The sequence below is a fragment of the Sphingomonas sp. MM-1 genome, assembly GCF_000347675.2.
Classification (GTDB): domain Bacteria; phylum Pseudomonadota; class Alphaproteobacteria; order Sphingomonadales; family Sphingomonadaceae; genus Sphingomonas_E; species Sphingomonas_E fennica.
Window position 1 is genome coordinate 3903302 of the sequence record NC_020561.1, and the last position, 57671, is coordinate 3960972.

Annotated in this window: 49 protein-coding genes (2 of these 49 running past the window's edge); 21 read left to right on the forward strand and 28 right to left on the reverse strand. The window is 62.7% G+C overall.

The window, feature by feature from the left end:
• On the forward strand, nucleotides 1-201 hold the 3' end of the coding sequence (locus G432_RS18555) for a relaxase/mobilization nuclease domain-containing protein (RefSeq protein ID WP_015460360.1). It extends 1149 nt beyond the left edge of the window; 201 of the gene's 1350 nt are visible here — the last part of the coding sequence; its start codon lies beyond the left edge, outside the window; the stop codon is at nucleotides 199-201.
• A gap of 77 nt (nucleotides 202-278) precedes the next feature.
• On the opposite strand, the gene G432_RS18560 is transcribed toward G432_RS18555, so the two are convergent.
• On the reverse strand, nucleotides 279-575 hold the full coding sequence (locus G432_RS18560) for a hypothetical protein (RefSeq protein ID WP_015460361.1): 297 nt from the start codon (nucleotides 573-575) through the stop codon (nucleotides 279-281).
• A 1-nt stretch (nucleotide 576) separates the two neighbouring features.
• Nucleotides 577-1110 (reverse strand): antirestriction protein ArdA, encoded by a 534-nt coding sequence (locus G432_RS18565; protein ID WP_015460362.1) that lies wholly within the window; start codon nucleotides 1108-1110, stop codon nucleotides 577-579.
• A 548-nt stretch (nucleotides 1111-1658) separates the two neighbouring features.
• On the opposite strand from G432_RS18565, the gene G432_RS23405 reads away from it, so the two are divergent.
• Nucleotides 1659-1838 carry a hypothetical protein gene (locus G432_RS23405; protein ID WP_144062079.1) on the forward strand — a complete coding sequence of 60 codons (180 nt, stop codon included), beginning with the start codon at nucleotides 1659-1661 and terminating at the stop codon, nucleotides 1836-1838.
• 88 nt (nucleotides 1839-1926) lie between these two features.
• Here G432_RS23405 and G432_RS18575 read toward each other — a convergent pair whose 3' ends face one another.
• Together G432_RS18575 and G432_RS18580 are read right to left on the reverse strand one after the other, a co-directional pair.
• Nucleotides 1927-2229, reverse strand: coding sequence for a hypothetical protein (locus G432_RS18575; RefSeq protein WP_015460363.1), 303 nt, complete (start codon nucleotides 2227-2229; stop codon nucleotides 1927-1929).
• A gap of 119 nt (nucleotides 2230-2348) precedes the next feature.
• Nucleotides 2349-2768 carry a hypothetical protein gene (locus tag G432_RS18580; RefSeq protein WP_015460364.1) on the reverse strand — a complete coding sequence of 140 codons (420 nt, stop codon included), beginning with the start codon at nucleotides 2766-2768 and terminating at the stop codon, nucleotides 2349-2351.
• 170 nt (nucleotides 2769-2938) lie between these two features.
• Between G432_RS18580 and G432_RS22695 the strand changes: the two genes are divergently transcribed.
• The 3 genes from G432_RS22695 (at nucleotide 2939) to G432_RS22700 (ending at nucleotide 5910) form a co-directional block, all read left to right on the forward strand.
• Nucleotides 2939-3178: a helix-turn-helix domain-containing protein gene (locus G432_RS22695; protein WP_015460365.1), complete on the forward strand. Its 240-nt coding sequence runs from the start codon at nucleotides 2939-2941 to the stop codon at nucleotides 3176-3178.
• A gap of 1 nt (nucleotide 3179) precedes the next feature.
• Nucleotides 3180-4889: a hypothetical protein gene (locus G432_RS18585; RefSeq protein WP_015460366.1), complete on the forward strand. Its 1710-nt coding sequence runs from the start codon at nucleotides 3180-3182 to the stop codon at nucleotides 4887-4889.
• Nucleotides 4890-5052: 163 nt separating this feature from the next.
• Nucleotides 5053-5910, forward strand: a complete 858-nt coding sequence (locus tag G432_RS22700) for a 4Fe-4S binding protein (RefSeq protein ID WP_187294012.1) — start codon at nucleotides 5053-5055, stop codon at nucleotides 5908-5910.
• Here G432_RS22700 and G432_RS18595 read toward each other — a convergent pair.
• The 4 genes from G432_RS18595 to G432_RS18610 form a co-directional block, all read right to left on the reverse strand.
• Nucleotides 5894-6655: a DNA-methyltransferase gene (locus G432_RS18595; protein WP_187294013.1), complete on the reverse strand. Its 762-nt coding sequence runs from the start codon at nucleotides 6653-6655 to the stop codon at nucleotides 5894-5896. The genes G432_RS22700 and G432_RS18595 overlap by 17 nt on opposite strands.
• Before the next feature lie 41 nt (nucleotides 6656-6696).
• Nucleotides 6697-7671, reverse strand: coding sequence for a DNA methyltransferase (locus tag G432_RS18600; RefSeq protein ID WP_144062081.1), 975 nt, complete (start codon nucleotides 7669-7671; stop codon nucleotides 6697-6699).
• On the reverse strand, nucleotides 7668-7865 hold the full coding sequence (locus G432_RS24455) for a MerR family DNA-binding transcriptional regulator (RefSeq protein ID WP_041865001.1): 198 nt from the start codon (nucleotides 7863-7865) through the stop codon (nucleotides 7668-7670). The genes G432_RS18600 and G432_RS24455 overlap by 4 nt, the downstream gene beginning before the upstream one ends.
• Nucleotides 7866-8387: 522 nt before the next feature.
• The gene (locus tag G432_RS18610; protein WP_015460371.1) at nucleotides 8388-9224 is read right to left on the reverse strand and encodes a hypothetical protein; all 837 of its coding nucleotides are present in this window, start codon (nucleotides 9222-9224) and stop codon (nucleotides 8388-8390) included.
• 148 nt (nucleotides 9225-9372) lie between these two features.
• On the opposite strand from G432_RS18610, the gene G432_RS18615 reads away from it, so the two are divergent.
• From G432_RS18615 to G432_RS18665, 12 genes are all read left to right on the forward strand, one after another.
• The gene (locus G432_RS18615; RefSeq protein WP_015460372.1) at nucleotides 9373-9792 is read left to right on the forward strand and encodes a hypothetical protein; all 420 of its coding nucleotides are present in this window, start codon (nucleotides 9373-9375) and stop codon (nucleotides 9790-9792) included.
• Nucleotides 9793-9803: 11 nt separating this feature from the next.
• Nucleotides 9804-10559: a hypothetical protein gene (locus G432_RS18620; protein WP_015460373.1), complete on the forward strand. Its 756-nt coding sequence runs from the start codon at nucleotides 9804-9806 to the stop codon at nucleotides 10557-10559.
• Nucleotide 10560: 1 nt separating this feature from the next.
• Nucleotides 10561-12084, forward strand: coding sequence for a type IV secretory system conjugative DNA transfer family protein (locus tag G432_RS18625; protein ID WP_015460374.1), 1524 nt, complete (start codon nucleotides 10561-10563; stop codon nucleotides 12082-12084).
• Between the two features lie 82 nt (nucleotides 12085-12166).
• On the forward strand, nucleotides 12167-12592 hold the full coding sequence (locus tag G432_RS18630; RefSeq protein WP_015460375.1) for an organic hydroperoxide resistance protein: 426 nt from the start codon (nucleotides 12167-12169) through the stop codon (nucleotides 12590-12592).
• Between the two features lie 7 nt (nucleotides 12593-12599).
• Nucleotides 12600-13070, forward strand: a complete 471-nt coding sequence (locus G432_RS18635; protein ID WP_015460376.1) for a MarR family winged helix-turn-helix transcriptional regulator — start codon at nucleotides 12600-12602, stop codon at nucleotides 13068-13070.
• A gap of 209 nt (nucleotides 13071-13279) precedes the next feature.
• Nucleotides 13280-13585, forward strand: a complete 306-nt coding sequence (locus G432_RS23410; protein WP_144062082.1) for a hypothetical protein — start codon at nucleotides 13280-13282, stop codon at nucleotides 13583-13585.
• Nucleotides 13582-15189: a recombinase family protein gene (locus G432_RS18640; protein ID WP_015460377.1), complete on the forward strand. Its 1608-nt coding sequence runs from the start codon at nucleotides 13582-13584 to the stop codon at nucleotides 15187-15189. The genes G432_RS23410 and G432_RS18640 overlap by 4 nt, the downstream gene beginning before the upstream one ends.
• Before the next feature lie 141 nt (nucleotides 15190-15330).
• Nucleotides 15331-16698 (forward strand): tyrosine-type recombinase/integrase, encoded by a 1368-nt coding sequence (locus G432_RS18645; RefSeq protein ID WP_015460378.1) that lies wholly within the window; start codon nucleotides 15331-15333, stop codon nucleotides 16696-16698.
• Between the two features lie 113 nt (nucleotides 16699-16811).
• The gene (locus tag G432_RS18650) at nucleotides 16812-17720 is read left to right on the forward strand and encodes an ABC-three component system protein (protein WP_015460379.1); all 909 of its coding nucleotides are present in this window, start codon (nucleotides 16812-16814) and stop codon (nucleotides 17718-17720) included.
• On the forward strand, nucleotides 17717-17962 hold the full coding sequence (locus G432_RS18655; protein WP_015460380.1) for an ABC-three component system middle component 6: 246 nt from the start codon (nucleotides 17717-17719) through the stop codon (nucleotides 17960-17962). Before G432_RS18650 ends, G432_RS18655 begins: the two co-directional genes overlap by 4 nt.
• Complete coding sequence (locus G432_RS24180; RefSeq protein ID WP_015460381.1) at nucleotides 17959-18888, forward strand: TolC family protein; 930 nt, start codon at nucleotides 17959-17961, stop codon at nucleotides 18886-18888. Before G432_RS18655 ends, G432_RS24180 begins: the two co-directional genes overlap by 4 nt.
• Before the next feature lie 29 nt (nucleotides 18889-18917).
• Entirely contained in the window at nucleotides 18918-19250 is a 333-nt protein-coding gene (locus G432_RS18665; RefSeq protein ID WP_202192020.1) for a DoxX family protein, read from the forward strand.
• 32 nt (nucleotides 19251-19282) lie between these two features.
• Here G432_RS18665 and G432_RS18670 read toward each other — a convergent pair whose 3' ends face one another.
• Genes G432_RS18670 through G432_RS18685 form a run of 4 tightly spaced genes read right to left on the reverse strand, consistent with a single transcriptional unit; the run spans nucleotide 19283 to nucleotide 23622 of the window.
• Nucleotides 19283-20563 carry a RhtX/FptX family siderophore transporter gene (locus tag G432_RS18670; RefSeq protein WP_015460383.1) on the reverse strand — a complete coding sequence of 427 codons (1281 nt, stop codon included), beginning with the start codon at nucleotides 20561-20563 and terminating at the stop codon, nucleotides 19283-19285.
• Nucleotides 20560-21606: a PepSY-associated TM helix domain-containing protein gene (locus G432_RS18675; RefSeq protein WP_015460384.1), complete on the reverse strand. Its 1047-nt coding sequence runs from the start codon at nucleotides 21604-21606 to the stop codon at nucleotides 20560-20562. The genes G432_RS18670 and G432_RS18675 overlap by 4 nt, the downstream gene beginning before the upstream one ends.
• Complete coding sequence (locus G432_RS22205; protein WP_015460385.1) at nucleotides 21603-21998, reverse strand: cupin domain-containing protein; 396 nt, start codon at nucleotides 21996-21998, stop codon at nucleotides 21603-21605. The genes G432_RS18675 and G432_RS22205 overlap by 4 nt, the downstream gene beginning before the upstream one ends.
• A 1-nt stretch (nucleotide 21999) precedes the next feature.
• On the reverse strand, nucleotides 22000-23622 hold the full coding sequence (locus G432_RS18685) for a TonB-dependent siderophore receptor (RefSeq protein WP_015460386.1): 1623 nt from the start codon (nucleotides 23620-23622) through the stop codon (nucleotides 22000-22002).
• Between the two features lie 95 nt (nucleotides 23623-23717).
• Here G432_RS18685 and istA point away from each other — a divergent pair, with 95 nt between their 5' ends.
• The 3 genes from istA to G432_RS18700 all read left to right on the forward strand — a co-directional run bounded on the left by istA (nucleotide 23718) and on the right by G432_RS18700 (nucleotide 26544).
• A complete protein-coding gene (gene istA, locus G432_RS18690) occupies nucleotides 23718-25232 on the forward strand; it encodes an IS21 family transposase (RefSeq protein WP_015460387.1) in 1515 nt (504 codons plus the stop codon).
• Nucleotides 25219-25947, forward strand: a complete 729-nt coding sequence (gene istB, locus G432_RS18695) for an IS21-like element helper ATPase IstB (protein WP_015459191.1) — start codon at nucleotides 25219-25221, stop codon at nucleotides 25945-25947. The genes istA and istB overlap by 14 nt, the downstream gene beginning before the upstream one ends.
• Before the next feature lie 165 nt (nucleotides 25948-26112).
• On the forward strand, nucleotides 26113-26544 hold the full coding sequence (locus tag G432_RS18700) for a MucR family transcriptional regulator (protein ID WP_015460388.1): 432 nt from the start codon (nucleotides 26113-26115) through the stop codon (nucleotides 26542-26544).
• Nucleotides 26545-26651: 107 nt separating this feature from the next.
• Here G432_RS18700 and G432_RS24185 read toward each other — a convergent pair whose 3' ends face one another.
• The 3 genes from G432_RS24185 to G432_RS18720 are packed head-to-tail and all read right to left on the reverse strand — an operon-like array spanning nucleotide 26652 to nucleotide 33109.
• The gene (locus G432_RS24185; protein WP_015460389.1) at nucleotides 26652-28916 is read right to left on the reverse strand and encodes an ABC-three component system protein; all 2265 of its coding nucleotides are present in this window, start codon (nucleotides 28914-28916) and stop codon (nucleotides 26652-26654) included.
• Nucleotides 28909-31989, reverse strand: a complete 3081-nt coding sequence (locus tag G432_RS18715; RefSeq protein WP_015460390.1) for an efflux RND transporter permease subunit — start codon at nucleotides 31987-31989, stop codon at nucleotides 28909-28911. The genes G432_RS24185 and G432_RS18715 overlap by 8 nt, the downstream gene beginning before the upstream one ends.
• Nucleotide 31990: 1 nt before the next feature.
• The gene (locus G432_RS18720) at nucleotides 31991-33109 is read right to left on the reverse strand and encodes an efflux RND transporter periplasmic adaptor subunit (RefSeq protein WP_015460391.1); all 1119 of its coding nucleotides are present in this window, start codon (nucleotides 33107-33109) and stop codon (nucleotides 31991-31993) included.
• A gap of 104 nt (nucleotides 33110-33213) precedes the next feature.
• On the opposite strand from G432_RS18720, the gene soxR reads away from it, so the two are divergent.
• Nucleotides 33214-33663: a redox-sensitive transcriptional activator SoxR gene (gene soxR, locus G432_RS18725; protein ID WP_015460392.1), complete on the forward strand. Its 450-nt coding sequence runs from the start codon at nucleotides 33214-33216 to the stop codon at nucleotides 33661-33663.
• 299 nt (nucleotides 33664-33962) lie between these two features.
• Here the strand turns inward: soxR and G432_RS18735 are convergent, their stop codons facing one another.
• From G432_RS18735 to G432_RS18790, 13 genes are all read right to left on the reverse strand, one after another.
• Nucleotides 33963-34454 (reverse strand): hypothetical protein, encoded by a 492-nt coding sequence (locus G432_RS18735; protein ID WP_015460394.1) that lies wholly within the window; start codon nucleotides 34452-34454, stop codon nucleotides 33963-33965.
• 201 nt (nucleotides 34455-34655) lie between these two features.
• Entirely contained in the window at nucleotides 34656-34862 is a 207-nt protein-coding gene (locus G432_RS18740) for a hypothetical protein (protein WP_015460395.1), read from the reverse strand.
• A 21-nt stretch (nucleotides 34863-34883) separates the two neighbouring features.
• Entirely contained in the window at nucleotides 34884-35522 is a 639-nt protein-coding gene (locus G432_RS18745; RefSeq protein ID WP_015460396.1) for an OmpH family outer membrane protein, read from the reverse strand.
• Nucleotides 35519-36364, reverse strand: a complete 846-nt coding sequence (locus tag G432_RS18750; protein WP_015460397.1) for a SapC family protein — start codon at nucleotides 36362-36364, stop codon at nucleotides 35519-35521. Before G432_RS18750 ends, G432_RS18745 begins: the two co-directional genes overlap by 4 nt.
• A 98-nt stretch (nucleotides 36365-36462) precedes the next feature.
• Nucleotides 36463-49167 (reverse strand): filamentous haemagglutinin family protein, encoded by a 12705-nt coding sequence (locus tag G432_RS18755; RefSeq protein WP_015460398.1) that lies wholly within the window; start codon nucleotides 49165-49167, stop codon nucleotides 36463-36465.
• A complete protein-coding gene (locus G432_RS23420) occupies nucleotides 49164-49343 on the reverse strand; it encodes a hypothetical protein (protein ID WP_070933758.1) in 180 nt (59 codons plus the stop codon). Before G432_RS23420 ends, G432_RS18755 begins: the two co-directional genes overlap by 4 nt.
• Nucleotides 49343-49927: a hypothetical protein gene (locus G432_RS18760; RefSeq protein ID WP_144062083.1), complete on the reverse strand. Its 585-nt coding sequence runs from the start codon at nucleotides 49925-49927 to the stop codon at nucleotides 49343-49345. Before G432_RS18760 ends, G432_RS23420 begins: the two co-directional genes overlap by 1 nt.
• Nucleotides 49928-50141: 214 nt before the next feature.
• On the reverse strand, nucleotides 50142-51920 hold the full coding sequence (locus G432_RS18765; protein WP_015460400.1) for a putative porin: 1779 nt from the start codon (nucleotides 51918-51920) through the stop codon (nucleotides 50142-50144).
• A gap of 52 nt (nucleotides 51921-51972) precedes the next feature.
• Entirely contained in the window at nucleotides 51973-52674 is a 702-nt protein-coding gene (locus tag G432_RS18770) for a cell envelope integrity protein TolA (protein WP_015460401.1), read from the reverse strand.
• 150 nt (nucleotides 52675-52824) lie between these two features.
• Nucleotides 52825-53241, reverse strand: coding sequence for an ExbD/TolR family protein (locus tag G432_RS18775; protein ID WP_015460402.1), 417 nt, complete (start codon nucleotides 53239-53241; stop codon nucleotides 52825-52827).
• Nucleotides 53242-53264: 23 nt separating this feature from the next.
• Nucleotides 53265-55016, reverse strand: coding sequence for a DUF2341 domain-containing protein (locus tag G432_RS18780; RefSeq protein ID WP_015460403.1), 1752 nt, complete (start codon nucleotides 55014-55016; stop codon nucleotides 53265-53267).
• Nucleotides 55017-55018: 2 nt separating this feature from the next.
• Complete coding sequence (locus G432_RS18785) at nucleotides 55019-56611, reverse strand: ShlB/FhaC/HecB family hemolysin secretion/activation protein (protein ID WP_015460404.1); 1593 nt, start codon at nucleotides 56609-56611, stop codon at nucleotides 55019-55021.
• A 413-nt stretch (nucleotides 56612-57024) separates the two neighbouring features.
• Nucleotides 57025-57671, reverse strand: partial view of a helix-turn-helix domain-containing protein gene (locus G432_RS18790; protein WP_187294014.1) — the 3' portion only. 301 nt of this gene lie beyond the right edge of the window; the window shows 647 of its 948 coding nt (coding positions 302-948); its start codon lies off the right edge, out of view; it ends in the stop codon at nucleotides 57025-57027.

Genomic DNA, 57671 nt, shown 5'->3' on the forward strand with positions numbered 1-57671 from the left:
CGCCATGCCGAACAAATACTGGCGTTGCATAAACAGGCGGCGAATTATCGGCTCATGTCCGATCTGCGCCAGCAACGGGGCGACGAGCGCGGCACGGCGCGCGCTGCATTCAACCAGCGGGCGGAAGGCTCGCGTAGCGAGCGGCAAACCAGTCAGCCGCCGCGTGGGCGTGGCCCGCGTGGCCCTGATCTGGGCCGCTGATCCTGCGCCCTGCGGGCGCTTCGGGGTGGTGGGCGGGACATAGGAAGTGGTCGCCCCTTGGGGCGGCCTCCTGTTTTTCAGAACAATTCGCCCTGTCGGCTGGCTTCGACGTAGTGCCGCCACGCTGGTTTTGCGGCTTCCTCGTCCAGCCATGCCATGATCTGCGCCACCACGTCGCCGCCCTTGGCCTCGATGCTGCCGCATGGGTGAAAGTGTGACAGATAGCCGGTTTCGGTGATTGGCAGCGGCGCGCGGGGCGGCTGGATGGTGTGGATTTCCAGATGGGCGATAACGCCCCATTTAACCGGCACATAGATCGCCTCGATCCCGATGCCGCGCCATGTAAAGCGATGGACTTGCGGATGCTGGCTCATGTCAGCACCCCGCGAACACATGCACCACGTCCCACGCGGTGCTGAGCGTGAACAGGTCGCCATTCAATTCGGCATCCCGCGCCATTGCGCCGTAATCGACATAGTAGCGCAAGGCATGGGGTATGACGGTGGTTTCCTCCGTCACCTCCTGCACATAGTCTGCAAGGCTGGCATGTGCGCCAAGGTAGCGGTCGGCCAGCGCGTCCCGCGCCTCGTCAAGATCGCCGCAGTAATGATCCAGCAGTGCCGCGCCGATATCGCCATGTTCGGCCATGAACGCGGCCAGCTCGCTTACACGGTCAAATCCGGTATATTCCTCGATGCGGACACTGCCAAAGCCTTCGTAATCGTGGATCGCCCATTCTTCCGCGTCGGCTATGGGTGATGCGGCCAGCATGACGCGCACGGCGTCATAGATTGCCCAAGGCTCCTGTGCGGCGTCGATCCATGCGCCATGCAGATAGCCGTTATTGTAAGCGGCAAGACAAGCCACATAGATGCGCGGCTGGTCGGTGGTGATGGTGGTTGCTCCCATTTCTCGTTCTCCATTTGGTTCGGGTTTCAGGTGCGCTCTGAAACCCTGCCTCGTGGCGAACAGCGGGGGGCAAGCGGGAAGCGGCTTCGCGGGGAACCGGCTGCACGGAACGCGGGAACCGCGTGAAGGAAGCTGGGCGGAAGGCGCTTTTGAGCGCGCTGGGGGCAGCGCCCCAGCCGCATCAGGGATTGTCACCCGAACGGGCGGAAACGGCCTGCCGGTTCCGTCGCAGCAGCGATAAAGCCCGTCCCGAAGGGGATGCCCAACACCTTCGTCCTGACGATTTCACAGGAAACGCGGTTGAAGTGGCCATGCGGCTCGATCTTGGGCCAGCGCGCCCCAAGCCGTTTTCCATCTTTCTCTTTTGATCGGTTTGCCCGTTCGGGCGCTTATGTCGTCAACATTTCCACTGACGATGCCTCTCTGGTGCAAGGCGTGAAGCCTTCTCCATGTCCATTGCGATCCGGTCGGATGCACCGCGTCACGATCAGCAAATCCGCCTCCTCCAACGCGGCCCGAACGGGTCTGCCAACCCAAAGGAGGATAAGATGTTCAAACTGTCTCGTGACGATCTGCACCACAAAACCGATGCCGAACTGGCCGATCTGTTCAACCGCGCCGTCCGCGAAACCGGCAAGGCCAGCCTGACCGCCGCCTTTGCCGAAGCCGCTTCGGCCCTGCGCCTGATCCGCATTGAGCTGACCCGTCGCGGCCTGCGGCTGGGCTGATCCCTGATCGCCCTCCGCAATCTTCCACCATAACCTGTGGGTTCCGTTTTGCGGGCTATCCATGAACCTACAGGTTCATTCGCTGGCGTCAGAACGGTATGCCGTCATCGTCGTCACCGTCATACGCGCCGTGATCCGGCTCGTAGTCGTCCACCATTCCCGCAAGACGGTCCCAGACCGCTTCCCGCAATTCCATCGTGAAATCAAGCAGGCGAGCGAGCGATACGCGCGGCACGTCGCCCTGCATGGCGAAGCTGGCTTGCCGTGGCGAACACAGGTCGCGCCGGATCATCTCGCCTTCAAGATCGCAGCCAAGGTCATCGGCGATGCGGTGGCAGTCGGCCAGCAATTCCCGCTTGAGCTGGTGAATGCACGCGGCTGATACGGTCATGGAAATCTCCTTTCAGCGAAAGGATAGATGCGGCCCTTGCCGGACGCGGGAGGAAGCCGGACATGGAAAGGGCGGGACTTGCGCCCCGCCCGATATCCGTTGCCGTTGGGTGTTCGCCTCTATGTGATGCGGCAGGTTCCCTTGTAGTATTCCATCACCTTGCGCCCGCCGCGCTCGGTGTAACCGGCGATCCAGATTTCCGCGCCGGTGGTGCGAAACTGGATGCCGTAGAAGCGGGGCAATCCATCCGCGCCGCGCCAATCGACCTTAGAAAACGGGCCGTTGTCGTCATAGCTGGTGAATGGCGACCATCCCGAACGGACGATGCCGGTGCCGGTGATGCGATCCACGATGTAGCCGCGCCGCTGCGTGTCGATCCGTCCCGTGAAGCGGACTTCCTCGACGCCCTCGTTGGGAGCCAGCGTGTTGTTGGGCAGGATGAACGGGCGGCCCAGGACGCATTCCATGCCGTAGGTCTTGGCATGGGCGGGCATTGCGGCGATCGCCAGCGCGACGGCCAGAAACGTGCGGGTGAACATAGCGCCTTCCTTTCGATGCGACGGAATTGCCGTGGCGTGGGAAGGCTAAGCGGGGCCGGAATGTGATGCGGGAGAAAGGGCCGCTTCATCGGATGATGTGAGGGCAGCAAATTCCACGATGGTACTGATAGGCCGTGGACTCATAGTCGCTATTCAGGCGACCATCCCTCATGGAAAAGGGGCAACTGAAATCTAATGCTTTCGGCGAAGCTGTGCGCGCGAAGCGGATAGCTGCCGAACTCACTCAAGAAGAGCTTGCTGATCGTTCTGGCCTTGATAGAAGTTATATAGGGGGAGTCGAGCGTGGAGAACGTAATCCTACTCTGAATGTAATTGAAAGAATTGCACTTGGGCTTGGCGTTGGTCTAGCTGATCTTTTTTCATACTCGCGCGATAGTTCGGCGGTGTGACTTGCTAAGGTTTCCAAATCCCGGATCAACGATTGAGAACTTTGTCGGCGTCTACGGCTCGGCGTTCGAGCGCCTGAACGGGCGCATCGTTGGTCTTGATGACATCGTTGCGGCGGTGGTCGCAGCTAATCTGGCCACGTCGTCCGGATATATGGGCGAGGAAGCGGTGGCACGCTCGACACGAACGGATCGTAGCCGCGACCCTCTCTACAACCAGCTCAAGATGTATGCGGAACTTTTCCGCACGCTGGGTTGGCTACATCCCACTCCTCAAAGCGCGTTGAATTTCACATTCACGCTGCTTGGCGAACAAGTCGTCGCAACCGGGCGCGATTTTGGGCCGCTGCTCGAAGAATGTGTGCTGGGGATCGTTTACCCCACGCCCATTCTCGCGGTGAAGGGAGATTTCGACCTCCGGCCTTTCGCCTTTATCCTACGCACGATGGCGGCTTGCGGTGGCTACCTGTCGCGCGATGAAATGATCATCGGGCCGCTAAGTGCTGGCAGTGATCGCGGACAAGACAATCTGGACGCGGTTGTTGCGACAATCGAAGAGGCGCGCGCAAGCGCAGCAGCTACTGCGAACGCCGTGGCAGCCGTGTCGGATGCGCGCAATATTCAGGTCAATACCTTGCAGAACTATACGCGGTGGCCGATTGCTTTGCTGCGGGATTTGGGATGGACGACGCGAGGATCGGCGAGATTTGGCAATGGCCGCAAATACGGAACCTTGCATCTGACAGACCGAGGTCAGGCGCTTGCAGATCGAGTCTCTGACAGCGTCGATCTGCGCGTCGATGATGCGGCGCGGCTCGCGCCGGAACAACGCGAGGCTCTTGCTGTCGCTGCTCACTTTCGGATGCTGGAACGTTCGGGGTTTGACATCGCGCCGGTTGCAGAGCGGATTGAGGAAGCGGAAGCAATAGCGACGCAGGTATTCAATGGATTGGGCACGGACGGGCGCAATTTACTGTTCTCTCCGTTCCAGTCGCTGTCACTCGATGACATTGCCGCCGCCTTTCCCGCGCGTGTGCAAAGCACACAAGTGGGCGAAGGTGCAGGGCGGGCGGCGCTGCCCGCAGCGCCTGATGGGCGCGACGACCGTTCACATCTGTTCGTGCATCCTACCATGGTTGCGACCGTGGGAGCTGGCGCGGGTGGCCCTGCCGCGCTCCGCGCGGAATTGACCGAGCTGCTGGAAGCTCACGACAATATCGAGGCCGCCGCTGCGGCCTTCGCGGAAAACCATGCGAGGGATACCCAAACGGAGTTCTACCCGCTGGTCACGCACCTGTTTCAGATACTGGGCTTCAAGAGCGATTATTCGCGAGCTGGCGTGAATTATCAGCGGTGGGACGCCTGTGTATGGGCTGGTGACTATGCCTTGCCAGTCGAGATCAAATCACCAACCGAAGAGGTGATGCTGTCTACCAAAGCGGTGCGGCAGGCAATGGAGAATAAAGTGATCCTCCTGTCGCGCGGCGGGCTGGATACACGACGCGAGCTGGCCAGTCTCGTTGTCGGCAATCGCCTTCCCAATGAGCGTGGCGAGATGTCGAACCTGATTGATGACGTGTTCAAAGCATTCGAGTTGCGCCTCGGTGTGATAGACCTGACAACCCTCGGCCACTTGGCGCTTCGCGCTCTCCGCGATGGTGTGACGATTGATGCCGGACAACTCAGCCAGCTTCGGGGGTTCCTCGATGTCTGATTTCGTTGTTCACAAAGGCCGACGAGAGGCTGGGACGTTTGCACGACATTACGGCGCTGACGTAACTGATGTACACTTCGAGCATCGTGAGGGCACGGCGGTCATGCTGGCTGACAAGCGAGCAGGGGCGGGAACTTGCCTTGGGTGCGGTAGTGCTCCCTGCATGGAAAAAGACGACAGCGAGTTGACGTTGTTCGGCGCGCTCGACTCTTTCCCCGGCGATCCCAGCCGTGATGTTTGCCCGACGCGGGCGATCCGCTGGGATACAGCGAAATCTGCGGCCTTTGTCGTTGCTGACGCCTGCATCGGCTGCGGATTGTGCGTCAACCGCTGCCCTTACGGTGCAATCAGCCTAGTCGATGGCTTAACTGCCAGAGTAGAAACATCGGACCCTGACGGGCTAGTTGTCGCTGGCGCGGCCAAGGGCGAGCATCCTCAAGTGAATCGTAACGGGCAGATTGCGACTCTGGATGCGCCCGCAGCCGCCAATCTCCCGACAACGGTGGCCGCGCTTGACGACGCCCGGACGACGCTGTTGGTCAGGAATCTTCTCAACGAAGTCGGACTGAACGCCCGCACACGACGGCGCGGGGACACCAACGTGCGCATTGACGCTGTTGGCTTCTCCAGAAGCGAAAGGCCGTTCGTGGCCGAGATTGAAACCGGCGCGGGCGTGTTGGAATCTCCGCGCGCGCTTCTCGAAGATGTGGCCGTACTCCACTCACGCTATGGCTATGCGGTGGATGGGATAGACCCCGTGAGCGTCATCTTGTCATTCCCAAATGTTCGCTCGGAATATTATCAGGTCATCCGAGATATTGAGAATATACTTGGCCTACGCTGCCGAACCATCACGGTCGGTGCGCTTGTCGCACTACTGTGGAGTTGCGCGAGGCTTGAAGGCTTCGGCGGGGACGCCTTCACCGTGGGTGAAGGGACAATCGACATTGCCGATTGTCTTGGCCTTGATGACGCGAAATTGGCTGAACCGTATGCGGGCGCGTTCAGACCGGCAAAGTAGCCAGCAAATCCGTGTGCGCAGAGCGGTCGCCATCCTTCGCGTTAACGATGCGTTCCCGCGCAATGTTAGCGTACGCCGGATTTAGCTCAAAGCCGAGGTATTCCCTGCCCTCCATCACGGCAGCGACGCACTCGCTGCCACTTCCCGCGAACGGCACCAATACGGTGTCGCCGGGATTGGAGAAATGCTTGACGATCCTGCGGGAAATCGAAAGCGGCTTTTGTGTCGGGTGATCGACCTTTTCATCACGGAAGCGGCGTCCGGCGAGTGTCGGGAATGACCAAATATCCCCTGCCATGCGGCCTTCGGGATTGGGCTCCCATACCTTGCCGTTCTTGATGATCTTGTGTTTCAGGCGCTCTTGGCTTTTGTACGGCTCGCGGATCGGCGTATAGATATAGCGGTCCGTCTTGGAGAACCATAGCAACGGCTCATAGGTGGCGTTAAGGGAACGCTTGCCATAGCCGGCAAAGCCATTCTCGTAGTGCCAAATGATCTGGCGACGGTAGATCAGGCCCATTTCCAACATCATGCACTGGACCCAGCACATATGGTGGTGGATGCCATACACGAAAATATTGCCTTCATCGGAAAGAACGCGGCTAGCTTGCTCAAGCCAGTTTCGTGTCCAGTCACGCCACTCGCCTTTACGCTCGGTTTCTTTCCAAGGACCGAAGTCCTTGTTCAAATTATACGGCGGATCGGCGACAATAAGGTTGAAGGAGTCGGCGTCCAAAGCTGCCATTCCGTCAATGCAATCGCCAACCACAATGCGAGAGTCTGAGATCATTTCGACTTCGGTTTCTGCAAAATGAGAATGTATTGGTTATGTATATTGGGCACATAGGCGTAGGGGTAGCCGTAAGGGAATACCTTTTTGTGGCGTTGATACAGAACCTTTAACCCACGCATTTCAAGGCCGTAGGTTTCAAGCGCGCGTGCAAGATCGGCGTGGAACATGATGTATTTTGATTTGTCGCGGAAGTCACTGACGATGATCGCCATATAGCGACCACGTTTCAAAACACGCGCACATTCTCCAAAAATTGCTGCCAGCTCACGCAGGAAGTCATCATAATTTTCGATATTCGCAAGATCGCGTGCATCCGTACCGTAATCTTTCGCAAGCCCCTTCTCAATACGCTCTTGGCGAACCTTATGATCCTCCTTCTTTAGAATTGACCAATACGGCGGGCTGGTGACAACAAAGTCCACACTCTCATCGGCAATAGTCGGAAGATGGTCACGCGCATCGCCTTCAAGGATGCGCTGGCCATCAACAGTCGAAAACATGTCGCGTACTTCGGTGGCGAGACGTTGGCGCGACAGTTCTGCAAAATCGGGGTTCAACTCGATGCCTATCCCGCGGCGCTCGTCAATGGCGCACGCTTTCAAGGTCGAGCCGACTCCAACGAACGGATCTAAGACGATGTGTCCCTTCTTGGTGAAAAATCGAATGAGGCGACCAACATCGGTAAAAGAGAACGGCGCAGGGTGTTGACGCTCGATCTGGGCGTCGGGGTGCCCCGCACCAAGCCCGCGCTGGTTCCAAACCGAAACCGTTTCGGGAATCCACTCTCGCGCCGTGAGATCGTTTAGCGAATTGCGTGGATCAACCGTTGCAGGAAGTTCTTCGCTGTCACGGTCGCCCTCTGTTTCAGCGATGATCTTAGGCACGGGATTCTTGCGCGGACGCCCACGCCGCTTTGCGACCGGCGAAGTCAGAATTTCGTCTTCCGGGCTTTTTGTGGCGAGCTTCATGCTGTTCCTTCAATCTGTTGCTTGAGCCACACAATCTCGGCGCGGTCGTAGATTCGGTAACCATTGAGCGGATGCCGACGGGGCGAGAGTTTGCCCTGCCGATCCCAATTTCGCAGCGTAGACACGGATACGCCTAGAAGCGCGGCGGCCTCCGTTATGGTCAAGCTGTGAGACTGCGCTTCGGACTGGGTCATGGCTATCAAACTATCTCAAGCCCTATCAAAGGTGGTTAGGTCCATGCAAGTCGGAACCGGCGCTTTTCCACATTGGGATGATCGCCAAGGTATTTTCGACTCTATCTCGCTTCCCAATAGGTGGAGGGCGGAGGAAGGGCTCCAAGGGGCAGGAACGCCCTGTGGTCGTCTCCACGGCGAACGTGGTGGCATCCAATCCGCACAGGGTTGGTCGAGGGTGTCCAGAGGGGCGGCGATTGCGCCCCTTGGTCATGGGGTGTCGGGGAGCAGGAACGCGCCCTGACTGGTGATGCAACGGCCAGTCGTTGTTCCGGCCTGAACATTCTCCCCCTGACCCTAAGCGTGTGACCAAGCGTCAGCCTGGTCACGATGCTGGGTGGGAACGGGGGAGTTTGTGAAGGCCGGATAGCCGGAGGGGATGCAACGGGGAACGCGCAGCGGGTGCCCCTTGCCAAGATAGGCGTGGTATTACCACGCACATCTTGCGTAGGTTACTAACGCAGAAAAATGGCTGGACGCCTGCTATTCCCAGCGGACAATGCCATGCGCAAACACCGGCGCGACGGCCTCCCATTCAGGGATTCGCTCGGCAGCATCATCGGCGGAAATCACACGCGGCTCTGCTGGCTCATCCCGGCAAAGGATAACGATGGGATAGCTGCTTGCCCGCTCCCCACGTGATCCGACCAGCACCACACCTTCGCTTCGCTCGATCCTGCCGTCCGCGATGGGGAACCCTGACAAGGTGAAGATGTAGGGCGTTTGCTGACCTGTGATCTGACCGACAAACAGGACATTCTCCCCGGCAGGAATAATCCGGCCTTCGATACGGTCGCGCCGGTCACGCTTCGCCCTATCCCGATAGTGCATCTCAAGAGCAAAAGTGCCGGGATTGTCATCGACGCCGCATTCCAGCGCCATCAGGGCAACGTCGTGCTCATTCAGAAAGAAAGGTGCGAACGCTGCGTAATGACCTTGCAACTGTGCAAGGCGATTCCTGTCCAGCACCATGCCCGGCAGGAAGAAATCATGCAGGGCGTTGGTTAGGGAATCGCTCCCGATTAACTGCTCGATGCGAACGGCTCGCCATGTTTCTGTCAGCATGGCGGGATGCCGGGCAGCGATCATATCCCATAGCGCGGGAAGGAACCTGTCGTCGTTGTGGCGCTGGGTCTTTCCGGCGGCGAAGTCGTTGACAACATCATTGCTACCCGCCGCCACGTCCGCAATCGCCTCCCGCTGCTCCCGGTAGGACATTCGCTTTCTGGCGCTCAACTGCTTCGACGCCCGGCGCAATGCCTCCCGCATCTCCGCCGTGTCCGTATAGTCTGGAATCTCGTTTCTGTTCTTACCGCTCATATACCGCTTTTTCAGGCGGCAAATGAGCGGCGTCAAGCGGCGACAACGGAAAACAAGGCCGGAACGAACACCGTGAGGGATCGGGTTCCTCCCGCGAAACTCCCTGCAACCGCCGCCCATTTCGGTGCGCGGAAAGCAGGAGTCCCCCATGCCCGACCGCTTCGCGCCGGGCGGTTCGCCGCCCTTCTTCTCTGCCAATGACAACCATCGTGGCGTCTGCATCATCGTGCCGACCGACGATCAGCTTGCTTCGCCGGTGCTGGTGCAGCGCCTTGGCATGGCACTGAGCGAACTCGGCCTGTCGCGGCGCAAGCTGATGGACTGGATCGCGGACAGCTTTTGCCGCTTCGATGGCGCGTTCGTCTGGCCCAATGGTCGCCCCTTCATCCTGCCGGATGTCGATGACGTGTTCACCGACATCGACAATCGCTGGATGTCCGACCTCCTGCGCTTCGGATCACGTGCGCCGCGCCAGTCGGCGCAACGCCGGACATGGCCGCGCCTGCGCCTGCTCGTTCTCGCCCTCACTGTCAGCCGCCCGGAAGTGGCGCGGCACCTGTTTCGCTGAAAGGAAATCTCATGAAGATCAGCTATGGCACCGATGGAGCCGCCCAGCAGCAGGACGCGCCGCCACCGGTTCCGGTCTATCAGCCCCAGCCGCCCATCGCGCCCCCGCGTATCGGCAAGATATTCTCGGCGGGCTTCTATATGTTCTTCGGCATGGTGCTGCTGGCGCTTGCCCTGTTCGGCACGGAAACGCTCGCGCCTGCCGACTATAAGCCGTCCGCGATGATGGGCGGCTATCAGGGGCGGTATCAGGCGGAAATCCGCGCCCATGAACTCGAAACGCAGGCCAAGTATGACGCTTGGATGCAGCAGGCCCAGATCAGCATAGCCCAGCAACAGGTCGGCTATCAGGGGCAAATGCAGGCCGTGATCGCCAACTATCAGGCGACCTATGAACGGGCGCGGCTGTTCTCGGACGCGACCGCCCGCATCCAGCAGGATTATGTGCATGTCGTGCTGATGCAGAAGCAACAGCAGCAGGCGGGCAGCACCAAGGTTGTCAGCATGGCGCAATTGCTGGCTGACATAGTGCGCCCGTTCTTGCCGGACGCGGCGGACAAGATCGACGATTATGCCAACGATGTTTCCGGTCGGCTGCGCGACAAGCTGGACGCCTCGATCCAGCAGGGCGTCACTATCGACGTTGCGGGCTGGGATACCGGCCTGCCGTCACCCGAACAGGTGCGGGCCGATCTTGGCGCGATCAAGCCCATCGTGATCCCGCCGCCGCCGCATATCAGCCGCGACCGCCCGGAAGGGCAGAACTGACATGCGGCTGGAAACCTTGGCAAGCTGGGCCATGCGGCTTTTAAGCATGGCGCAGGATGCCGACCGACGCGAGCGCGAGAATGAATCTCGCGCTCATGCCGCCTATCAGCAACAGGTCATGGCGACCGCTGCCCCTTCGGGGAAGTATGGCAACGGTCGGCTGGCCGATCTGTATGACGCGGACAAGGCCGGGCTGCTCGATGCGAACGGCCTGTTTCTCGGTGCGCTCGATGGCCGCGCCCTGTTCTTCGCCGGTGATGGTCAAATGTTGAGTTACGCCCGCGCCGGTTCCGGCAAGGGGCGGGATTGGATTCTTCCCAATCTCGCCCATGTCCGCGACCGCTCCTTGCTGGTCGTGGACGTGAAGGATGGCGAGAACTGCTTTGCCAGTTATCGCCACCGCTCGGAAACGCTCGGCCAGCCCTGCATCTACCTCAACCCGTTCGGGTTGCTCGGCCTGCCGGACACGCCGATAAACCCGCTGCAAACGCTGGTGGACATTGTGCAGGGCGGTGGAGAAATCGACACGCAGGCCGATGAAATCGCGCAAATCCTGCTGCCACCCAGCCCAAAGGACGGCGGGAATAGCTGGGTGCGGAAAGGCGCTTTGCGCCTGCTCGCAACCCGGATGGAATATCTGGCGCACTGTGAACCTGACCAATGCAATCTCGGCGGCCTGTGGCGGTTCGTGAACGCCTCGTCCGAAGATATGGATCAAGCCTTCGCCATGATGGAAACCTGTGGGATCGAAGGCATCGCCCGCCGCGCCGGGGCGCTGCGGGCGACCTTGGTTGACGCGCCCAAACAGTTTGAGGCGTATAAGTCCGAAGGCATCGAAGCCCTGAACCCGTTTGAACCGGGCAAGACGCTGGAACGCGCCACGCGCTCCCACGGCTTCGACTTCGCCCGCCTCAAGCATGAGCCGCATACGGTCTATCTCATCACGCCCAGCGAAAAGCTGGGCGTCATAGCGCCGTGGATCAGCCTGATCGTCAACTATGCGATTGAGGCTATCGCCCGCGAACCGGGCGAATTGCGGACCTGCTTCATCCTCGATGAGTTCCCCCAGCTTCCCCCAGCGCCCGCGATCCTCAAGGCGCTGCGCCTGTATCGTGGCCGGGGCATCCAGCTTTGGATATTCAGCCAAGGCCGCTTTTCGATGGAATCGCGCTGGTCGCGGGAAGCGGTCAAAGAGTTTGAGGATCAGGCAATGGCCTTCACCTTGACCGGCGTTGAAGACCCGGACTTGCTGCGCGATGTTGAGAAATGGTCGGGCAACCGCACCATCGTCACCCAAGGGATGAACGTGGGCGGCGGCGCGGTGGAAAGCGCCGGTGCCAACCGCAACGAGGCTCGCCGCCCGGTGCTGCAATCAGAGGATATTCGCGCCGTTGGCGCGGGCAGGCAGATTATCAAGGTGGCCGGGGTGCCGCCCTTGTTCGTCTGTGACCGCCTGCCGTTCTACGCGGTCGATCCGTGGAAGCATCAGATTGGCGATGTGCGTGATCTGCACAAGGGAACATAAGATTGCTTGAAATTATATTGTGCACAATATATATGCCTCCTTACCAGCCTTGACGGCTTCAATCCCATAAAAGGAGAACCCCATGAGCCATCTTTACACCACCAAAGTCACCGCGATTGGAGGCCGTTCCGGCACCATCCGCAGCGATGACGGTCTTCTCGATCTGGCGCTTGCCTTGCCGAAGGAACTCGGCGGCAAGGGCGGCGCGACAAACCCGGAGCAGCTTTTTGCCGCTGGTTATGCCGCCTGCTTCGAGAATGCCGTGATCCACGTCACCCGCGCGCGCGCCGACAAGGTGCGCGACGATCAGATCGAGGTGGCGGGTGAGGTCGGCCTCCTGCCGAACGGACAAGGCGGCTTCAATCTCGACGTGACGCTCGATGTCGTGCTGGAAGGTTTCGATCAGGCGACGGCCGAGGAGATCGTTCATGCGGCTCACGCCGTCTGCCCTTATTCCAATGCGGTAAAGGGCAATGTCGATGTTAAGCTGAATATCTCGACCCGGTAAGGATAAGATGGTGGCGACGCAGAACAGAGACGATGACCCGCTCCTGCTGGACCGGCAGGTGTGCTTTCCGCTCTACGCCGCCACCAATCTTCTGACCCGCCTCTACGGCCCGATTCTATCGGGCCTTGGCCTCACCTATCCGCAGTATCTCGTCATGCTTGTTCTGTGGGAAGCTGAACCCCAGACTGTCGGCGCGCTTGGCGCGCGGCTTTACCTTGATAGCGGCACGCTCACGCCACTGTTGAAGCGGATGGAAACCGCCGGATTGGTCAAGCGCGAGCGTGACCCTGCCGATGAACGTCGGGTGCTCGTAACGCTCACGGACATGGGGCGCGCACTACGTGAACGCGCTGTGCATGTGCCGGAAGTTCTGGCCAATGGCTATCAACCCGAAGGAATCGACCAGCTACGCGAGGGTGTGAAAGAACTCGTTGCGATGCTATCGCACCATCGCGCCGGGAGGATGCCAAAGAAATAATAACCTCGCCTTGCGATCAAGCAAAGTATCAACATTTGCAATGTCGCAAGTGTTGATAATATAATTATATTATAGAGAAACGTAATTTTGATACCTTACAATATTTGTGCCCCGGAGAGAGTTGCTTGGTTTCTCCCAATGTAAAGAAGGAGATGACTTAATTAAATCCCCGCGCCTCGATTGTGAGGTGCTGCACATGCAGCAGAGGGATGGCCGTGTCGCTGATTTCGACACAAGATATGGAGCGATATCGTCAATGCGTTGATAGCATTGATGCGTCGATTCATCAAAAGGATGAACTGATAAATATTGTTCATTCGATCATGTCTTACTTTGTCGATCAGGCTTACGGTGTCCAAACCGACCAAATAACTTTGCAATCGGCCAGTAAAAGCCGCTTCCATGCTGCGTTTGAGCGTGCTAGGGTTGGAAATAATCCAGAAAATCAGATTGTTGACGCCAAGAACAATGGCGTCAAAATCGATTCCAGCTTTCAGGAGCCAGACGCGCCATGACACGCGACATCAGACAAAGGGCCGTTATCTACTGCCGCGTTTCGGACGCGAAACAGAAGATTCGCGGCGATGGCCTTGGCAGTCAGGAAACCATTGGCCGCGAATATGCCGACCGCATGGGCTATGAGGTCGTCAAGGTGTTCCGCGACGACTTCACCGGCAAGTCGGCCAATCGCGCCGGTATGAAGGAATTGCTGGCCTTCCTGAAAGGCAGCAAGGGGCAAACCATCGTCATTGTTGACGACCTGAACCGCCTCGCCCGGTCGCTGCGGACGCACTACGCTATCCGCGACGCCATAGCGACGGCGGGCGGCAAGCTGGTGTCGCCCAAGCGCGAGTTCGCGGACGATCCCGACGACGATCTTCTGGAAATCATCGAAGCGGCCTTTGCGGGCGAGCATCGCCGCAAGAACGCCGAACAGACCCTGAACCGGATGCGCGGACGCGCCATGAACGGCTATTGGGTGTTTCAGGCTCCCTTGGGCTATCGCTACGAAAAGGCGGCGGGCGGCGGCAAGGCGCTCGTCCGCGTCGAGCCGATGGCGTCGATCATCAAGGAAGGGCTGGAAGGCTACGCCTCCGGGCGCTTCGACTCTCAAGCGGAAGTCAAACGCTTCTTTGAGTCCAACCCGCTGTTCCCCAAGGATCGGCGCGGGCTGGTATCGAATGAGCGCGTTCATCAAGTCCTGACCCAGCCGCTTTACGCGGGCTATCTCGAAGTGCCGCGCTGGAAGCTGGCGCTGCGCGAGGCGCGGCATGAAGGGCTGATCTCGCTGGAAACCTTCGATCTCATTCAGGATCGCTTGACCGGGAAAGCTCGCGCCCCTTCCCGCAAGGACATTAACGCCGATTTCCCGCTGCGCGGCTTCGTTGCCTGTGGCGACTGCAACCATCCCATGACCGCCACTTGGGCCAAGGGCGTTGGTGGGCGCTACGCTTACTATATGTGCCGCCAGCATGAATGCAGCAGCAAAGGCAAGTCCATCGCTAGGGCAAAGGTCGAAGGCGGGCTGGAATCCCTGATCCGCTCGCTCACGCCCTCACGGGAGTTGGTTCACCTCGCTTCCACCGTGTTCCGCAATCTGTGGGATCGCCGCGCCAAGGAAACGAAGGAACAGCGTGCGGCGCTCAAGCTGGAAACCGTTGCTGTGGAAAAGAAGATCGGCCAGTTCCTCGACCGCATCGTGGAAGCCGAAAACCCCACGGTGGTTAGCGCCTATGAAAACAAGGTTGGTGAACTGGAACGCGAGAAGCTGATTCTGGCCGAAAAAATCACCAAATGCGGCACGCCTGCGCGTGACTATGATGATGTTTTTCAAACTTCGATGGCGTTTCTCGCAAACCCTTGGAATCTTTGGGAAACCGGCGAGCTAGAGGATCGCCGTGCCATGCTGAAACTGGTCTTTACCGGCCACCTTACATATGACCGGAAAACAGGCTTTCAAACTCCCGAAATCTCCTTGCCATTCAAGGCTTTAGAGGAAATTTCCGGCTCTAAAAAGGAGATGGTGCACCCGAGAGGATTCGAACCTCTGGCCTCTGCCTTCGGAGAATTAAAACAGGGGCCACGCCACGGCTCCCTAATCTACCTTGATCTACGCTGATACGCGCTAATGCTCTATATTCATTAGCTTTTTCTACAGTTAGGATACGCCGTGGGTACGCTATTCTAACCGGGAGTTCGCTCCCACCTGCTTCCGTGGTGCTTCCGCGGAAGCAGGACCAGATGCCGGAGATTCGTCGCAATGGCAAAGATCAACAAGCGCAATGTGGATGCCGCACCGACCCAGGAAAAGGACTATTTTCTTTGGGACGATGAACTGCCCGGCTTTGGGCTGAGGGTCTTCGCATCAGGAAAGCGCAGCTATCTCGTCCAGTATCGCGCCCTCGGGCGGACGCGCCGGTTCACGATTGGATTGCATGGCGTGTGGACGCCCGAGCTTGCTCGCAAGGAAGCGAAGGTGCTTCTGGGGCGCATCGCGCAGGGCGAGAATCCCGCCGAGGAACGGCAGCTCGACCATAAGGCAATCACGGTCAAGGAGCTTTGCGACCTCTATCTCAAGGATCTGGAGTCCGGTCTGATCCTTGGCAAAGGCGGTCGGCCCAAGCGCCCAGGAACCATCGTTTCCGACAAGGGGCGCATCCTCCGCCATATCGTACCGTTGATCGGGACGCGCCGGGTAAAGGATCTGACCAAGGCCGACGTCACCAAGGTTCTGAAAGATGTGATGGCGGGTAAGACCCGGCGAAACGTGAAGACCAAGAATTTGCGTGGCCGTTCTATCGTCAAGGGCGGGGCCGGTACGGCGAACCGCACGGTCGGTCTGCTCGGTGGTATCCTGACCTATGCGAAGGACGCGGGGATCATCGACGTCAACCCTGCCGCCGGTGTGAAGAAACCGAAAGACCAGGTCCGAACCCGGCGCCTGACCGAAGCCGAATATCGAATCTTCGGCGAGATACTCGAAGAAGCTGGGCGGAATCCCAACTACGCCATGACGGTAGAGATCGCTCGCAATATCGCCCTGACCGGAGCGCGGCGCAGCGAGATCATCGGTCTGGAATGGAGCGAGTTCGATGCGGATAGTAGCTGCCTGCGGCTCAACGACAGCAAGGAGGGCGCGTCGGTTCGCCCGATTGGCCTGTGCGTCGTGGAAAGGCTTGAGAGCCTGCGCCCGGTTGAAGAACAGACTTTCGTGTTCCCAGGAATTCGAAAGCACGATCAGGCATTCGGCGGTTTTCCGCGCCAGTGGAAGGCGATCTTCAAGGGCACCGAGCTGGAATGGATGACGCCCCATGTCCTGCGCCACAGCTTCGCCAGCCTTGGCAATGATCTCGGTTTCACCGAGGCGACAATCTCCGCGATCGTTGGGCACTCGCGCCACAGCGTGACGAGTAAATACATCCACACGCTCGACACCGCGCTCATCATGGCGGCCGATACGATCTCGGGCTACATTCAGGGCTTGCTGCACGGCATGGCGTTCAAGCACACGTCCTACGCGCTCGATCGCCAGTCGCGGCAAGCTGCGCTGTCGCGATTCCTCGGGTTTGACGATGGGGAGAATGCGTTCGGTGCGAATGATGCGGCAGCGGCGCAGATGGCGGCCTGAGGCTCGATTTCTGCAGGCGCAGTATGGACGGCGACACATAGCCAGTCTGGTCGACTGCAATTCGAATTGATCGACCGCGCCGTGGACGGCTATGGCGGTGACGGGGGGATGTTTTGGATAACACGCAACGCTTTGGGTACGGGCTGAAGTTTGAGAATGCCTTCTTGCGGGAGCGGGGTAAGGCGTTTGAAACGCTGTTCGCCCGTATCATGGCCCACGCCCACCCCGGCGATTTCCAGCCAGTTCGCCCCTACGGTCCGCGCGGCGATTTGAAATGTGACGGCTATCGGGCCAGCGATGGAACGGTTTTCCAATGCTACGCGCCGGATGCCATGAGAGTCGATCCACTCCTCGCGAAGATTGACGAAGACTTCAATGGCGCCATTCAGCACTGGGCTGCGAGGATGCAGCGGTGGGAGTTCGTCCACAACGATCAGCGGGGCCTTGCTGCTCAAGCGGTCCAGAAACTGGCCGATTTAGGGACGGCGAACCCGAACGTGGTCCTCGCGGTCTGCGGCGAAGCGGAATTGCGTGCCATCGTGATGAGCTTGGCCCTTCACCAGCTCGAAGATCTTTTCGGAGCTGTCCCGTCAGATCGGACGTTGGAACGACTAGACTTTGCTGCTTTGCGGCCGGTCCTGCTCGCAATTCAACGCAAGGAGCCAGACACCCATCCACCGCTGGCCGCTCCGTCGGCTGCCAAACTCGATTACAATGCGTTGTCGCAGGATGCTGCCGGGCTGCTCCGGCAGGGCCGGCGGCGGGAACAACTGGTCGAGGCGTTCTTCGCGGCATGGCCCGACCCTGATTTTGGAGAAGAGATCGCGCAGGGCTTCCGACTGCGCTATCAGGCGCTCAAGGGTGCCGGCTTGCCGGCAGACGAAATCTTCGGCGAGCTTCAAGCGTTTGCCGGCGGGATGACGGGAGAACCGGCCCGGCAAGGCGCGGTTCTTGCCGTGCTGTCCTATTTTTTTGAGCGTTGCGACATTTTCGAGGATGTGATTCGAGTCGATGTGACATGATACTGCCGACCAAACATATCCGTCCGGATCGGGCGCTTCTCGCGGTTGGCGCCGACGTACTTGGCTGTCTGCGCGAGCCGATGACAGTGTCGCGGTTGTGGGATGAGATCAGGTCGGCGCGGGCCGATCGGGCGGTGTCCGCACCGATCAGCTATGACTGGTTCGTGCTGGCTCTCGATCTGCTGTTCATGGTGAAAGCCGTGCATTTCGATCGCGGCCTGCTCCAGAAGACCGCGTCATGATCCACGGCCTCAGCAGTGATCTTCCGACGTTCAAGAGCCTAACCTTCCGTCCCGGCCTTAATATCCTGCTCGCGGACAAGAGCGCCGGGGCGACTGATCGGCAATCGCGCAACGGAGCGGGCAAGACCAGTCTCGTCGAGCTGATCCACTTTCTGTTCGGGGCGAATGCCGGGAAGGACAGCATCTTTCGATCCAGTGCTTTGGTGGGGCACACATTCGAGGCGAGGGTCGACGTTGGCACCACCCTCGTCGACGTGGCCCGCTCCGGAGCCAAGCCATCGCGCGTCGTGATCCAGGGCGACGCTGCAAGCTGGCCCATCCCGCCGTCGCTGGACGTGAAAACTGGCGACCAGATCATCAGCAACGAGAACTGGCGGAGTGTCCTCGGGGCGTTGATGTTCGGCCTAAACGCCGATTCCGATGGAGACGAGAACGTCCGTTACCGGCCCTCGTTTCGTTCCCTGTTTTCCTATTTCGTGCGCCGACAGAACAGCGATGGTTTCCTGTCGCCAACCCAGCAATCATCCAAGCAGCAAGGATGGGACCAGCAGGTCGCCATCAGCTTCCTGCTGGGCCTGGATGCGGCCGTCCCGCAGCAATTTCAGGAAGTTCGGACGCGCGAGCGCGCGATGGGCGAGTTGCGGAAGGCAGCGAAGGACGGCGCGACCGAACAGCGTCGGCTGGCCGCGCTGCGCGAGGCGCAGGACCGATCGGCGCGGGCTTACGAGCTTGCCGACAGGCGCTATCGCGCCGGTTCGATCGGCTGGCTGGACGTGCTGGTTGCCCAGTCCGACCTGCTGGCCGCGCGAGCCTCCCACGCAGCGTCCCTGCGGCAATTGTCCCTGGCGCGGGTCGATTTGTTCAAGGCGCTCGGCGGCGGCTGGTCAATCGACGGCGCACATCTTTCCGAAAGGTCGGCAAAGTGAACAAGGCTCTTCCCCTGTTATCGACGATATTGGCGTGGCCGCTGGCGGCGTTTTTCCTGTTCGGGGCCTATGGCAACGCCTTCATCTCCGAAGAATATGCCGCCGCCTATGCGGCCTGGGGCTATCCGGACTGGTTCCATTACGTCACGGCCGCGCTGGAACTGACCGCCGGCATATTGCTGATACGGTCCGCCACCCGCGCGTTCGGCGCCGCGCTCGGAGCCGTGGTCATGGCGGCCGCGACGCTCACGACCTTGGTGAATGCGGATTACGGCCATGCTGTCGCGCCTGCCGTGGTGTTCGCAGTGTCGCTCGCCGTTCTCGGCCTTTCCCTCGCTTTGAGGCGGAATAGAAGCAGATGAGCGGCGAGGCTGCGGTCATCACACTGCCGTCGTCAATCCGGGTTAAGCCGGGGTGACCACTCTTCCCCATCTGATGCTTCATCGGCAAGCTGCCGAAGCGCGTCGTTACGCCTGAAGGACAATATAACGAAAACGGCGGCGATCGCGGCGACAATGCTGAAAGCAAACCCGCTGGAATATCCCGCCACCCCGGCAATGGCGGTGACAGTGGCGGAGGTTCCGATCTCACCCAGATCGCGGCTGCTTTGTACGACTGTCATGTCGGTCCCGGCTTGCCTTGCCCTTGCGGCGAAGCGCATTGCGAGGGTCATTGCGGCGACCGATGCGCCCCCGCTGCCAGCCGAACCCAGCAGGATGGCGACAAGAGCGATATGCCTTTCGACCGGCAGAATGGCTGATGCCTGCATGATCCAGAGGCATGCGCCTGCGCAGGACAGCCCAAGACTGAGCAGCAGGACGCGCGCGATGCCCATCCGGCGCACGAGCCACGCCCCTCCGCCGCATCCAACGACCACTGTCACGACCCCGCCGATCATGCCGATTTGGCCGATGGCTTCCAGCGCCCAGCCTCTATCGATCAGGAAGAGCTTGGACAAACCAAAGACGGAGCTCGCTGTTACGGCCGTCAGCAAGGCAATAGCCAGCACGGAAACTGCTCCCGGCCGCCGGACGAAGCGTGACAGACTGGCGTGTTCCGGCCTGGTGGTTGATTGCGCCGCTGGTGCCGGCTCCCGCCACAGGAGTATCAGCACAAGGCCCGAAAGGACGATCAGTGCCATGGCCGCCAATGCCGCTTGCCTGCCCAGCATTCCGGCGAGGATCAGGCACCCGGCGCCGCCGATGAAGAACCCGATCATGGTGCCGCCGACCTGCACCGCATTGGCGCGAACCAACATCGCGCCCTCGAAATTCTCGGCGCCAAGACCGTCGGTTGCCGTGTCCTGCGTCGCCGACGCCAGCGAGGCCAGCGCGAACAGTGCGATCGCAATGGGCGTGGTCGCTTCGCCGATACCCAGTATCGCCACCGCCGCGAGGCAGAGGAACACGGTCGCCTGCATCGGAATGATCCAGCTGCGCCGCTTGCCGATCCGTCTGGACCAGTGATTGTCGACGAAGGGCGCCCACAGGAATTTCACGATCCAGGGCAGGCCGACCAACGGCAGGAAGGCTATCCCTGTCAACGACACGCCATCCCGCCGCAGCAGCGTCGGCAACGTTTCCATGGCAAGTCCCAGCGGGATGCCCTGCGCGACATAGAGCGCGCCGACCGTCGCGAGAAGCCGATAATTGTGGAAATAGGAGGCGGCGTTCATCGAGCATGCCTTTTCGTTGGGCCTCGCTGCCACCAGAGCCATGGACCGGTTACGAGAAGGATCACGCACAGCGTGGCGGCGAGCAGATAGAGGCCAAGCATCACGGACCTGTCCCACAGGCCGGTGTGCAGGGATTTTGCAGCGATCATCAGCTTCATGAAGGCCGGAACAGGCCGTGCTGGAGCCATCACGCCGGACTGGCCGTCGAAACGCACGGTCACCGACTTGCCCCAGGGAGCGGCGTCGCGAACGAGGAGCATCACTGCCACCGGCTCGGCGCCGTGTCCGGGCATGATGCCCAGAAGCTCGGCACCCGGATGTGCGTTCAGCGCGGATTCCAGCATAGGCCGTAGCGGCGCCCGGGGGACGTCGGATATCGGTCGCGCCATTGCCGTGTTTGGTCGACCGGGCCGGCTGAATTCGCCGAGTGTCTTGAACCCGAGCAACAGGAAGCCGCTGCTCGCGGAGAGAAACAGAAAGATCATCACGACCAGCCCCGTCCATTTGTGCAGTCCGGCCAGGGGCGAGGGGCTATGCCAGGGCGCGCTCGTCAACGTCCGCAAACGTCGACGCATGATCGCAAACCCGCTGATCGCAAGCATGATGAGTGCGATGGCCGTCAGAAGCGCGATGGCCTTCCCGCCCAATCCGAGCAACAGGCTGTTATGAACGGCGAGCAGGATGTCCCGCGCCGCCGATCCGGCAGGCACCGGCGGAAATATCTGTCCCGATTGCGGATCGAGGGCGACGGTGAGGGGCTCGCCATCCGCCGCATGCACCGATGCCTGCCATGCATGACGGGGATCGGGTGCGGGGAGGATCAGGCCCAGTGAGGTATCGCCGTAGCGCGCCCGAAGCGCTGAAATCGCCACATCGACTCCGGCCAGAGTGGTAACGGGACGATCAAGCCGTGGTCCCGCGGCCGTTTCGGTCGCATGACAGATGAGCAGGCCAAGTCCCGTGACGGCCAGGAGCGCAAACGGCATGGCGCAGGCGAGCCCGATCCATCGGTGCAGCTTCCAGAGCAGGATGCGCGTTTTCATACTTCATGCGGACGCATGCGCGTGCCGCCGGCCGGGGTCAGGAACATCAGCCGTGAGGGCGCGCGCAGCAGGAGGCGGTGCCAGGTCCCACGCTCGACCACGCAGCTCTGTCCGCGCGCGAGCGGCAGCAGGATTTCGCCGCTTTCATCCTCGACGACGAGATCGATATCGCCTTCGACGAGATGCAGGATCTCGTCGCCGTCGGGATGCATTTCCCAGTTGTCCGGATGCAGGTCCTCGGGCCGTTTCGGTTCGCTCATGCCCAGAACGCGCGAGGCTTTCGCCCGATTGACCTGCCGCCAGGCGTCCGGCGAGCGCGGCAAGGCATCGGCACGGCCGTCGACATCGAGCCGGACGAGCGTGCCCAGCGGATCGAACAGGGTGACGCCCATGTCAGTAGCGCGCGCGGAGCGTGGCCATGACGCTGCGCGGCTCACCATACCAGTTGTTCCAGCTGGTGCCGCCGATCGACGCGAAATAGCGCTTGTCGAACAGGTTGTTGGCGTTGAGCCCGACGTCGATCCGTGGCGTGATGGCATAATCGGCGCGCAAATTGACCACGGCATAGCTGCCCTGCGTCATGCGAACGGCGCCCTGCTGGCTGTAGAAGCTGCTCTGCCAGTTGACCCCAGCGCCGAGTCCGAGCTTTCCGTCGAGCACGGGCGGTCGATAATGGGTCCACAGCTTCACCATATGTTTTGGCGTGAAGCTGGAGAACGGCTGGCCCTCGTTACCGCTGGGCACGCCGGTGGCGGTGCGGTCCCGCAGATTTTCGGTGTCGACATAAGTATAGCCGGCCTGGATGGACCAGCCCTCTGTCAGGTCGCCCTGGACCTCGGCATCGAAGCCTTTGCTCTCCACCTTGCCGTCGGCGATATAGGCGCATACCGATCCGGGCATGCAGGGATGATCGGGGTCGAGCTGTGCCCGGTTGTTCTGCCGGATACGGAAGGCGGCGAGCGATGCGTTGAGTTTTCCGCCGAACCATTCACCCTTGATGCCGGCCTCGATATTGCTGCCGGTCATCGGATCGAGCACCTCGCCGTCGTAAGTCAGGTTGTTCTGCGGTGTGAAGATCGAGGCATAGCTCGCATAAAGCGAGAAAGGGCCGCCCACCTTCCAGACGAGACCGCCATAAGGTGTGAACTCGCGGTTGATCCGGTATTTGCCGGTGGGCGTCTGCGGCCCGCCGATCGTGGCGCGGCGAACCGTCTCCGTACGCCACCAGCTGAGCCGCCCGCCCGCGATCAGCGTCAGGGGCTCGGCGAGACTCAGGCGAAGCACCGCATAGCCGCCATATTGGGTGGTATCCGTCGTCTGCTCGCCGCCCCAGCTTTGCGTCGTCGGCTCCGGCGTGGTGACGGGCGTGTCGGAGAAAAGGTCGACGGGCTGCATCAGCCCCGGCAGGTTGTAGGAAATCTGCCTGGTGTGGCCGTCCCAGTAATTGGCCCCGGCCAAAATCTGGTGTCGACGGCCGAGCAGGTCGAAGCCGCCCGAGACATAGCCGTCGAGATCGGTCTCGCGATTCCTGAAATCATAGGCCCCGCCATAAAGGATCGGTCCCATGCCGGTCGCACGATCCACCGCGCCCATCGCGCTGGCATAGGTCATGTCGCTGTCGCCGGAGATGCGGCTCACGGCGACCTTGGCTTCCCAGTCGCCGCCGAACTCATGGCGTAGCTCCGCGAACATCTGCACATTGTTCCAGTTGCGGCTCGACCAGGGCGCGCCGGGATAGCGCGAGCGCGGGATCGGAAGTTCGCCGCCATCCGTATAGCGCGGCACACCCATCAGCGTGCCGTCATCGGCGACGTCCTGCCATTTGATCGTGGCGGCCACCACCGTGCGCGGCGCGAGATTCCATTCGATTGTGCCATAGGCGAGATATTTGCGCCGATGGCCTTCATCGTAGAAATAGTCCCGATCCTCGAAGATGCCGACAAGGCGAGCGCGCAGATCGCCGGATGCGACCAGCGGAACGCTGATGTCGCCCTCCGCCTGTGGATCGGCGTGCAAAAAGGACCCCGTTAGCGGGGTGATCGGCGTCTAAAAGGGACCCCTCATTTCGATAGCCTAAACAGTCGTCTGGATGTTCAGGCGGCGAGATCGGGATGTTGGTTTTGGAGACAGTGGTTCGGATCCGGCGAGAGTTCGCCGGCGGGAAGGCGATCAAGGCGATCGCGCGTGATCTGCATGTGTCGCGGAAGGTGATCCGCAAGGCGATCCGGGCGCCGGAAGGCGCATTTGATTATCGACGCAAGGTTCAGCCGCTACCGCGGATCGGTCCGTTTCAGGATCGTCTTGATGTGCTGCTGGAAGAGAATGAGTTGCTGGGCCGACGTGACCGGCTTCGGATGACCCGTATCCACGACCTTTTGGTGCGTGAGGGTTTCGAAGGCTCCTACGATGCCGTGCGTCGCTATGCGGCACGGTGGAAGGTCGAGCGGCGCAGGAATGTCGGCGATGGGACGACGGCCTTTATTCCGATGCTGTTCCAGCCCGGCGAGGCCTACCAGTTCGACTGGAGCCACGAGGATGTCGAGATCGACGGCAAGCCGATGCGGGTGAAGGTCGCGCATATGCGGCTGTGCGCATCGCGGGCGGTGTATGTCCGGGCCTATCCCCGCGAGAGCCAGGAGATGCTGTTTGACGCGCATGCGCGCGGCTTTGCCTTTTTCGGTGGCGTGCCCAAGCGCGGCATCTACGATAATATGAAGACGGCGGTGACGAGCGTGTTCACCGGCAAGGAGCGGGTGTTCAACCGGCGGTTCCTGATCATGGCCGACCATTATATGGTCGAGCCCACGGCCTGCTCGCCGGCGGCGGGCTGGGAGAAGGGCCAGGTCGAGAACCAGGTGCAGACGATCCGAGGGCGCTTCTTCCAGCCCCGTTTGCGGTTCGCCAGCCTTGAGGAGCTCAATGGCTGGCTGGAAGCCGAGTGCCGGCGCTGGGCCGAACGGCAGGCGCATCCTGAACAGGGCGAACAGACCGTGGCGCAGATGCTGGAGATGGAACGCCCCGCATTGCAACCGATGCTGGGGCCGTTCGACGGCTTCAACGAGAGCGAGCATGGCGTGTCGGGCACCTGCCTGATCAGCTTCGATCGCAACCGATACTCGGTTCTCTCGACGGTGGCACGACGCACGGTGCAGGTCCGGGCCTATGCCGACCGCATTGTCGTCCGATGCGATGATGAGGTCGTTGCCGAACATCCCCGCTTCTTCGGGCGTAACCGCACGATCTATGATCCCTGGCACTATCTGCCGGTGCTGGCCCGCAAGCCCGGCGCTTTGCGCAACGGCGCCCCTTTCCAGGACTGGGAGCTGCCGCCAGCACTGGCTCGGTTGCGCCGCAAGCTGGGCAATGGCGATGATGCCGATCGGCGGTTCGTGCGCGTGCTGGCGGCCGTGCTGACCGACGGTCTGGAACTCGTCGAGGCCGCCGTGCGGGAGGCGCTGGCGACCGGCACGGCGAGCGATGATCTGATCCTCAATATCCTGGCGCGGCGCCGCGAACCGCCGCGACCGCTGACGATCGTCACTTCGGAGGACAACGCCCTGCGGCATCCGCCGATCGCAGACTGTGCCCGTTACGACCAACTGAGGAACTTCCATGCAGCGGCATGACATGATCGACGCGATGCGCGGGCTCGGTCTCAAGGGGATGGCCGGCGCGTTCGATGAGGCCGTCACCACCGGCCTTCAGCGGCAGCGCACGACGATGGAGATACTGACCGATCTGCTGCGCGCGGAGGCAACCCATCGCCACGCAGCCTCGATCCGATACCGGATGGCAGCCGCCAAGCTGCCGGTGGTGAAGGACATCGATGCCTTCCACTTCGAGGGGACGCCGATCAACGAGGCGCTGGTCCGTTCGCTACACAGCGGCGCGTTCCTGCCTGCACGGCGCAATGTCGTCCTGGTCGGCGGCACAGGCACCGGCAAAACCCATCTGGCCATCGCCATCACCGCCAATGTCGTCCGCGCCGGGGCGCGGGGGCGTTACTTCAACACCGTGGATCTGGTGACCCGCCTCGAAGAAGAGGCCCGGATCGGCAAGAGTGGCGCGCTTGCCGCCCAGCTCTCCCGGCTCGATCTCGTCGTTCTGGACGAGCTTGGCTATCTGCCGTTCGCCCGCTCAGGCGGGCAGTTGCTATTCCATCTGGTCAGCAAACTTTATGAGCAAACCAGCGTCGTCATCACCACCAATCTGGCGTTCGGGGAATGGCCCACCGTGTTCGGCGATCCCAAGATGACCACCGCGCTCCTCGATCGCGTCACTCATCATTGCGACATCATCGAGACCGGCAACGACAGCTGGCGCTTCAAGAACCGCAACTGATCCCACCGCATGCCGGGATTAAGATGCTTTGCGCTGCGCGCGTCTCCGGTCGGGCTCCGCCCTCCCTACGCCGCGCGCAGCGCAAGGAGCGTTCCTCGACCGTCGCCCCATCCTTGAGAGGGGGTCCCTTTTGCGCGCCGATCGGGGGTCCCGTTTGGACGCCGATTGACAGCCGCCGACGTTCCGCAGCTGATCGCATCCGTTCATGGCGCCCTCGCTGGCCTGGGCGCGCCCGATACCACGGAGCCTGCGCCGCAACCCGCTGTCTCGGTGCGCGCGTCGGTCAAGTCTGACCATCTGGTCTGCCTGGAGGATGGCAGGAAGCTGAAGACGCTCCGGCGTCACCTCATGACCGCCTATGGCATGACGCCGGACCAGTATCGCGCAAAGTGGAACCTGCCTGCGGACTACCCAATGGTGGCGCCGGCTTACTCAGCTAGGCGCAGCGAACTCGCCAAGGCGGGCGGCCTCGGAAGACGGAAGGGCGCTGCGCCTGCCCACAACCAGATCGCGAAAGACCAGGCTCTGATTTCAGCAAGCAGCGAGGAAAAAACACCGCGCCGCACCCGGCGGAAGCTGGGGATTGCCGTTTCGTAATCTCTGAGTGCCGAAAGCGGTTGGATCGCCGTTCGATCAGCTCAATGCCTCACCCTCAAGATAGCCCTTCCGAGTGTTGCGGTGGGCGTCTCTTGACCCTGAACAACTCAATTAAAGCGCATCCCGAACAATCCGCCGGAATCGGTCGCATCGGTGAGCTTCACGTCAATGACATGCGCGCTGACATCGAAGCCTTCCCGGAAGCCGTCCCTTGGCAACGCGTCCGAGTTCATCGTCACGATGTATTGAAAACCGACACTCGCTGCGTGATCCGCGCCCAATTGCAGCGCCTTCGCCACCTGGCGTTCATCAACACCGTCGAAAAGATGGCTGTCATGCACTAGGAAGCCAGGACCGATACCTCGACGCGCGGCGAGTTCGGCAATCATCAGATCAAAGCAGAATATCTGCATGTTCGTGATGCCCTTACTGCGCTGCCCGTCGATACGAACATCGACTTGGGGGCCGTTGGTGGTTGCGCTGATCGTGAGGCTTCCTGCTTTCTCGTAGAGAGCGTTCGAGAGGTCCTCGAAAACGAGGATGGCCTCTTCAATCAGGCTTTCGCGCTCATGGTGATCGTCCTGGAGCGTCTTGAGCAGCCGGGCGCGCTCGATGTCGAGTTCGGCCTTGGTGCTCTCGATCTCCTCCGCAGTCTTCAGCCGCTGCCGCAGACCCTCGGCATCCGCTTCGGCTCGGCCAGCTTCCTGCTGGAGGAGTGCATAGTGCTCCAGCGCACCGCCAGATTGCAAAATGCCCATCAGTTCGCGGCGTCGCTGGTCCAAGCTCTCGCGGGTCCGATCCCGCTTGCTGATGCGATCTTCGGCAGCCTGTACTTCCGAAGTCAGATGTGAGCGGCGGTTCTGCACGATCGCCTGATGGAATTCTTCCACCTCTTCGAACCGCTTTCCGACCGAACCCGGCAGAACCACGCCTGCCTCACGATAAAGCCGATCGAGGCTGGTAGAAGCCGGCGGAGCCTCGCTGTCGATCGCAGCCTGCAACTGAAGGATTAGCTCTCGGTCGGCGGTATTGTCATCGTTCAGAGTGGAAATCTCGCGTGTTATCCGCGAGGCCTCCTTTTCCATCTCGGTATACTCGGGAACGACGGTGAAAGTGCTGACCTGATCCCGCAGACGCCGGGCGCGTGCCTCCGCAACGGTCATTTTCGTCCGCAAGTCGGCAGCGGTACCAAAATAACGGCCCAGCCCGACGATGGCGAGGGCCTGTTCGACCTCCTTGAGCGCCGTGATGACCTTCCCGTCGAACGCGGCCAGCGATGCCGCGCCCCGCGCCTCCGCCTGAAGCAGCCGCGCGCGGGCGACCGACATGTTGGGGAACCGCCACGACAGCAGCGGGCCGAGCGAGAAGCTGAAGGAATCGCTTCCCCGCACCACGTCGTTGCGGAAGAAGGTGCCGGAACCGCCAAGGCTGATGACGGGATAGAGGTCGGCGGTCGCCACGCCGATCCTCGCCGTATCGGCCGCAAGCTGGCGCTCGGCCTGCCTGAGATCGGGCCTTCGCCGCAGCAATGCCGCGCCGTCTCCGATGGGAACGGCGGCAGCGGGTTCAGGCGGCACCGCGCAGAGCCGCGCCGTTTCCGGCACATCGTCCGGAGTGGTGCCCAACAGGGCCGCCAGTTCGAACAGGGCGACCTGCCGCTGTCCCTCGAACGCCGGCAGCGCTGCCCTCGCGGTCGCCTCCGCTGCTGCCGCCCGTTCCACGTCGAGCCGGCTTGCCGATCCGGCGCGCGCCTGCTCCGTCACCACGCGCCGGCTTTCCGTGCTGGTCTGCAACGACTGCCGCGCCACCGATAAAGCGTAAGCCGCCGCGCAGGCGTCCAGATAGGCGCGGGTCGTTTCCGCAGCGACGGTCACGCGCACGGCATCGCGGGCGGCTTCGACCGCTTCGGCATCGGCGCGGGCCGCCTCGACGGCGCGCCCGATCCGGCCGAACAGATCGGCTTCCCAGGAAAGCGCGACTCCGGCGTTCTGCGACCATTGCGCGTCATTGCCGACCGGCGCGTCGACCTGTGCGGAATCGCCATAGCTGACGCCGCCCGATACCTCGGTGGATGGCAGCCGTCCGGCGCGCGCCTCCCGAATGATCGCGCGCGCTCTGGCGAGATTGGCCGATGCGACGCGCAGGTCCGTGTTGGCCGCGAGGGCCTGCTCGATCAGGCTGTCGAGCGCCGGATCGCGGTAGAGCCGCCACCAATCGTCGGGCAGGTCGCCAGCCCGGTCGATGCCGTCGACCGTCGTGATGAACGGCCCTGCCGACGCAGCGGGGGGTCTGCGGGGGGCATAGGCAGGGCCGGCCGCGCAAGCCGAAGCGAGCAGCGGCAAGAGGATAAGAGAGAGCCGGGACTTACGCATTGGCCAGACCCCCTTCAGCCGGGTATTCGCCGGTTTCGGTCGGCTCCTTCGGGCGGTGATCGCCCGCCAGCAGGGAATAGACGGTGGGCAGCACGAACAGCGTGAACAGCGTTCCCACCAGCAGGCCCATGACGACGACGATGCCGATGGCAAAGCGGCTGTTCGCCCCGGCGCCCCCGGCGAACAGCAGCGGCACGAGGCCGGCGGCCATCGCCGCGGTGGTCATCAGGATCGGCCGCATCCGCACCGCCGCGGCATGGCGGATCGCCTCGACCCGGCTCCAGCCTTCATGCCGCTGCATCTCGTTGGCGAAGGACACCATCAGGATGCCGTGCTTGGAAATCAGCCCGATCAGCGTGACGAGCCCAATCTGGGTGTAGATGTTGAGCGTGGCATAGCCGAGATAGAGCGGCGCCAGCGCCCCGCATATCGCCAGCGGCACAGTGACGAGGATCACCAGCGGATCGCGGAAGCTCTCGAACTGCGCCGCCAGCACGAGGAAGATTACCACCAGCGCGAAGCCGAAGGAGACGGTCAGCCGGTTGCCTTCCTGCACATATTGCCGGCTGTTCGACAGCCAGTCGACGCTCGTGCCCGCGGGCAGCGTCTGGCTTTGCAGGAAGTCCACCGCCTGCCCCATGGTCACGCCCGGCAGCAGCACGGCGGACAGCGTAGCGCTGTTCATCTGGTTGAACTGCGGCAGCCGGTTGGGCTGCGGGCGTATTTCGACGCTGGCGATGGTGGCGAGCGGAACGAGGCTGCCCGACGCCGTCCTCACCTGGAACCGGCCGAGATCGTCGGGCGCGAGCCGGCGGCTCTGCGGAACCTGCGCGATCACGTCATAGGAACGGTCGTGCCAGTTGAACCGGTTCACATAATTCTCGCCGACGAGGATCGCCAGCGTGTCGGCGACTTCGGACATGCTGACGCCCATTTCGCCCGCTTTCGCGCGGTCGATGGTGATGTGCGCTTCGGGGCTGTCGAAGGCGAGGTCGCTGTCCACGAAGGCGAACAGTCCGCTGCCCCAGGCGGCGCCCTTGATGGTTTCGAGCGTCTGGTAGATTTGCGGAAAATCGTCCGCCGAACGGATCACCATCTGCACCGGCAGGCCGCCGCTGCCCGCAGGCAAGGGACTGTCCTGAAAGGCGGTCGCATAGACGCCGGTCACCGCCGCCGTGCGCACGGTCAGCTCCGCCTGAATGTCGTCGGCCAAACGGTCCCGTTCCGCCCAGTCCTTGAGCACGACGCCGCCGAACCCGCCATTGGCGTTGTTATCGCCGCCCGAGCCGAACCAGCTGCTCCTGAACTCGGGTAGGGTCTGGAAGATGCGCTCGACTTCATCGCTATAGCGCCGCGTGTAATCGAGGTTGGCATATTGCGGCGCCTTGGTCTGCACGAAGACATATCCCATGTCCTCCGGCGGGGCGAGTTCGCGCTGGGCGCCGGTGAACAGCAACACGATCGCGCCGAGCATGGCGACGCCCACGATCAGGACGGCCGCCCGCGCCGCCAGCGTCCGGTCCAGCAGGCGGGAATAGCCGGCGGTGAGGCGGTGCATGCTGCGCTCGATGGCCTGGCTCAGCCTGCCTTCGCCCAGTTTCGAATGGAGCAGCTTGCCGCTCATCATGGGCGACAGCGTCAGCGCGACCACGCCGGACACGATGACAGAGCCTGCCAGCGTGAAGGCGAATTCGCGGAACAGCGCCCCCGTCAACCCGCCCATCAGCCCGATGGGGGCATAGACCGCCGCCAGCGTGATCGTCATCGCGATCACCGGCCCGACGATCTCCCGCGCGCCGACCAGGGCGGCCTCGAACGGCTTCAGCCCCTCCTCGATATGGCGGTGGATGTTCTCGACCACGACGATGGCGTCATCGACCACCAGCCCGATGGCGAGGACCATGGCCAGCAAAGTCAACAGGTTGAAGGAAAAACCGAAGGCCAGCATCAGCGCCGTCGTGCCCAGCAGCGACAGCGGAATGGTGACGACGGGGATGATGACCGCGCGCAGCGAGCCGAGGAACAGGAAGATCACCACGACCACGATCAGCACCGCCTCGACCAGCGTGCGCTCGACCTCGTCAATCGAGGCGTTGACGAAGTGGGCGACGTCGAAATCATTGGCGACCTCCACCCCCGGCGGGGCGACGCGCTGGATTTCGGGCAGCAGCGCCTTCACCGCCGCGACGATCTCCAGCGGGTTGCCGTCCGGCGTCGGCGAAATGGCGATGGACACGCCGGGACGGCCGGAGGCCTGCGCGGCGGCGTCATAATTCTGCCCGCCAAGTTCCACGGTCGCGATATCGCCCAGCCGCACGACGCCGCTGCCGCCGGTCTTTACGACCATGCGGCGAAACGATTCCACGTCGCGCAAGTCGGTGCCGGCGGTGATGTTGATCGCGGTGTTTGCGCCCTTCAGCTTGCCGGGGGACGCTTGCACATTATTGGCGCGCAGGGCGGCGGCGATGTCGCCCGCCGTGAGGCCGCGCGCGGCGAGCTTCACCGGATCGACCCACACGCGCATCGCCAGCGGGGCGCCGCCGCTGATCTGGGCGGATGCGACGCCGGGGACCGAGGTGAGCATCGGCTGGGCGACGCGCGCGGCGAAATCCACCAGCTGCGGCGGCGGCAGATCGTCGCTGATGAAGGAGATATACTGGATCGCCGAAGCGCCGTCGGTGATCTTGGTGATGACGGGATCGGTGACGCCCGTGGGCAGGCGGAACTTGACCTGCTGCACTTTGGCGAGGATTTCCGTCATCGCCCGGTCGGCATCGGCATTGAGTACCAGCTTGGCGCTGATCCGGCTGCTGCCCTGCATCGATGTCGAGGTGATATATTCGATGCCGCTGGCGGTCGCGATCGCTTGGGCCATGGGCGTGGTGACGAAACCTTGCATCACATCCTGCGTCGCGCCGGGAAAGGTCGTGTCGATCGTGATCGTCGCGCTTTCCATCCGGGGATATTGCCGGACCGGAAGGCTGAACGTCGCACTGACGCCCACCAGCAGGATCAGCAGGCTGACCACGATCGCGAGGATGGGGCGGCGGATAAAGATGTCTGTGAACGCCATATCAGCGGCCTCCAGCCCGTGCGGGGGCGGTCACGGTCACGTCCGCGCCGGGCTGGATGCGAAGCTGCCCTTCCGTCACCACGACATCGCCGGGCTTCAGGCCCCGTTCGATCACTATGTCATTGCCGATTCGTCGCCCGGTGCGGACCGGAACGAACTCCGCCTTTCCGCCTTTCCGGGCATCCTTGCCGCGAATGACGATCACGCTGTCGCCCTGCGCCGATGTCTGGATAGCCGTCGCCGGAACGACGAGCGCACTTGTTTGGGGCGGCAGCACCAGCGAGGCGGTGACATACATGCCGGGGCGAAGCACCCGGTCGGGGTTGGGCAGGATCGCCTGTACGGTAATGTTGCGCGTGTCCTCGCCGATCCGGGGTTCGACCGCGTTCACGCGCGCGGTGAATGTCCGCTGCGGATAGGCATCGCTGGCAACCGTGACCGTGGCGCCCGGCTTGATCATCCCGAGGTTCTGCTGCGGCAGCGCGAATTCCACATAAAGGCGCGACAGGTCGGTCAGCGTGGCGATCGGATCGCCGGGATTGAGATACTGGCCGGGATTGACGCGGCGGATGCCGATCTGTCCGGCAAAGGGCGCGCGCACCTGCTTCTGGATCAGCCGGGCGTCGAGCTGGCGCACCGCCGCAAGCGCCTGATCCCGTTCCGCGCGGCGCTCTTCAAGCTGTTCGCGCGGTTCCGCGCCGCTCGGTGCAAGCTCTTCCGAGCGCACAACCTGCATGCGCGCGAAGGCAGCCCTTGCCCGCGCCGCGTCCCGGTCCGCCCGTTCCGGCCCGTCGAAAAGCTGAACAAGCAAGGCCCCGGCACCGACCTCTGCGCCCGAATCAAACCGGATTACCGAAACGCGACCGGCAACTTCGGCTGACAATTCGACTTCGCGCACGGCCCTGAGAGTGCCGATCGCTTCCAGGGACAGGGGAACGTTCCTTGGCTCCAGTTGCACGGCGGCCACGGGCAGCGGCGCTTGATGCCACTCCTGCGCCTGTCCCGCCTTGAGCATGCGCCAGACGAACAAGCCTCCCAGCACAAGGGCAAGGGCGAAGACCGTTGCAAGGATGGTGCGAAGGTGTGGGAGGCGCGCTTTCGTGCGCTCGATCAAGCTCATGTCGGCTCCGGTTTATGTCCGCGAGTTCGGACGGAATGGATGCTTGCGGAACAAGCCGACCTGCCTCATACAACCTCAACATTTGTTGAGGTCAAGGACTATTTATGTCTCCCGCGATGCCGCAGGCGCTGTCCGTTGGCGAAGTGGCGCGCCGCAGCGGCGTTCCCGTTTCGACGGTTCATTTCTACGAGAAGCAGGGTCTGATCGCGGGCTGGCGCACGGAAGGAAACCAGCGCCGTTATCACCGCTCCGTCCTGCGCCGGATCGCCATCATCCGCATTGCCCAGCGTGCCGGCATCCCGCTGGCGATCATCAAGGACGCGCTGGCCGATATGCCGCACGACCATGTTCCAACCGCGCGGGACTGGCGGAATTTCACCGATGCCTGGACCGGCATGCTCAACGAGCGGATCATGTCGCTGACTCAGCTTCGCGACCAGATCGTGAGCTGCATCGGCTGCGGCTGCCTGTCGCTTGAGGAATGTCCGCTACGCAATCCGATGGATGAACTGGGGCGGTCGGGACCGGGGCCGCGGCGACTGAATAATCGCTAGCCTGCGCTACCCTCGAGAGGGTGGGTAAATATTAATGGACAATTTGTGCTTAGAATTTTGCGCCCATCATCATTTCGTCAACGTCAGGCCGCCTCTCAGGTCCCTCTCGGCGGGTGGGCTGGTCGCGCGGACGTGCCTTGCGGCGGGCCTGATCCAACGCTGCGTCGCCATGTTCAAGCAGAAGCTCTTCGACTGCGAGCGACACCGCGTTCTCGAACCGGCGGGAGCGCTGCCAGCGAAGGCCGTGGAGCCACCGCTTCATCATGATCGGATCGAGCCGGAAAGGGGAAGAGTAAGGGTCATGTCCGCGGAAGCGACGTCTCGCTTGCGGCAGGCGCTGGAGCTGATGCCGGCGCATCCAGCTGGACGGCGATGCGGAGCGGCAGCAGCATGTCGCGCGGCGGCGCGGCCGCGAGCTGCTGGCCGACGATCAGCGCCTGCATATCGGCATTGGCCTCCGCATGGGTGAAGGCAGGATAGTCGATGCGTGAGATTTTGCCGTCGCGCTCGATCCAGACCTTGATGACCAGGGGCGCGGTTGCCGCGTCTGGTGCGGGTCGGGTCGCATCGAGATAGGCGCGCAGACCTGTCACCGGCTCGTTGTGCGCCTCGAGCCAACCGGTGATGGAGGTTGTCGCGAACTCGGCGTAGCGCACCCATTCGACCGGCGCGGCCGAAGGCGCGACACTCTGCGCCGCAACAGGCGTGGTCGAGGCGATCCCGGCGCCGACAAGGGCCGCAATCCAGCGTGTGACGCGGGACAAAGGTGAGGATTTGGAGGTAGACCGCATCAGCGCGCTCCCAGAAACATGAGGCCGACAAGCACTGCGGCTGCGACACTCACCATGCGATAGAAATGAAGCTCGAAAGCGCCGACCGGGCGGCTCCGCTTGACCGCCCGGACCCGCGCCCGGCGCTTTTGTTCGGCAACGCAATCAGCACGGATCGCCTGGACCCAGCCCGCTAACCCGCGAACGCCGGCGACCGGACCCTCAGACACCGGCGCCTCCGCCGGCGATGATGCGCGGCCGCCAGTCCCGGCTACCCCGAGGGATGCAGGCGCCGGGGATGGCGTTCATGTAGGAATCGACCATGGCCTCCGCCTCGCGGTAGAGGATTGCGATCGCGCCAAGGGCCAACAGGCTGGTGATGAGAACCCCCAGCATGAAGGCCGCAAGGGCAATCAGGATCGTCCCCATGGTCGCTTCCCTCTTTCCGGCCTATCGCTGCGCTGGCGCCTGGACGGCTGGCTGTTGCTGCGGCAGGCGCTCGCGTTCGAAGCTGATGGTCTGGATGCGGGCATCCAGCGCGCGCACGACGTCCGCTGTCAGATCGTTGGCGAAATTGCCGCCGAGCGCCGCGCCGCGATCGAACAGCAGGCCGCAATTCTTGGCTTGATAGACCTGGGCAATGACCGGCTGCGCTTCGGTCGCGATGCGCTCCAGCGCCTTGGCGCGGGTCGCGTCGATCTCACGGCTGGAATGGGCGGCCTGCGTTTGCAGCGCCTGCCAGTTGCGCGCCAAGGTTTCGCGGCGCTGACGGTTGGCCGCATTGTCGGGCTGACCTTCGAGTGCGCGTGCTTCGGTTTCCAGAGCCGGGCGCTGCCCGTCGATTTCGGCCTGAGCGGCGCGGGTCAGCTCGGCCAGACGCGCAGACGCGGCCTTGCCGACAGCGGCATTGGCGAAGATGGCTTCGCGCGAGAGCAGGCAGACACCGGGCACGACTGGGCCGCCAAGGGGCTGCGCGGCTGGGGCAGCGGCAGGTGCCTGTCCGCCACCGACCGTCTGCGCCCAGGCAGAGGCGCCTGTGAAGGCGGAAGCGAGAATAAGGGCGGAGAGGAGAAGAGGACGGCTGTTCATGATACGACTTTCCTGGACTTGTTGGACTTTGCCGGGGCGTCGGCCTCGGCAGTAGCGGGTTCGTTCGAAGCACCTGACGATGACGGTTCCGCGACGAGACGCAGCGCCTGCCGATCGACCAGCGCGCGGAAGCGGTCGAGCGAGGCCAGGTGATGATGCACGAGCGCAAGCAGGCCTTGCTTGTGCCAGGCAACGACCGTCTCATCATCGAGGCCTGCAAATTTCTGAGCGTCGACGATCAGGAAGTTATTGAGACCCAGCTTGCGGCCATCGGGCAGGGTCGCATCCGCCCGCCGGTCGACCAGCAGATCCTTTTCCTTCAGCGCATCCGTGAACAGCTTGGTCAGTTCCGCTTCCCGGCCGAACGCTGTGCAGAACTCCAGCGCCTGCTGCGTCAACGCGGAGGGCTTGCCGTCCTCGAACAGCGCCGTACCTTCAGTCCCGCCCTGGACGACCCGATCCGAACCGCTGTCGATCGACAGGGCAAAGCCGTCGGGCTCCTCGGTCCTGACGAAGGTGAAGGGATATCGGCGGACATAAGCGGGGATGTAGCAATCGCTCGCCCAGCGGCCGTCCTCGACGAAGAGATTGGTCGGCTCCAGGCCCAGCACGACGATCGGCTGCGCGGTGTCGCCGGCGAATAGGACCGGATAGCTACGTGCCGCCGCAACGATTTCGCTCGCCACGATCGGCAGGAATGGCGTTTCGGCCGCGAAGGACACATCGCCGGCCTTCAGGCGCCAGTCAGCGTGAACGGTCGAATGGAGCGGCTGCAAGGCCTTGTAGAAGAGCGGAAGCATGGGGGCAGCGGTCGAGGCCGCAGCATTGGCGTTGTCTGCCATGATTAAACAATCTCCGAATGAGGTAGTCCGGGACGGCGGCAGTGGACTGCCGCCGTCCCGGTGGGAGCGGGCCGACCATTCGGCCCAAACTGTTCGGCTTACTCGCCGAAGCCGAGGAAGCGGACGTTCAGGATCGTCGGGATCTCGGTCCGAACCTGCGGCCGCGCCCGCTCGGCCAGCTCCGCCGCCTGATTGGCGACGGCGCTGGAGGCCGAGGAGGCCGAGGTGAGCGCGCCGGTATTGACCGCCGCGACCACCGGGATGCCGGCGGCTTCGCCCTGCACCTTGATGTTGGCGGCGTTGAGCACCTGGAGCGCGGCGAGGTTGATGTTCCCCGACACGCGGATGCCCGCTTCGCCCGCATCGATCGTGCCCAAAGGCGCGATCAGGTCGATGTCACCGGCCGGCACCTCGGGAATCGGGTTCAGCGTGGCGATGCCCGCGCCGGACGAGGGCACCTGCGGGGCGAGGCGAACATTGCCATAGGCGTCATATGTGCGAAGTGGCGGGGTATACAGCACCGTGGTGTTCGCCCCGCGTCCGGCGTTGATGTCGCCCTCCTCGGACCAGCCGAGGATGCTGCCGCCATAGGTGGTCATGATGCGTGAGAGACCGAGCAGGAGCGATTGTTCGCTGAAGATGCGGATATCGCCACTGCCCTGCGTCATGACGCCGGCGGTCTTCTGGTCCTCGTCGGTCATCACATTCTGAACGCCGACGACGATCTGGCCGCCGGGCGCCATCATTTCGATGTCGCCGCCGAAGTTGGTGCGAACGCCCGAGCCGCGATACATGATGATATCGCCGCTGCGGTCGATGACATTGCCGTCTGCATCCTTGTCCGGGAACAAGGTAGCGACCGCGAGACGCCCGCGAAGATAGGAACCGAGGCGCGGGCCATCGGCGTCGTTATATTCGCGTCCGCCTTCACGCAGTTCCGAGAAATAGACCTGCCGCAGGAAGATGCGCTGTTGCTCCGGTGAGAGACCGTCGAACCGCTCCTGCACCTGTGTCAGTAAGCCGGACTGCGCTTCATTCAGCGACGCTGCGCCATCGGCATAGCCATAGTCGAACATATCGGTCGAGCGCAGCAGGGCCGAGAGATTGCCCTGGTTGGTCGCCGCATCCTTGAAGCCCAGGGCCGAAAGGCGCTCCCCGAGCTGTGCGGCGGGAAGCTTCACGCCATTCGCGTCGACCAGCCCATTAGCGGAGACGAATTCGGCAAATGAACCCTCAGCGACGTAGCCGTAACGGTCGAACAGCCAGGCGACGTAGCCGTAACGGTCGAACAGCCAGGCGGCGAGTTCGGCGTCATAGACCTTCACCAACTTGCCGACGCTCTCGACAATGCCCTCGTCGGTCACGCCATTCTGTTCGCCCAGAGGACGCGCCGGATCGGCCAGCCGAGACGGATCGAGATAGAAGTCCCGCACCGCATCCCAGTTCACGCCGGTCATGCCCGCTATCAACGCGATCGAGGCGCCATCGGACGTATCATCGGCCCGGATCGGCCCGATCGAGGTGAAGGAACCCCGATCCTCCTGGAGGATGTTGCGCCCCGCTGTGACCTCAAGCGTCCCCGGACCGGCAATGTCGAAGTTGCTGTAGATGATGTCCCGACCGGCCGAAATCACCGAAACATCAGTATCGTTGCTGTGGACGATGAGATTGGATGCGCCCACGGTGCCGCTTGCAACGATGTCACGCCCAGCAGTCATGCGCAGCGGGCCTCCGCCGACATACCAGTCCAACAAGGTGCGCCCACTTCCCGAATTAAAGCTGAGCATTTCACCACTGCCCAGGCCGACGATATCGCCCCCGACAGCATAGATTCGCACAGGAAGTCGATCAGCCCAGTTCGACGACGAGACGGCAGCTGAGTTGGGTCCGAAGGCGAAGAGCGAATATGTATCGTTCCACGTCTTGAGTTCGCCATTGTTGGTTGCGTCGATTGCCGAACCATCGAGCGAGAGGTTCATGGCGCGTTCGCTGTACCGGCCATCTTCGCGTCCGACAAATGCCGGGTTAAATGGTGTCGGCAGGAGCGTGTCGGTGAAAGACACGCTGATTACATGGCGCGACGCGAGGTTTGAGGAACGTGTCAGATCGCCACCATAAATGGACCCTGCTGCCAACAATGAGAGTTCGCCGGAAGGCGAGGGCGAGAGGCGGTCGCGGGTCACGAGATCATTCGTCATGCCTGCCGATGCGCCGAAATAGAGATCTCCGCCCATCGCCGTGACCCGCAGAATCGCCGGCCAGGTGTCGGCAATGTCGGCCGCGGCGATCAGTGTCTGGCTCGTTTCGATCCCATGCTTGCCCGGCGCGATGTCTCCGCCTGCCGACTGTAGATTGATGGCAGTGTGATCGGTCCAGAGGCTGAACCAGCTGTTGCCGCCGCCCCCATAGTTGACCCCATTCACCGTGAAGGGCTGCGTATTGAGACCGATGCTGCGTGTGGCGTCGCCTGCGCCGGCAATCACCTGGTCGCCAAGGGTCCGCACCGTAAAGACTGAATCGCCCGGCACCAGTGTGACACCCGATAGCGCCTCCGCCTTCGTGGTCTCGAACGGATCGGTGCCGCGCGGATCGAGCGGATTAGGAAGAGACATTGAGCGATAGCCGGCCTGTACGGCGCCGATCGAATCGGCATCAACACTGGTCGATCCCCGCAGGTTGACAATGCTGCCACCGAGGCTGGCTTTGGCATTGGCGGCATCACCTTCGACATAAGGATTGAGCGCCCCGCCGATCCTTATGACCATGTCACCGCCCCCGGTGAGCCTCAGCGTGCCGTCCGCTGCCACACGACCGGTCGAACCAACAGCCAGAACAAGGCCTTCGCTACGACTATCACCATAGTTAAATGAAGTGTTTTCACCGCCACGCTTGGCCGTGCGGCCCGCATCTCCGCCAATACGAACTGTCAGATTGCCTCCGCCAAGCGTGCCGAAGCCGGTAAAGCCGGTTATTGCCGGGTTCGCAATGCTGCTGCCATTTGCCGAGGAAACATAGGTGCCGAAGTTGATCCACCATGCCGTCGGGATCTTTTCATCCGTGACGGCGCCACCCGAACCCTGCCGCCACAACCAGTTGCCGGCGACCGCACTCGATTGATAGCTCTGCCCGTTCTCCAGCATGCGGAAACCCAGGATATCACCGACTAGATCGCCGCCGGCCGTGATCGCCAGATTGCCCCCACCGTCAGGATACCAGGCATGATAACTGGCAAGGGTGGCCGAATAATCTGTATCGCCGCCAAGCACCACGCCAGTTGGCAAGGTTCCACGCCGAAGGTCGTAGCCATCGCCCGGATCGGTCGCCGTGCCGGCAGTATAGATTCCATAGAGCGAGGACATGCGGATGTCCCCCGCCGCCGTCAGCGACAGATCGCCCGTACCCGTTCGGATCACGCTGATACCCGGCGCGACATAATCATATCCCGTCCAAACCTTCGGCCCACCGCCTTCCTGAACGAGGCACAAATCAGGGAAGGGAGCGCACCAGGCTGCTTGTTCATCTTCTGACACGGGCTCGCCCGCAGGCATTCCCAGCCAGTTGTCAGGCGCCCAGACAATCTGGTCGCCGCCTGTCTGTTTCACGGCGCACAATGTCGAATCATATTCGCACCATGACGCTTCCTCTTCCGAAACCGGCGTGCCGGGCTCATAGCCTAGCCAGTTGCCGTCCGCCCAGACGAGTATCTCGCCACCGACTTCCTGCATGGCGCACAATGTCGAGTCATACTCGCACCATGATGCCTCCTCTTCCGAAACCGGCGTGCCCGGTTCGTAGCCCAGCCAGTTACCTTCTGCCCATACGAGTATCTCGCTGCCCGTGCTACTGAACGTCGGCGTACCACTATAGTGGGTGTCTGCCAGCCGAATCGTCCCGACCGAGGCCGGATCGAGCGCCTTGCGATCAGCCGAGGCGACATCTGCCCCAGCAACGAGTTGGAAGCTCCAGCTGCTGGTGCCCGAAGCCAGCATCGGGGCCACGGCCCAATTGCGATTGATGAATCCCTGATCGGATGGACGGAGGTTGATACCAAGATCATCGACAAGTTGAACGTCCGTCATTGACGGGATGAGGGCCCCACGTGGCAAAGTGATCCGTTCGTTCGTCACCATTTCGACCGGCAAGGGCGCGCCCTTGGGCCAGATCAAGGCATCCACCGCTGCGCTGCTGGAGAGCGCAGTGCCCGCGCCCAGCTTCATCCCCGGCGTCAACGTCACCATATTGTCGAGCACCATCCCCGCAGAATAAGCCACCGATCCATCGGCATTATAGATGTTGGCGGATAGGGCAGATCCGGCCCCGAGCGTGAGCTGTCCAGTCAGCGCCACGTCGACCGGCAGCACCGTGCCGGCGGGAAGAGTGAGAGCGCCAACGGGCACGTCATAATTCAGCGTCGCTTCCCGCGGGAAAGTCGTTCCCGTATCCAGCACGACACCGTCGATCGGAATGATGATATCCCCACCAAAGGGAGTGAGGCCGCCGACGAGTCCGTTAGGACCTTTGGTTTCCGTGAGCACCCATCCATCGTCATCAGCCGTGGCGGCGGGTGGCGCGAAACCGTCAGTGATGCTGCCTAGGATGTTGAGGTCGCCGGCGGCCCGCAGCACCAGTACGCCCGGCTCGCCGAAACCGCGCAGCGCCGGATCGATCCGGTTGGCTTCCGGTCCGTAACGATAGCCCGACATATCGAGGTCGCCGAGCACCGTCAGCGTTCCTGAAGGATTGACCGCTGCATTGCTCACGATCTCAACACCAGGGCGCAGATGATATTGTCCCAGCCCCGCCAGGCGAGCGGAAAGCGCTGCATTGCCCAACGCCAAATTGATGAAGGTGGTGCTGTCGAGGTCAATCCGGTCGAGATAAGCCTGGGTGACAAGCTGGGGCCGTTCGCCGGAAACGTCCGGCAGATCGGCCAGCGGCGCATCGTCATAAGTGCGGAAGGCATTGACGGCGATCGACTTGGCGCCTTGGATGTCTACCATGCCGCCCACGTCTATTGCGACGTCGTCCGTTGCCGTGCGCTGCGCGTTCAAGTCGAGCGAGCCCCGTGCTGCGCCATCGTTCTGGCCAGGCACATCGGTACCGGCACGCAGGTCAATCCGCGCGCTGTCGCCGAGGACCAGCGTACCCGCCGTGCTGGAGAGATCGACAACCGCGCGGTTGGGGCTATCGATAATCTGACCATAGCTATCTACGCGAAGACCCGTGCCATGGGCATCGAGCGCGCCGTTGACGACGAGATCGCCAATGGCCGCAAGACGGATTGCGCCGACCCCCTGACCGCTGGCATCAATCGTCCCCTCGATGGTAAGGCTGCCACCATCGAGCACAATCTGAACATCTTGCGCCTTCACGCCGTCACCCACGGTGAGGTCACCTTGTCGGATGCGAAAGCGCCTTGCTCCGAAAACCTCGCCTGCGTTAAGCTGGGTGTTTAGCTCTCCGAAATCCGCAAGGGACTGCGCCTGGACCGCCAACTCCGCTCCGTTGTAGGCGATTTCGGAGCCTCCGGCATCGGCCCTGCCCGTAGCGGAACCGAGAATCGTACTCGCCAGATCGACATGTCCGGCACCTGTGCCAAGTGCGGTGACACTTATCGTGCCCGCGCGATTGTTGACGGCGGACAGGTCAATGATCGAACCGGCGCTGGCAGAGATATTGCCGCCCGTGCTTTCCATCAGAAGATCGCCGCCCCAACTATACTGCGTGACGTCAACCATCTCGACCGCTCGACCCGAAAGATCGATGCGAGCCAGGTCGCCGAGCACGAGGTCGCCGCTTGCCGACAGCGTGAGCTTTCCCGATGGCAGGATCACCGCGCTGTCAATCGAAAGGTTGCGACCGTAAATCGCCAGCTGCGCCCCCAGCGCATCGCTGGCGACCTCACCCGCCACGCCCTCCGGCGCCATCACGCTCACGTCGCCGCCTGCCCTCACGGTGAGCATCGATCCGGCTTCCCCGGTCAGCACAGGAGCAGTGACGACAAGGTTGCCGCCCTGATAATCCCAGCCCTTACCGGTCACATAGTCGCCGCGTGTTTCATAGACCGAAAGCATGCTTTTGCCGCTGCTGACAATACGCTCGGCTGCTGTGAGGTTGACTTGCCCGAAGCCGAGCACAAGCCGCTCATCGATACCCGTGGAAGATTGGGTGTTCGCCCCATGACCGAAGAGGATCGAGTTCGCCCGGATATCAAGCATGCCCTTACCCAGCAGACCGGCGACCGGAGCGCCTGCCTCACCGTCCGTGCCGGTCCAGATGAATTCGCCCGCGTGGATCGTCGCGACATCGCTATCGGCGCCATAACCAAAGATAGCAGGCGTGCCGAACACGAGTTGATCGAGCGACGAGGCATCAAGGTCAACCGCGCCATAGACATTGACCGCTCTTGTTGCATTGAGCTCCAGCATCTCGACCGCCGGCGCGTGCGTCGCGTTATTCCCCGCCAGGATCTCGGCAAGGCGGGTCTGGTTGAGTTCCAGCCCATCCGGCAACTGTCCGCTTGCCTCGGCTGCCGCCAGCGCCGCACTCTCTCCCAGATTTACCGAGGATACGCCCAGTACCAGCCTGCGCGTACCATATGCCACCTTCTTCTCGATGGTGAGCACGCGATTGGTCGCAAGAGCGATGGTCCCTTCGGACAGGAGTTGCGTCGTCCGGTCGCAAGCATCGGTCACGCATGCTCCAACATTAACGTAGAGGCCATCGGGAGAATTGGGATTTTCTTCCTGAAGGAACAGATTGAACCACCCGTTGGAGAGGGCCAGCACGCCGAGGCCGCCGAAAATATAGCCGTCGTCGGAATCATAGCTGGATTCACCCATGCCAATGGTGCTGAGAGTGGCCCCTTCCTCGATCGTCAACGTGCCCCCGTCATTACCCATGGACTTTGAACCGGCCATAATAATGTCGGCGGCGGAGATCGCCGCGCCGCTGCGGATGGTTAGCGAACCCTCGCCATTCACAGTGACGTAGCGGCCGCTCTTGCCATACAGACTGGACAGCGTGGCATTGAGGATGAGGCGCGGCGCTTCGAGCGCACTTAGCGCGCCCGCATCAACCGACGCGGAATCCAGCCCCGCCGATGCTTGCGCGCCGGTCGCCACGACCTCGCCGATGCCACGCACCTGCACCGCGCCAGCGTAGCCTTCGCTATCCTTCGCAGCCGCAAGATTCACGTCGCCCAGCACTCGCAGCGCCAAGCCGTCCGCGCTGTCGGTGCCGCGGGTGAACGCAAGATCCAATGTCCCGCCATCGGAAGTCATCATCGCGCGCGGCATGCCCAGTCGGGCGGCATCGGCCGCGACGAAGGCGTTGTAGCCCATCTCGTTGTAGCCGGAATGCGCGCGTACAGCGTCCGCGGAAGTCAATGTCACCCGTCTAGGCAGGGTATCCCGTATCGCGGTATTGGCGATGCCGAGTGTACCCTGCGTCAGATAAGAGCCGTTGCCGATCGCATTGACACCCGAATAGCCGCTGGTCATTCCCGCACCGATCTCAACACGGAAGGCGCCTGGCAGCAGCGCGTAACTGGATGGCATCAGCGTGTATGTGCCGGCAGCGAGACCGGGTACGCTCTCAAGGATTGTGATCTGTTGCCCAACCACCGGATTCCCATACCCAGCATCGGGCGCGACGGGAGCGTAGGAAGACCTGCTTGAAGGAACTATCGCGTAAACGGCATTGCCACTCGCGCTCGCGCCATAGCCTGGGTTGGCATTGATCAGCGCGGTCTTGAGGATATCCACCGATCCGCCCCGTCCGCTCATGAAGCCGGCGCCGGCAAGATCCCCACCGCCCGAAAGATCGAGCAGCGCTCCGCTTTGCACATCGAGACGAGCGGACTTCACTTCGAGGCCATGACCCCAGTCCGTACCGCTGATGGCGGTGAGTGCAACGGGCGAACCATTGTAGTCATATTCGATGCCGTCGACAGTTCCGCCATAAGGCATCGTCAGTCCGGCGGCACTGATCGAGGTCTCACTGCCTGGAAGCAGGTTGACCAAGGACGTGACTTGTCTGTTGAAGGTCGAACCGATCGTAATCAATCCGAAGGGCGCGCGCACCACGCCGCCCTGATTGATGGTTTCGGCACCCAAGGCTAGCATGCCAAAAGCGGAATAGGGCATTTCGGCAATACTGTCGTCGTAGCGGAGGATCGTTAAACTGCTACCTGCCCGAAAAGCCTCACCCTCTCCCTGATAGCCACTCATGATTCTGCCGCCGACACCCGTTGCCGGATATATTTGCGCTGCTGTGAGGGTAATGTCGCCCGAGGAAGACAGTTCCGTAGTGGCATTGGTCGGCAATCCGCGCCCCGGCGTGCCTGCAAGCATCCGCAGGTCGCCGCGGCTGGTGAGATCGATCTGCGCGAAGCCGCGCCGATCCAATATCTCACCGGTCGATTGATCGGCAGTGCGGGCGCCGAAGCCTACCCGATCGCGCACATCGATCAAATCGGCTACGACCGAGAACAGCGCGTTCGTTGGCGCCTGCGATATGCCGTCGCCCCAGTGAAGCGAAGGCATCTCATAATGCTCAGGACCTATGCGCGTCGTGCCGGCCAGGCGCAGGTAAGGAGTCGCAATGGATACCCGGCTATCCTCTGCGGCGGCGACCGTCAGCGCATATGTGCCCGCATAAAAACGAGCGCTCTGGCCCAACGAGAGTGTGACGCTACCGTCAAACGACAGCGCGCCGTTCACCAACAGCGAGACGTTGTCGAAACCGCCAGCCTCGATCCTGTCGGCTCCGAAATATCCGGTCCCCGCGACAAGGTCACCATGAACTCCATTGACGCCGAAACCTTCAGGAAGCAGGCTTTCGCCCTGCTCCTGCGACAGTATGAATTCACGCGGTCGGAGCAGGTCCGCATACGCTTCCCCCACACGATAGGCCGCCGATTCCAGCGCAAGGCCAAGCGTTCCGCCCGCAGCGCCTTTACCGCCGGCCTCGGCCTTCACAGTGCCGTCCAGATAGAGCCCGACATTGGATTTGGCGACAATCGTACCGCCGTCACTGACAACCTGCGTCGTAATAGAGGGCATACCCATCGTAGAAGGAAGGTCGAGTGTCGCCTGCGTACCGGAGGCATCGAGTAGCGCACCAGTTTCGATGACGATGAACGCATCCGCAGCCTTGGCCGAGCCGGTGTCCTCCCAATCAAGGCCGCCACCGAGGGCGATCGTTCCCCCATCCGCAACAATGCCGTAACGGCGCCCCAGCCTGTCCACGGCGGTAGCAGAGCGGGCGGCGACATCGATCACAGCTTCGCTGCCGATACGAATCAGGCCCGGTTCGGGAGAACCGTAGCCATCAGAAACGGCTGTCGCCAGGCGAGGAACATCCAGCGTAACATTGCCTCCCCAAGCGTAAAGGCCGCCATCGACCGCAATATTTTTGCCTAGCAACGTGATGGATTGGCCAGGATCGACATTTATCGCAGCTTGGCGTCCAATGAGAATTCCGCCAATAGCCTCATCGCTTCCAGCCGGCGCTCCCAGCGTGGCGGAGATAGTCAGGCTTGCTCCCCCCCGCCGGGTCAAAACGCCATCTACCGGATTTTCCAAATAGGTGGGTGGCGTCCAAAGGTCGAGCGCTTCGGACAGCGGCGCGCCGGTAGCCGCATCCGGCGCGAATTCGCCAAAAAGCAACACCGGCATGACTACGGACAGATCCGTGCCATCGGCCACTGTCACGCTCTTGCGTCCGACTAACTCGTAACTAGCGAAACCGGTCTGAAAGATCGCAGTATCGACTTGTGTGCCGCCCTGTTCATCGGCCGCGCCAACAGTGAACGTCTTGCCGGTTTCGAGATGTAGCGTGCCGCCGCCCAGCACGCCGACGCCACGTATTTCCCCGTCGAGCAGGAGCGTGCCATCCGGCGCAACAATAGCATTATAGCCATCCGCAACGAGCGAAACGTCACCGCCGGCTCCGCCCCTTGTATCATTCTGGGCGAGGATCGCTCCACCAGATGAAACATCTATCAGGCTGCCTTCCGCCAGAGCCAGATCATGGGTAGAGGCCAGGGTGACTTTGCCGCCATCGAGATAACCCAGCTTTCCAGTGTCGGAAGCATTGAGGGCGGTATTGACCCACAGGCCGGTGAGATCGAGCGTTACGCCTTCACCGACCGCGATAAGCGAGCCCCCATTCCCATCCAGGAGAACCTGTGCGCTGCTTCCATAGTGATTGCTTGCCCGGTTGGTCGCATTGATCGAGCCACTATGGGCGGTGACGTCCGCATTGAAGTCAATCGTTGGCGCAACCAGCTTTAGCGCCCCGCCATCGGCCAGTGTCAGGGGATTGTCGATGGCGATCACGCCGGTTGTTTCGATGTTGAGACCGCCGAGACCAGCCTGATTGAGCAGGCCTGCGTCGAGCCAGGCGGTGCCGTTCCGCTCTTCAGGCAGTGCGTCCCCCGTCGCGAGATGCTTAGCGATGCTCGCAACATCCGCGATCTTCACCTCCACTGAATAGGGGTTGGTGTTACTCACCAACAGGTCATAGCGCCCTAAAGCCAGCGACCCCGGCTGCGCGCGGGTATGCTGCGCCACATCATAGCCATCGGTGATGCCATCGGCGCGCGCATTGACCTGCCGCTCGCCCTCGATCACCTCGGCGATGATATCGCCTTCCATGATGGCGGTCGGCGTCGAGAGAATGAGCTGGCCCGCGTCGCGCCCGACCGTATAGCCATCACTCCAGCGCCGCACGCTGCGCGCGCCCGATATCGGGTGGGACCAGACCTGGGTGTATTGTTCGCCCCAGCGCGAATGCTCGCGCACGAAGGCATCGCCCCAGGCGACCATCTTCATGCCGGCCGGCGCATTGGCGAGATCATAGAGCTTGCCGTCTGCGCCCAGCACACGGGTCGAAAGCACCCAACCGGCCTGGTAGTCGAGGCTGCCGCCGGATATGTCGAAGGTCGCGCCGCGCTGCGCCACCACCTCATTGGCAGCGAGCGTGATCGTGCCGCCGATCGCCGCCCATTCACCGATGCCATGGGCCATATTGTTCAGATGACCACCCACCTCGAGCAGGCCGCCCTTAGTGTACCAGCGATCGCCTTCATAGCCGCCGGTGCCGTCCGGAAGCAGAACCAGGTCGCGCACATCGATCCAGACGTCGGTGCTACGCAGATTGGCGTTCTCGCGGTTCTCCGGCGAATCCCGCAGCTCATTACCCTGAATGTTCACAAGGATGGAGTTGGACTCCATGTCGAGGGCGATGCCCTGAACGCCCGAGACGTCGATCAGCGCCCCGTCCTCGGCGGTGATGCGTCCAGCCGCCTGCACCGCGACCTGACCACCCTGGGCGCTGGTCTGCGATCGGCCTTCGAACACGACGTCACCGCCGGTGACAATTTCGATGCGCGACTGGTCCAGGCGATCGGCGAGCAGCGAGCGATCGTCAAACCCGCCATTGGTGGTTGTATAGCGATTGGTATTGGCGGTCTCGCTCTGTTCGATCAGCGAGTCCCGCTGGCCGTTGAGCGCGGTATCCTCACTATCCAGCTCCGGCAGGATGATCGTGAGACCTTCGCCGGACCCCACCACCTTGCCGTCGACATCGCTCAGTTCCCAGCCGCTGGCGAGCGTCACCGAGCCCTCGGCGTCGCTCACGCTGTTCAGCAGATGGATCGTGCCGCGCTGGTTGACGCCGGTGGTCGCAACGAGAACGCCTTCCTGCCGGATCGTGCGGCCAGCCAGCGTGATGTCGCCCTGGGCAGCTTCGATCAGGCCGCGGTTGATGACTGTCCCGCTGGTGGACTCGGCATCGATCAGCCCGCGCACCTCATTGCCGCGTGTCGTCGAATATTGGTTCTCCTCGGTGCCGTAGCCCCGACGGATGATGAAATCATCGCCGGCCGACAGCAGGGTCTGGCCCTTTGCCGTGACGATGCTGCCTTCGTTGGTGACCTCGGTTCCCATGAGCATGACATAGCCGCCGCCCTGGGTGGCGCTGGCAGGCGCATGGGTGGTGATCTGCGCTCCGGCCTCGATCGTGATCGCGCCGCCCGCATCGCGGAAGGAGGGCAGATAGTTGGCGCCGGAGAGCTGCGAATAGATGCCGCGATTGGTGTCGAGGAAATCGCTGTCGAGAATATTGGCCGATGAGGCGATCAGATTGCGAACATTGACCACGGACGTGCCGCCGAACAGCACGCCGTTCTGGTTGAGGATCAGCACCGTGCCGGGCGCGGTGAGCGTGCCGTGGATCTGCGAGGGGCTGGCGTCGCGCACGCGGTTGAGCACGACGGCGTCGGCGCCATAGGCCTGGTTGAACACCAGATCGGTTTCACGGCCGATATTGAAGCTGTCCCAGGTGAGGATGGCGCGCTGCTGGTCCTGATCGACCGTGACCGTGGTGCGCCCGTCCTGGCCAGCGCTCTCAACCGGATCATTGGCGCCTTGCCACAGAGTGGGATCGATCTCGATGCCGGGCGCCTGCCGAAGCCCGCCCTGGCCGATGCCGTTGGGGATAGTGTTGATGGCGTTCTGCGCGGCGATACGTGCCTGCACCTGCGCGTCGTTCATCTGGGCGCGGGTCTGCGCCGCGCGGCGCATCGCCTCGACTGCCCGCTGGGTGGCGCTGTTGCGCTCGGTCACGCGCTGCGCTTCGGCCTGCGCGACGCGGGCGGCCGCTGCCGCCGGATTGCCGCCGCCACGGCCCTGGCCGATGCGGTTCGATTGCGCCTCGGCGGCGCCGGCGAGCAGAAGGGAGCCGATCGAAGCGCCGATGAGCAGACGCGTGCGAAGCGAGTGGTTGGTGTTCGTCATTGTTTTGGCTCCAGCATCGTTGCGGCAGGCGTGGCGGCCGCATGTTCTTGAATGTCGCGAGAGGTCGGGATGGCCGCGCCGGGCGGGCCGTCACCGAGCAGGAAGGCGGCGAGAAAGAAGGCCAGCACCCATGGGACGGTGCGGCCAAGCTCCTCAGCAAGAATTGCGCGGGTCATCAGCGCGGTCCCCGTGTCGTGGGCGGACGGCTGTTCGGCCGCTCCGGATGGACCGACCGGCCCAGCGCATCACCCATGCGCAGCCGGGTTGCGGCCTGATGGGCGACGCCGACCTGAACATCGGGCGAGCCGGCGCCCGGCGTCGGCGCTTCAAGCCCGGCGCGGCTTTCAGCCTGGGCGGCGCGCGCCGCCTCCTGAAGACGGCCCGTCGCGCAATCGAGATGCCCGGCGCGTGTGCCGGCGATATCGACGATCACACAGGGCTGCGGGCCGGAGCCGCTGATACGCTGCGGCGCGGGCGCGCGCACTTCGGCCGGATCGAGTTCGATCGCCAGCGGGGGCGCCTCGGCGCTCGTCTCGGCCGTCTGGGCAAGCGCGCTGCCGGCGAGAAACAGGGTGGCGAAAGACGCCAGCGCAAGCGAGGCTCGCCCGATGAAGAGCGTGTCGGGCGAGCCCGCCGTCACTGCGCGGCGCAGGAACTGGCGTGAACCAGTGCGCGGGTTCGGGAAAAGGGTGAGCGGGCGCTGACCGATGGCCAGCGCCGCTCCCGCCGCACGGGCCGGCCGTTGGCATAGCCGGTCCATGACGGCCTCCTGCACCGCAACCTGGTCCTGTCCGTCTTTGGGGGAACCGGACCGGATCAGGCGAGTAGCGGCGCCGGAGATCTGGAAAAGGTGCGTCAACGCCCGGTCCCGCCCGTTGAGGGGGCCGGACGGAACCGGACGATTGCGATGGCCGGCGCCGTGGGAGCGGAGCGCAGTCGAGACAATCAGGAGCGTTGACGTGGACATGTCGGCCTCAGAACCGCGTCATGAGGTCGATGAAGCCGCGATCGACGCTGAACGGCGCAGACGCGATTTCTTCAGCCGACAGCCAGCGGAAGCCGAGGATGGTGTTCCTGGCGATCGCGTAATTGCCGCCGATCTGCCAGCCGCGATTGTTGGTGCCGCCGATGTGGAAGTCGCTGTCGGCAAACGCGTCGACCACCGCGTCGCTTTCGAGGCGGCGATAGGCGACCCAGGCGTTCCAGTCGCCGCGCTTCGCCTGCCAGTCGCCGGCGAGATTGAGGTTCATCACCGAACCCACGGTCAGGCGGGCCTGCCAGCCGGTATCGCCGCCGTCGTAGCCACCGTTATAGGTGTCACCATTGGGGCCGAGATTGTTCCAGGCGACGGCGGAGATCACATCACGGTCCCAGCCGAGATTCTTGACGAAATCGCCTTCGAGCCGGACGCCGAAGCGTTCATTGGCGCGGTATTCGGCCTGGGCGCGGATGTGGAGCAGCTCGAACTTGGACGCGAGCCCGAAATACTGATTATCCGGTTCCAGTTCGGGATTGGGCGAGCCGGTATAAAGCGGATCGCGCAGCGCCATCATCGTATTGCCATGCTGCTGGAAGGCCGGACGCAGGGCGTCGGTCGAACAGACCAGCTCGGTCCAGTAGCAGGGCTCGGACAGACGCCCGGCGATATTGTCGAAATGATAATAGCCGCCGGCGAGCTTCACATTGAGCTGTTCGGTCGGGTTGAACTCGACCCCGGCCTGCGCCGCGAACAGATAGCGATCCTCGCTCTTGAACGGCCGCCCGGTGCCGATCTCGCCGCCCGTTTCCGGATCGATGATCGTGGGCGCATTGCGGGTCCCGAAGTTAAGATCGGTGTTGAACACGGGGAAGGCGCCGAGCGTGCCGAACAGACGCACGCCATTCGCAACAGCGCCCTGGCCGGAGATCGCGACGCCGTCGAAGTTCATGTCGTTGTCGAAGACGAGATCCGACGTCCACAGCGGATTGGCGAAGCGGCCGAACTCGAGCGCGACATTCTCGGTCGGCGCGAGGCGGATCGAGGCACGGTCGAGCCAGAGATGATATTTGCCGCTGCCGTCGGCGCCCATCGTCTGGTTGGTCGAGACTGGCGAGCTGCTCGCACCCGTCGCGAGGCGGATATCGGCGGTGATCCAGTCGGTGATCTGGGCCTTGACGCCGAGACGCGCGCGCAGGCGGAAGCGCTGGCGATCCTCCAGCGTGTTCAGGAACGGCGCATCGATATAGCCGGTCGAGCTGGCGTTGACGTTCTGCGGCTGTCCGCCGTTGATCGCGCCATAGTCCCAGAAGATGTCGCCATTGGCGTCGTCATAGCGGCGCGCTTCGCCGCGCACCCGCACATCGCCATAAAGCTGGATGCGGCGCGTCCATTCCGGCGTCTCACCGGGACGTGCCCAGCCTTCGGCCTGCGCCTGGGTGCCAAGCTCGGCGCGGACATGCTGGGCGATCTGCTCGCGCACCACCGGCGAGACATAGGTCACGGTCTGGGTGCCGTCAGCGGCGACACCGGGCTGCGGGAGCGGCGCCGGCGCCTGGGCCCGCGCCTGGACGGTTGCGGCCCGAGCATTGCTGATCATCCGATCGGCCTGTTCGCGGGTGATGATATTCTCGGCCACCATCTGCTCGATGAGCTGACGCGGATCGATGCCCGCATCGTCCTGCGCGAACGCCGGCGAGCCGAGAAGCGCAGCGCCAGCGGACGCCGCCAAAAGCAGAGATTTAAGGCGGCCTGTCTGGCCGGGAACCTTCGTCATTATGTCTATCCCCTTCGAGAGAGTGGTCACTGGGTGCTGCGCGGACATGCGATCAGCCTCCCGAGCGGCTGTTGATTTCGAGGCGCATGACCGGGAGCCCTGCCGGCGGCGGCGGGCAGGTCGTTCCCGAAAGCACCTCACGGATGCGCGCGGCGCGGCGGTCATCAACCCCGCTGACGCGGGCGTCGGCGATCCGCCCATTGGCGGCCATGGTGACGGCAAGCTCGGCCCTATAGCGGCCGCGTGTCAGTTCACGGTCAGCCTGGGCGGCCCGCTGGATGCAGCTCTGCGCCTGCGCGGCATAGGCCCCGAACGGATTGCCGCCGCCGGGGCGGCCACCGATGCGGGTGCCTGATCCGTCTCCGCGCGCCAGCCCGTAATTGCTCGGGCCCGCGCCTTCGCGCGCCGTCAGCGCATTGTCGCCGGGCGCTGGATCATTGCTGGCGTCGGGCGGCGGCGGCGTATCGAGCGGCTGCTCGATCGGCGGCGCGATGGTCGGCTCCGGCGGCTGCTCGACCTGCTGCGGTTCGGGCGGCGGCGGAGGGGGCGGTGGCGGCGGCAGGATCACCTGCGTCGTCCGCATTTCATTGGGACGATCGGAGACGGTCTGCTTGCCCAGGAAATTATAGCCGATCACAAGCGCCAGACCGACGCCGACCACCACCAGCACGCGTCCGAAGGTGATGGGCGATGTCTTGCGGCGGCCCCGGGGCCCATTGGGGCTTCCGGGGGCGATCAATGCGCCTGCGGCCATGATCGCCTCCCTAGGTCGTCAGCCGGACGATCGAGATCGCCGCAAGCGTCAAGAGGATCGCCAGCGCCAGCAGAAACCAGGGCCGCCGATTGCGACGACGAAAGTGGCTTCGGGAGCGTTTGACACGCATGGTCCATCATTCCCTCCGCCTCAGTTCGCGCTCGGCGGGCGCGTGGACGCCATGCCAAGGCTGGGGACGCCGACCTTCGAGCAAAGGTCGAGGACCTGCATGACCTTGTCGTACTGGACGGCGCGGTCACCGCGCAGGATCACCGCCAAGTCCGGCGTCGTGGCGATCGAGGAGCGCAACTGGCTCTCCAGTTCGGCCATCGAGACGGGGATGGCGTCGATCGACACGGTCCCGTCGTTCGATACCGCGATGACCCGGCTCTTCTGCGCCTCGAGCGTCTTGGCCGAGGAGGCGGATGGGAGGTCCACCTTGATCCCCTGGACTGCCGCCGTCGTCATCAGGATGAAGATGATCAGCAGCACCAGCACCACGTCGACGAACGGGGTGATGTTGATTTCATTATACGGCTTCTTGCCGCCACCGACCTGCATACCCATGGCCTGATCTCCTTAAGTTGGGGTCAGGCCGCTTTGGCGGGGACGGGTGCGGGAGCCGGCGTGTCCTGCCAGGTCTCGGCGATGCGCTTCTCCAGCTCGTCCACGAAGATGTCGTGGTCGGCGGTGAGTTCTTCGATCCGGCTGAGCAGATAGTTGTAGCCGAACAGCGCCGGGATCGCGACGGCAAGGCCCGCCACGGTGGCGAGCAGCGCGGCGGCGATACCCGGCGCGATGGCGTTGATGTTGACCTCACCGGCAGCGGCAACGCTCGCGAAGGTGATCATGACGCCCAGCACCGTGCCGAGCAGGCCGATGAAGGGGCCGCCCGAGATGGCGATGGTCAGCAGCACCAGCTTCGAGTTGAGCTTTTGGCTTTCGCGGACGCGTCCGGCGTCGAGGGCCGAGCGGATCGCCGCGATCGACTGGGCGCGGATCGCAAAGCGAGAGCCGGTGGCCTTGCCTTCACGCAGGCGCTCGGTGAGCTCGCGGCGCCCGATATTGTAGAGACGACCGAGCGTGGACTCCGCGGCGGCATTGCCCGGATCGAACGCCGGGAGGCCATCATGATCGCCTGCGCGCCGCGAAAGCTGGCTATAGGCGTCGATAAAGGCCTCGTTCGCGCTGCGGACGCGGCTGATCAGCAAGCCCTTGGTGATCATGATCGCAATGGCGATCGCGAGCATGAAGGCGCAGATGATGATGACGATCCAGGCGTCGAGCGTCAGCGCCGAGAAGAGAATGCCGAAATGGTTGTGGCCGCCGCCGGTCTCGACCTGCTGGGGCGTATCGGTCGTCACCAGACGCGAGGCCTGGCCTTCACTGGCGGCGGCGAGCTGGAACAGGCTCTGCGGCAGAGCCGCGCCGGCCACGCGGAATTCGTCGATCTCGCCGGTGAAGCCCTGACCGATGACGGCGGCGCCGGTCGCAGCCGCGAGCGCGCCCGCCACTTCGCCCGCAGGCTGGCCATTGATGTAGAGGGTCGATTTGGCGCCGTCGTTCACCAGCGCGACATTGGCCCAGCTATCGGCCGCCAGAGCGCCGCCATTGCTGCGCGTCCCATTGGCGTCGATGAACAGCTGGCCGCCTTCCGCGACGAGGCTCACCGCACCCGGCAGGCTGAAGATCGCGCCATCGCCCGAGGGTTTTACCCAGAAGCTGATGGAAAGCGGGCCGGAAGCGAAGGCGGACGCGGGCAGCGTCACCGGGTTCGCGCCATCGAGAATGAGGCTCGATCCGATCAGGCCGCCCGCGTTCCGCGCTTCTCCGCCAGTGGCGTGGGCGCCATTGGCGGTGGCGTCCCGAGGAGCTCCCTCGTTGTCGAAGTGATAGACAAGGCGATAGTCGGCGCTGAAGGTGCCGGCTGCATCCTGCGCAGCCGCCGCGCTTTCATTGCCATAATAGGCATAGATCGCGGACGCCTGACCCGGCTGAAGTCCCTGGACATCAACCCAGACCAGCGCCTGCTCGTCCTGCGGCGACCAGCGCTCGATGTGGAACTTGAGCGGCGTGCGATCGTCGCCAGCGACAAAGCGCAGGTCGGAACCGTCCGCCTTCACATCCTTGAAGCTGAAATTGCCCGAGTGCAGGCGAACCAGCACCGGCGCGCGCGTGACTTCGCCGGTGATGCCGGCGGCGTCGACGTTGAGATTGATCCTGGTGCGATAGCTGTAATCGGCCTCCCACCAGGCATGAGCCGGAGCGGCGAATGCGACAGTCGCGGCCAGCGCGACGCCACCGGCAACCGCACCCTTTTTGAGACGTGCAATAACGGACATGATTAGAATTCCCCCTGGATGCGGAAGCGAACGAAGATGTCGCCGGACTCGGATTCCGAACCCGACCTGAGCGGAACACCGGCGTTGATCGCGCCGGTCAGATGGTTGAAGAGCTTGAGCCGTGCGCCGAGGCCGGCGCTGGAAAGCCAGGTGTTGCGGGTCGCAAGCTGGCTTTCGAGCGGCTGGTGGATGCCGACATAGCCACTGTCGATAAAGGCGTGGAACCGCAGCTCATTGATGAGCTCGCTGCCGAGCATCCGGCCTAAATCCGGCGAGCGCAGTTCGGTCTGATAGGCAAAGCCATAATCACCGATCGCCTCGGACTCATAATAGCCGCGCACGCTCGACATGCCGCCGAGCGAGAAGCCTTCGTTCGAGATCAGCGGATCGGGCGACCATTGGCCGGAGAACCGCGCGTTGAGCTGAAGATCGGGTCCGAACGTCCGCGTGGTCTCCGCGTCGAGCTTCAAGGCGATGAAGCTCTGGCGGGCCATGTAACGCTTGGCGTCGAAGCGCTCCCAGGGATCGCCGAGACCGCGGATGCCGAAGGTGCCCGAAACGGTGATATTGCTGTTCGAGCGATCGCCCGCCCAGTCGCCGCGCCAGCTCGCCATGACCGGGAAATATTCGATCGGGGCGGACGCACGGTCGGAACCGAGGATCACATCCTCCTTAAAGTCCTTCCAGTCGAAACCGAGCGTCAGCGAATGATAAAAGCCCTCGCTGGACCCGAGCGACTGGATCAGCCGGGCGCCGATCATGTTGCCCTTGCCGACGACATTGGTCCCGCCGACCACCGCGATGTCGCTGTCGGAATGGACCCCATAGAGCAGGAGCTGCGTGCCTTGCCCCAACCGCATCAGATAATTGCCGGACAAGACGGTGCCGTCGTCGGTGCGCTCGGGGGCGGTCTGAGCGGACAGACTTAGGGAATCCCCGCGTCCCCACATATTGTCGTAGCGGATTGTCGCGGACGCCCGCAGATCGGTCGTGGCCGATGAACTGAAATTGTTGAGCTCCGCAGAGGCATGGAACGGCGAGCTTTCCTCGACCTTGAGGACGACATCGAGCGTTCCGGGCGCTTCGCCGGCACGTAGTTCCGGCGTGACGCGGCGATTGGGATTGCTGTTGAGCGCGACGACATCGCGCTGGAAGGCGGTCAGGTTGGGCGTCTGGCCCGGCGCGACCGAGGGCGCCATCGCGCGCAGAGCATCGGCGCGTCCCGTGTCGCCTTCGACGAGCAGCTGGCCGATGGCCTGTTGCTGAACAGCCAGTTGCAGAACCCCGCCGTCGACGGATTGTTCAGGCACATAGACAGAGACCGCCACATAGCCGGCATCCTCATAGGCTTTCTGCAAAGCCGCCCGTGCGGCCTCCACATCGGCCTCACTTCGTCCCGGCCCCATGAAGGGCAGGATCGCCCGCTCGACATCGTCAGGCGCAAGGACGGTGTTGCCCTTCACCTGAAACGCCATGATGTCGAACTGAGCGCCTGCATCGGCGGGCGCGCCCGTGGCGTCGCCGGCCACACCGTCCTGGGCGAATGCCGGGGCTGCGATCAGGCCTATGGCGACGGCAAGCGCGACATGGCTCACAGCGCGACGCCGGTGATCTTTTTCAAACCTCAAAACCTGTACCCCCTGCCGGAAGCGCCGCCACGGCTTGGAGCCGAACGGCGATCGGTCGCTGTCGTCCCATGGCTGGCGCACGCAAAGATTCGTGCTGCATTGCAGCGCCAGTTGTCGATGCGCTCTTAAGAAGGGATGCGGGAGAGTCTCAAGACATAACGCATGAACAAATGCGTTTCGTCTCGCCTAGGTCGTTTAGTATGTAAGTTGTGTTACAGGGATCGCTGGTATACGTATTATCGTAATGCCACAGGCGAATCACTTGATAGTAATTTATGTCGAATAATATTGTATTTTTACTTCATTGCAGCAGAAATTGCGCCCTGACTATTCGTCGGGACGCTGAAGAGAATATTGTCTCCCAGGGGCGGGAGGAAGGTTCAGTCGCGCATGGCGCGAAAGGCCCGCGCGCGGGTCTTGCTCGGCGTTTCTCCAAAGTGACGTTGATAGGTCCGGCTCATCACGCCTGGCGCGCCGAAGCCGGCGGCGAGCGCGATGTCGCTGATAGATCGGCTTTCGGTCACGCTTTCGAGGCGGGCTCTCACCCACTCGATGCGGATTTGCTGAACGAGCTGGGTAACGGTGTTTCCAAGGCAGGTTCGGAAGTTCCGGCGCAAGGTGCCAGGCGTCACGCCCACCATCGGCGCCAAATCGTTGATCGTCCAACTGTGCTGCGGGTTGGCGCGGATATGCTCGACGGCCCGCTGCACCGAGCGCGCGACGGGAAAGAGCGTGTCAGCAGCCGCATCCTCGCGCAACCGCTTCACCAGTCCATCAAGCGTGCGCTGCTCGAGCACGCGATCGTCCTGGCCGGGCTCCGCCGCAACCGAAGCGCGCGGCAGTTGGGCGCCCAGATCGTCGAGAGACCAGCCGAACAGATGATCGATCGCCGCGAGACGGCGCGGACTGCCAAGCACGCGCGAGGCGGCCGACTGGATGGCGGCGCGCGGAATATGCAGGAAGAGCGCGCTCGAACCGGCGGCGCAGACAACGGCCGTCCGTGTAATGGCGCCAAGGAGCAGCGCCG

Coding starts and splice junctions, on each gene's coding strand:
- G432_RS18560 (WP_015460361.1), bottom strand. CDS start 575: ATGAGCCAGCATCCGCAAGTCCATCGCTTTACATGGCGCGGCATCGGG.
- G432_RS18565 (WP_015460362.1), bottom strand. CDS start 1,110: ATGGGAGCAACCACCATCACCACCGACCAGCCGCGCATCTATGTGGCT.
- G432_RS23405 (WP_144062079.1), top strand. CDS start 1,659: ATGTTCAAACTGTCTCGTGACGATCTGCACCACAAAACCGATGCCGAA.
- G432_RS18575 (WP_015460363.1), bottom strand. CDS start 2,229: ATGACCGTATCAGCCGCGTGCATTCACCAGCTCAAGCGGGAATTGCTG.
- G432_RS18580 (WP_015460364.1), bottom strand. CDS start 2,768: ATGTTCACCCGCACGTTTCTGGCCGTCGCGCTGGCGATCGCCGCAATG.
- G432_RS22695 (WP_015460365.1), top strand. CDS start 2,939: ATGGAAAAGGGGCAACTGAAATCTAATGCTTTCGGCGAAGCTGTGCGC.
- G432_RS22700 (WP_187294012.1), top strand. CDS start 5,053: ATGGAAAAAGACGACAGCGAGTTGACGTTGTTCGGCGCGCTCGACTCT.
- G432_RS18595 (WP_187294013.1), bottom strand. CDS start 6,655: ATGGCAGCTTTGGACGCCGACTCCTTCAACCTTATTGTCGCCGATCCG.
- G432_RS18600 (WP_144062081.1), bottom strand. CDS start 7,671: ATGAAGCTCGCCACAAAAAGCCCGGAAGACGAAATTCTGACTTCGCCG.
- G432_RS24455 (WP_041865001.1), bottom strand. CDS start 7,865: ATGACCCAGTCCGAAGCGCAGTCTCACAGCTTGACCATAACGGAGGCC.
- G432_RS18610 (WP_015460371.1), bottom strand. CDS start 9,224: ATGAGCGGTAAGAACAGAAACGAGATTCCAGACTATACGGACACGGCG.
- G432_RS18615 (WP_015460372.1), top strand. CDS start 9,373: ATGCCCGACCGCTTCGCGCCGGGCGGTTCGCCGCCCTTCTTCTCTGCC.
- G432_RS18620 (WP_015460373.1), top strand. CDS start 9,804: ATGAAGATCAGCTATGGCACCGATGGAGCCGCCCAGCAGCAGGACGCG.
- G432_RS18625 (WP_015460374.1), top strand. CDS start 10,561: ATGCGGCTGGAAACCTTGGCAAGCTGGGCCATGCGGCTTTTAAGCATG.
- G432_RS18630 (WP_015460375.1), top strand. CDS start 12,167: ATGAGCCATCTTTACACCACCAAAGTCACCGCGATTGGAGGCCGTTCC.
- G432_RS18635 (WP_015460376.1), top strand. CDS start 12,600: ATGGTGGCGACGCAGAACAGAGACGATGACCCGCTCCTGCTGGACCGG.
- G432_RS23410 (WP_144062082.1), top strand. CDS start 13,280: ATGGCCGTGTCGCTGATTTCGACACAAGATATGGAGCGATATCGTCAA.
- G432_RS18640 (WP_015460377.1), top strand. CDS start 13,582: ATGACACGCGACATCAGACAAAGGGCCGTTATCTACTGCCGCGTTTCG.
- G432_RS18645 (WP_015460378.1), top strand. CDS start 15,331: ATGGCAAAGATCAACAAGCGCAATGTGGATGCCGCACCGACCCAGGAA.
- G432_RS18655 (WP_015460380.1), top strand. CDS start 17,717: ATGATACTGCCGACCAAACATATCCGTCCGGATCGGGCGCTTCTCGCG.
- G432_RS24180 (WP_015460381.1), top strand. CDS start 17,959: ATGATCCACGGCCTCAGCAGTGATCTTCCGACGTTCAAGAGCCTAACC.
- G432_RS18670 (WP_015460383.1), bottom strand. CDS start 20,563: ATGAACGCCGCCTCCTATTTCCACAATTATCGGCTTCTCGCGACGGTC.
- G432_RS18675 (WP_015460384.1), bottom strand. CDS start 21,606: ATGAAAACGCGCATCCTGCTCTGGAAGCTGCACCGATGGATCGGGCTC.
- G432_RS22205 (WP_015460385.1), bottom strand. CDS start 21,998: ATGGGCGTCACCCTGTTCGATCCGCTGGGCACGCTCGTCCGGCTCGAT.
- istA (WP_015460387.1), top strand. CDS start 23,718: ATGTTGGTTTTGGAGACAGTGGTTCGGATCCGGCGAGAGTTCGCCGGC.
- istB (WP_015459191.1), top strand. CDS start 25,219: ATGCAGCGGCATGACATGATCGACGCGATGCGCGGGCTCGGTCTCAAG.
- G432_RS24185 (WP_015460389.1), bottom strand. CDS start 28,916: ATGCGTAAGTCCCGGCTCTCTCTTATCCTCTTGCCGCTGCTCGCTTCG.
- G432_RS18715 (WP_015460390.1), bottom strand. CDS start 31,989: ATGGCGTTCACAGACATCTTTATCCGCCGCCCCATCCTCGCGATCGTG.
- G432_RS18720 (WP_015460391.1), bottom strand. CDS start 33,109: ATGAGCTTGATCGAGCGCACGAAAGCGCGCCTCCCACACCTTCGCACC.
- soxR (WP_015460392.1), top strand. CDS start 33,214: ATGTCTCCCGCGATGCCGCAGGCGCTGTCCGTTGGCGAAGTGGCGCGC.
- G432_RS18735 (WP_015460394.1), bottom strand. CDS start 34,454: ATGCGGTCTACCTCCAAATCCTCACCTTTGTCCCGCGTCACACGCTGG.
- G432_RS18740 (WP_015460395.1), bottom strand. CDS start 34,862: ATGGGGACGATCCTGATTGCCCTTGCGGCCTTCATGCTGGGGGTTCTC.
- G432_RS18745 (WP_015460396.1), bottom strand. CDS start 35,522: ATGAACAGCCGTCCTCTTCTCCTCTCCGCCCTTATTCTCGCTTCCGCC.
- G432_RS18750 (WP_015460397.1), bottom strand. CDS start 36,364: ATGGCAGACAACGCCAATGCTGCGGCCTCGACCGCTGCCCCCATGCTT.
- G432_RS18755 (WP_015460398.1), bottom strand. CDS start 49,167: ATGACGAACACCAACCACTCGCTTCGCACGCGTCTGCTCATCGGCGCT.
- G432_RS23420 (WP_070933758.1), bottom strand. CDS start 49,343: ATGACCCGCGCAATTCTTGCTGAGGAGCTTGGCCGCACCGTCCCATGG.
- G432_RS18760 (WP_144062083.1), bottom strand. CDS start 49,927: ATGGACCGGCTATGCCAACGGCCGGCCCGTGCGGCGGGAGCGGCGCTG.
- G432_RS18765 (WP_015460400.1), bottom strand. CDS start 51,920: ATGACGAAGGTTCCCGGCCAGACAGGCCGCCTTAAATCTCTGCTTTTG.
- G432_RS18770 (WP_015460401.1), bottom strand. CDS start 52,674: ATGGCCGCAGGCGCATTGATCGCCCCCGGAAGCCCCAATGGGCCCCGG.
- G432_RS18775 (WP_015460402.1), bottom strand. CDS start 53,241: ATGGGTATGCAGGTCGGTGGCGGCAAGAAGCCGTATAATGAAATCAAC.
- G432_RS18780 (WP_015460403.1), bottom strand. CDS start 55,016: ATGTCCGTTATTGCACGTCTCAAAAAGGGTGCGGTTGCCGGTGGCGTC.